At 62.8% G+C, this 56,609-nt stretch carries 51 protein-coding genes (1 of these 51 cut by a window edge); 28 read left to right on the top strand and 23 right to left on the bottom strand.

Annotated elements, in window-relative coordinates; genetic code table 11:
* Together J1N02_RS16990 and J1N02_RS16985 are read left to right on the top strand one after the other, a co-directional pair.
* Nucleotides 1-670: the 3' portion of an SDR family oxidoreductase gene (locus tag J1N02_RS16990; RefSeq protein ID WP_065940974.1), read on the top strand. It extends 17 nt beyond the left edge of the window; 670 of the gene's 687 nt are visible here — the last part of the coding sequence; its start codon lies beyond the left edge, outside the window; the stop codon is at nt 668-670.
* 146 nt (nt 671-816) lie between these two features.
* On the top strand, nt 817-2,175 hold the full coding sequence (locus J1N02_RS16985) for an 8-oxoguanine deaminase (RefSeq protein ID WP_421147509.1): 1,359 nt from the start codon (nt 817-819) through the stop codon (nt 2,173-2,175).
* Nucleotides 2,176-2,234: 59 nt separating this feature from the next.
* On the opposite strand, the gene J1N02_RS16980 is transcribed toward J1N02_RS16985, so the two are convergent.
* Entirely contained in the window at nt 2,235-3,326 is a 1,092-nt protein-coding gene (locus J1N02_RS16980) for a calcium:proton antiporter (RefSeq protein WP_027607949.1), read from the bottom strand.
* 194 nt (nt 3,327-3,520) lie between these two features.
* Between J1N02_RS16980 and J1N02_RS16975 the strand changes: the two genes are divergently transcribed.
* Nucleotides 3,521-4,474 (top strand): adenosine deaminase, encoded by a 954-nt coding sequence (locus tag J1N02_RS16975; RefSeq protein WP_027607950.1) that lies wholly within the window; start codon nt 3,521-3,523, stop codon nt 4,472-4,474.
* Between the two features lie 72 nt (nt 4,475-4,546).
* On the opposite strand, the gene J1N02_RS16970 is transcribed toward J1N02_RS16975, so the two are convergent.
* Both J1N02_RS16970 and J1N02_RS16965 read right to left on the bottom strand, forming a co-directional pair.
* Nucleotides 4,547-5,242, bottom strand: coding sequence for an ArsR/SmtB family transcription factor (locus J1N02_RS16970; protein ID WP_421147508.1), 696 nt, complete (start codon nt 5,240-5,242; stop codon nt 4,547-4,549).
* 137 nt (nt 5,243-5,379) lie between these two features.
* Nucleotides 5,380-6,306 carry a LysR family transcriptional regulator gene (locus tag J1N02_RS16965; RefSeq protein WP_421147507.1) on the bottom strand — a complete coding sequence of 309 codons (927 nt, stop codon included), beginning with the start codon at nt 6,304-6,306 and terminating at the stop codon, nt 5,380-5,382.
* A gap of 115 nt (nt 6,307-6,421) precedes the next feature.
* Here J1N02_RS16965 and J1N02_RS16960 point away from each other — a divergent pair, with 115 nt between their 5' ends.
* The 3 genes from J1N02_RS16960 (at nt 6,422) to J1N02_RS16950 (ending at nt 8,083) form a co-directional block, all read left to right on the top strand.
* Complete coding sequence (locus tag J1N02_RS16960) at nt 6,422-6,715, top strand: putative quinol monooxygenase (RefSeq protein WP_108573600.1); 294 nt, start codon at nt 6,422-6,424, stop codon at nt 6,713-6,715.
* A gap of 24 nt (nt 6,716-6,739) precedes the next feature.
* Nucleotides 6,740-7,753, top strand: coding sequence for a zinc-binding alcohol dehydrogenase family protein (locus J1N02_RS16955; RefSeq protein ID WP_027607954.1), 1,014 nt, complete (start codon nt 6,740-6,742; stop codon nt 7,751-7,753).
* A gap of 147 nt (nt 7,754-7,900) precedes the next feature.
* Complete coding sequence (locus J1N02_RS16950) at nt 7,901-8,083, top strand: hypothetical protein (RefSeq protein WP_027607955.1); 183 nt, start codon at nt 7,901-7,903, stop codon at nt 8,081-8,083.
* An 8-nt stretch (nt 8,084-8,091) separates the two neighbouring features.
* On the opposite strand, the gene J1N02_RS16945 is transcribed toward J1N02_RS16950, so the two are convergent.
* Both J1N02_RS16945 and J1N02_RS16940 read right to left on the bottom strand, forming a co-directional pair.
* Nucleotides 8,092-9,285, bottom strand: coding sequence for a multidrug effflux MFS transporter (locus tag J1N02_RS16945; protein WP_027607956.1), 1,194 nt, complete (start codon nt 9,283-9,285; stop codon nt 8,092-8,094).
* Between the two features lie 85 nt (nt 9,286-9,370).
* Nucleotides 9,371-9,568 carry a heavy-metal-associated domain-containing protein gene (locus tag J1N02_RS16940; protein WP_027607957.1) on the bottom strand — a complete coding sequence of 66 codons (198 nt, stop codon included), beginning with the start codon at nt 9,566-9,568 and terminating at the stop codon, nt 9,371-9,373.
* 147 nt (nt 9,569-9,715) lie between these two features.
* On the opposite strand from J1N02_RS16940, the gene J1N02_RS16935 reads away from it, so the two are divergent.
* The 3 genes from J1N02_RS16935 (at nt 9,716) to cueR (ending at nt 12,776) form a co-directional block, all read left to right on the top strand.
* The gene (locus J1N02_RS16935; RefSeq protein ID WP_027607958.1) at nt 9,716-10,096 is read left to right on the top strand and encodes a hypothetical protein; all 381 of its coding nucleotides are present in this window, start codon (nt 9,716-9,718) and stop codon (nt 10,094-10,096) included.
* 65 nt (nt 10,097-10,161) lie between these two features.
* Nucleotides 10,162-12,378, top strand: a complete 2,217-nt coding sequence (locus J1N02_RS16930) for a heavy metal translocating P-type ATPase (protein WP_421147506.1) — start codon at nt 10,162-10,164, stop codon at nt 12,376-12,378.
* A complete protein-coding gene (cueR, locus tag J1N02_RS16925) occupies nt 12,375-12,776 on the top strand; it encodes a Cu(I)-responsive transcriptional regulator (protein ID WP_027607960.1) in 402 nt (133 codons plus the stop codon). Before J1N02_RS16930 ends, cueR begins: the two co-directional genes overlap by 4 nt.
* Before the next feature lie 80 nt (nt 12,777-12,856).
* Here the strand turns inward: cueR and J1N02_RS16920 are convergent, their stop codons facing one another.
* The gene (locus J1N02_RS16920; protein ID WP_027607961.1) at nt 12,857-13,756 is read right to left on the bottom strand and encodes a PA4780 family RIO1-like protein kinase; all 900 of its coding nucleotides are present in this window, start codon (nt 13,754-13,756) and stop codon (nt 12,857-12,859) included.
* A 133-nt stretch (nt 13,757-13,889) separates the two neighbouring features.
* Nucleotides 13,890-15,167 carry an acetyl-CoA C-acetyltransferase gene (locus J1N02_RS16915; protein WP_098480434.1) on the bottom strand — a complete coding sequence of 426 codons (1,278 nt, stop codon included), beginning with the start codon at nt 15,165-15,167 and terminating at the stop codon, nt 13,890-13,892.
* Between the two features lie 103 nt (nt 15,168-15,270).
* On the opposite strand from J1N02_RS16915, the gene J1N02_RS16910 reads away from it, so the two are divergent.
* Together J1N02_RS16910 and J1N02_RS16905 are read left to right on the top strand one after the other, a co-directional pair.
* Entirely contained in the window at nt 15,271-16,614 is a 1,344-nt protein-coding gene (locus tag J1N02_RS16910) for a 3-oxoacyl-ACP reductase (RefSeq protein ID WP_027607963.1), read from the top strand.
* A gap of 2 nt (nt 16,615-16,616) precedes the next feature.
* Nucleotides 16,617-17,465: a MaoC family dehydratase gene (locus tag J1N02_RS16905; protein ID WP_169899296.1), complete on the top strand. Its 849-nt coding sequence runs from the start codon at nt 16,617-16,619 to the stop codon at nt 17,463-17,465.
* A gap of 128 nt (nt 17,466-17,593) precedes the next feature.
* On the opposite strand, the gene J1N02_RS16900 is transcribed toward J1N02_RS16905, so the two are convergent.
* The gene (locus J1N02_RS16900; RefSeq protein WP_421147505.1) at nt 17,594-17,767 is read right to left on the bottom strand and encodes a hypothetical protein; all 174 of its coding nucleotides are present in this window, start codon (nt 17,765-17,767) and stop codon (nt 17,594-17,596) included.
* Between J1N02_RS16900 and J1N02_RS16895 the strand changes: the two genes are divergently transcribed.
* Nucleotides 17,766-19,235 (top strand): collagen-like triple helix repeat-containing protein, encoded by a 1,470-nt coding sequence (locus tag J1N02_RS16895; protein ID WP_146478249.1) that lies wholly within the window; start codon nt 17,766-17,768, stop codon nt 19,233-19,235. The two genes, J1N02_RS16900 and J1N02_RS16895, sit on opposite strands and share 2 nt — an antisense overlap.
* A 185-nt stretch (nt 19,236-19,420) precedes the next feature.
* Nucleotides 19,421-21,103 carry a ShlB/FhaC/HecB family hemolysin secretion/activation protein gene (locus J1N02_RS16890; protein ID WP_092358913.1) on the top strand — a complete coding sequence of 561 codons (1,683 nt, stop codon included), beginning with the start codon at nt 19,421-19,423 and terminating at the stop codon, nt 21,101-21,103.
* Between the two features lie 8 nt (nt 21,104-21,111).
* Here the strand turns inward: J1N02_RS16890 and J1N02_RS16885 are convergent, their stop codons facing one another.
* Both J1N02_RS16885 and J1N02_RS16880 read right to left on the bottom strand, forming a co-directional pair.
* A complete protein-coding gene (locus tag J1N02_RS16885) occupies nt 21,112-21,516 on the bottom strand; it encodes a response regulator (RefSeq protein ID WP_027607967.1) in 405 nt (134 codons plus the stop codon).
* Nucleotides 21,517-21,569: 53 nt separating this feature from the next.
* Nucleotides 21,570-21,767: a Flp family type IVb pilin gene (locus J1N02_RS16880; RefSeq protein WP_027607968.1), complete on the bottom strand. Its 198-nt coding sequence runs from the start codon at nt 21,765-21,767 to the stop codon at nt 21,570-21,572.
* A 319-nt stretch (nt 21,768-22,086) separates the two neighbouring features.
* On the opposite strand from J1N02_RS16880, the gene cpaB reads away from it, so the two are divergent.
* From cpaB to J1N02_RS16840, 8 genes are read left to right on the top strand one after another with little or no spacing between them, the layout of a single operon-like run.
* A complete protein-coding gene (gene cpaB / locus J1N02_RS16875) occupies nt 22,087-23,019 on the top strand; it encodes a Flp pilus assembly protein CpaB (RefSeq protein ID WP_169899292.1) in 933 nt (310 codons plus the stop codon).
* A 19-nt stretch (nt 23,020-23,038) separates the two neighbouring features.
* Complete coding sequence (locus J1N02_RS16870) at nt 23,039-24,256, top strand: type II and III secretion system protein family protein (RefSeq protein ID WP_092358915.1); 1,218 nt, start codon at nt 23,039-23,041, stop codon at nt 24,254-24,256.
* Nucleotides 24,253-25,446 carry a pilus assembly protein gene (locus J1N02_RS16865; protein ID WP_092358917.1) on the top strand — a complete coding sequence of 398 codons (1,194 nt, stop codon included), beginning with the start codon at nt 24,253-24,255 and terminating at the stop codon, nt 25,444-25,446. Before J1N02_RS16870 ends, J1N02_RS16865 begins: the two co-directional genes overlap by 4 nt.
* Entirely contained in the window at nt 25,443-26,711 is a 1,269-nt protein-coding gene (locus J1N02_RS16860; RefSeq protein WP_027607972.1) for a CpaF family protein, read from the top strand. Before J1N02_RS16865 ends, J1N02_RS16860 begins: the two co-directional genes overlap by 4 nt.
* A 10-nt stretch (nt 26,712-26,721) precedes the next feature.
* Nucleotides 26,722-27,603, top strand: a complete 882-nt coding sequence (locus J1N02_RS16855) for a type II secretion system F family protein (RefSeq protein WP_027607973.1) — start codon at nt 26,722-26,724, stop codon at nt 27,601-27,603.
* Nucleotide 27,604: 1 nt separating this feature from the next.
* Complete coding sequence (locus tag J1N02_RS16850; RefSeq protein ID WP_146478255.1) at nt 27,605-28,492, top strand: type II secretion system F family protein; 888 nt, start codon at nt 27,605-27,607, stop codon at nt 28,490-28,492.
* Nucleotides 28,493-28,503: 11 nt separating this feature from the next.
* The gene (locus J1N02_RS16845) at nt 28,504-29,214 is read left to right on the top strand and encodes a tetratricopeptide repeat protein (RefSeq protein WP_405126235.1); all 711 of its coding nucleotides are present in this window, start codon (nt 28,504-28,506) and stop codon (nt 29,212-29,214) included.
* A 10-nt stretch (nt 29,215-29,224) separates the two neighbouring features.
* Entirely contained in the window at nt 29,225-29,485 is a 261-nt protein-coding gene (locus tag J1N02_RS16840; RefSeq protein WP_027607976.1) for a DUF3613 domain-containing protein, read from the top strand.
* Nucleotides 29,486-29,495: 10 nt separating this feature from the next.
* Here J1N02_RS16840 and J1N02_RS16835 read toward each other — a convergent pair whose 3' ends face one another.
* Both J1N02_RS16835 and J1N02_RS16830 read right to left on the bottom strand, forming a co-directional pair.
* Nucleotides 29,496-30,275 carry a response regulator transcription factor gene (locus tag J1N02_RS16835; RefSeq protein WP_092358926.1) on the bottom strand — a complete coding sequence of 260 codons (780 nt, stop codon included), beginning with the start codon at nt 30,273-30,275 and terminating at the stop codon, nt 29,496-29,498.
* Between the two features lie 126 nt (nt 30,276-30,401).
* Complete coding sequence (locus J1N02_RS16830; protein ID WP_027607978.1) at nt 30,402-30,851, bottom strand: prepilin peptidase; 450 nt, start codon at nt 30,849-30,851, stop codon at nt 30,402-30,404.
* A 72-nt stretch (nt 30,852-30,923) separates the two neighbouring features.
* Between J1N02_RS16830 and J1N02_RS16825 the strand changes: the two genes are divergently transcribed.
* Together J1N02_RS16825 and J1N02_RS16820 are read left to right on the top strand one after the other, a co-directional pair.
* Nucleotides 30,924-31,367, top strand: coding sequence for a TadE/TadG family type IV pilus assembly protein (locus tag J1N02_RS16825; RefSeq protein WP_027607979.1), 444 nt, complete (start codon nt 30,924-30,926; stop codon nt 31,365-31,367).
* The gene (locus J1N02_RS16820; RefSeq protein WP_092358928.1) at nt 31,364-34,102 is read left to right on the top strand and encodes a PAS domain-containing sensor histidine kinase; all 2,739 of its coding nucleotides are present in this window, start codon (nt 31,364-31,366) and stop codon (nt 34,100-34,102) included. Before J1N02_RS16825 ends, J1N02_RS16820 begins: the two co-directional genes overlap by 4 nt.
* On the opposite strand, the gene J1N02_RS16815 is transcribed toward J1N02_RS16820, so the two are convergent.
* The 6 genes from J1N02_RS16815 to pbpC all read right to left on the bottom strand — a co-directional run bounded on the left by J1N02_RS16815 (nt 34,087) and on the right by pbpC (nt 40,827).
* Entirely contained in the window at nt 34,087-36,036 is a 1,950-nt protein-coding gene (locus tag J1N02_RS16815; RefSeq protein ID WP_092358930.1) for a pilus assembly protein TadG-related protein, read from the bottom strand. The two genes, J1N02_RS16820 and J1N02_RS16815, sit on opposite strands and share 16 nt — an antisense overlap.
* A gap of 85 nt (nt 36,037-36,121) precedes the next feature.
* Complete coding sequence (locus tag J1N02_RS16810; RefSeq protein WP_027607982.1) at nt 36,122-36,679, bottom strand: DUF4136 domain-containing protein; 558 nt, start codon at nt 36,677-36,679, stop codon at nt 36,122-36,124.
* Nucleotides 36,680-36,723: 44 nt separating this feature from the next.
* A complete protein-coding gene (locus J1N02_RS16805) occupies nt 36,724-37,326 on the bottom strand; it encodes a DUF4136 domain-containing protein (RefSeq protein ID WP_027607983.1) in 603 nt (200 codons plus the stop codon).
* 24 nt (nt 37,327-37,350) lie between these two features.
* The gene (locus tag J1N02_RS16800; protein WP_027607984.1) at nt 37,351-38,100 is read right to left on the bottom strand and encodes a methyltransferase; all 750 of its coding nucleotides are present in this window, start codon (nt 38,098-38,100) and stop codon (nt 37,351-37,353) included.
* Nucleotides 38,093-38,401: a MazG-like family protein gene (locus tag J1N02_RS16795; protein ID WP_027607985.1), complete on the bottom strand. Its 309-nt coding sequence runs from the start codon at nt 38,399-38,401 to the stop codon at nt 38,093-38,095. Before J1N02_RS16795 ends, J1N02_RS16800 begins: the two co-directional genes overlap by 8 nt.
* 95 nt (nt 38,402-38,496) lie before the next feature.
* Nucleotides 38,497-40,827, bottom strand: a complete 2,331-nt coding sequence (gene pbpC / locus J1N02_RS16790) for a peptidoglycan glycosyltransferase PbpC (RefSeq protein ID WP_081744491.1) — start codon at nt 40,825-40,827, stop codon at nt 38,497-38,499.
* Nucleotides 40,828-40,917: 90 nt separating this feature from the next.
* On the opposite strand from pbpC, the gene J1N02_RS16785 reads away from it, so the two are divergent.
* Nucleotides 40,918-41,211 carry a hypothetical protein gene (locus tag J1N02_RS16785; RefSeq protein WP_027607987.1) on the top strand — a complete coding sequence of 98 codons (294 nt, stop codon included), beginning with the start codon at nt 40,918-40,920 and terminating at the stop codon, nt 41,209-41,211.
* Between the two features lie 62 nt (nt 41,212-41,273).
* Here the strand turns inward: J1N02_RS16785 and J1N02_RS16780 are convergent, their stop codons facing one another.
* Nucleotides 41,274-46,169, bottom strand: a complete 4,896-nt coding sequence (locus J1N02_RS16780) for an alpha-2-macroglobulin (protein ID WP_421147504.1) — start codon at nt 46,167-46,169, stop codon at nt 41,274-41,276.
* Between the two features lie 213 nt (nt 46,170-46,382).
* Between J1N02_RS16780 and J1N02_RS16775 the strand changes: the two genes are divergently transcribed.
* On the top strand, nt 46,383-47,732 hold the full coding sequence (locus J1N02_RS16775; RefSeq protein ID WP_027607989.1) for an MATE family efflux transporter: 1,350 nt from the start codon (nt 46,383-46,385) through the stop codon (nt 47,730-47,732).
* A 95-nt stretch (nt 47,733-47,827) separates the two neighbouring features.
* On the top strand, nt 47,828-48,139 hold the full coding sequence (locus J1N02_RS16770) for a hypothetical protein (protein WP_027607990.1): 312 nt from the start codon (nt 47,828-47,830) through the stop codon (nt 48,137-48,139).
* Between the two features lie 52 nt (nt 48,140-48,191).
* Here the strand turns inward: J1N02_RS16770 and speA are convergent, their stop codons facing one another.
* The 4 genes from speA to J1N02_RS16750 all read right to left on the bottom strand — a co-directional run bounded on the left by speA (nt 48,192) and on the right by J1N02_RS16750 (nt 52,318).
* Nucleotides 48,192-50,105, bottom strand: coding sequence for an arginine decarboxylase (gene speA / locus J1N02_RS16765; protein ID WP_027607991.1), 1,914 nt, complete (start codon nt 50,103-50,105; stop codon nt 48,192-48,194).
* Nucleotides 50,106-50,248: 143 nt separating this feature from the next.
* The gene (locus J1N02_RS16760; protein WP_027607992.1) at nt 50,249-50,620 is read right to left on the bottom strand and encodes a translation initiation factor Sui1; all 372 of its coding nucleotides are present in this window, start codon (nt 50,618-50,620) and stop codon (nt 50,249-50,251) included.
* A gap of 181 nt (nt 50,621-50,801) precedes the next feature.
* On the bottom strand, nt 50,802-51,338 hold the full coding sequence (locus tag J1N02_RS16755) for an NUDIX hydrolase (RefSeq protein WP_368963563.1): 537 nt from the start codon (nt 51,336-51,338) through the stop codon (nt 50,802-50,804).
* Between the two features lie 2 nt (nt 51,339-51,340).
* Entirely contained in the window at nt 51,341-52,318 is a 978-nt protein-coding gene (locus tag J1N02_RS16750; protein ID WP_370671257.1) for a DUF2333 family protein, read from the bottom strand.
* A gap of 389 nt (nt 52,319-52,707) precedes the next feature.
* On the opposite strand from J1N02_RS16750, the gene J1N02_RS16745 reads away from it, so the two are divergent.
* Together J1N02_RS16745 and J1N02_RS16740 are read left to right on the top strand one after the other, a co-directional pair.
* Complete coding sequence (locus tag J1N02_RS16745) at nt 52,708-54,378, top strand: response regulator (RefSeq protein WP_098480444.1); 1,671 nt, start codon at nt 52,708-52,710, stop codon at nt 54,376-54,378.
* Between the two features lie 53 nt (nt 54,379-54,431).
* Entirely contained in the window at nt 54,432-56,393 is a 1,962-nt protein-coding gene (locus J1N02_RS16740; protein WP_027607996.1) for a methyl-accepting chemotaxis protein, read from the top strand.
* The last annotated feature ends 216 nt before the right edge of the window (nt 56,394-56,609 follow it).

The following is a 56,609-nucleotide window of genomic DNA, read 5'->3' as shown; positions in this document are numbered from 1 at the left end:
CGCACTGATCATCGGCGCCTCACGCGGCCTGGGCCTCGGCCTGGTCAAGCAATTGCTCCAGGACGGCTGGGACGTGACCGCCACCGTGCGTGACCCGAACAAGGCCGATGCCCTGAAAGCCGTGGGCCCGGTACAGATCGAGAAACTCGACATGGATGATCAGCAAGCCGTGATCGCCCTGAACCAACGCCTCAAGGACCGCACCTTCGACCTGTTGTTCGTCAACGCAGGCGTCAAGGGCCCTGCCAATCAAGAACCTGGCCATGCCACCCTGGCGGAAGTCGGCCAGCTGTTCTTCACCAACGCTGTGGCGCCGATCAACCTGGCCCAGCGCTTTGTCGGGCAGATCCGCAAGGACAGCGGCGTGCTGGCGTTCATGAGTTCAGTACTGGGCAGCGTGACCATCCCCGATGGCTCGGACCTGGCGCTGTACAAGGCCAGCAAGGCCGCACTCAACTCCATGACCAACAGCTTCATTACCCAACTGGGCGATCACAAACTTACCGTGCTGTCGCTGCACCCGGGCTGGGTGAAGACTGACATGGGCGGCGAAAACGCGCACATCGATGTCGACACCAGCGTGCGCGGCCTGGTAGACCAGGTGAACGCCTACACCGGCAAGGGCGGCCATCACTTCGTGGACTACAAGGGCGACACCATCGCCTGGTAAGCCGCACAGGGTCGTTATCGAGCGATTGCCGTCGATAACGATCCGCGCGTAGACTGCGCACCTCGCCCTCACCGGCGACCCTGGATCAGCAGACAGGGCATCACTGAGCTGGCAAACCTGAACCCATCATTCAGAGGAGCCGGCCAATGCCTGCGACCCGTATCTGGTTAAAAAACCCCCTCGCGATTTTCACTGCCAACGGCCTAGACGCCCGTGGCGGCCTGGTGCTGCAAGACGGTGCGATCACCGAAGTGCTGGCCCAAGGCCAAGAACCCGCACAGCCCTGCACCCAAGTGTTCGATGCGCGTGAGCATGTGGTCCTGCCCGGGCTGATCAACACCCACCATCACTTCTATCAGACCCTGACCCGCGCCTGGGCGCCGGTAGTCAATCAGCCGTTGTTTCCCTGGTTGAAAACCCTGTACCCGGTCTGGGCGCGACTGACTCCGGAAAAACTCGCCCTGGCGTCGAAGGTGGCGCTCGCGGAGTTGCTGCTCTCGGGCTGCACCACGGCGGCAGACCATCACTATCTGTTCCCCGATGGCCTGGAAAACGCCATCGATGTACAAGTCGACAGCGTGCGCGAACTGGGTATGCGCGCCATGCTCACCCGCGGTTCCATGAGCCTGGGCGAAGCCGACGGCGGCCTGCCACCGCAACAGACCGTGCAACAGGGCCAAGTCATCCTCGACGACAGCCAGCGCCTGATCCGCGAATATCATCAACGCGGCGACGGCGCGTACATCCAGATTGCCCTGGCGCCCTGCTCACCGTTTTCCGTCACCCCGCAAATAATGCAAGCCAGCGCCGAACTGGCCAACAGCCTGGATGTGCGCCTGCACACCCACCTGGCCGAAACCCTCGACGAAGAAGATTTCTGCCTGCAGCGCTTCGGCCTGCGCACGGTGGATTACCTGGACAGCGTCGGCTGGCTCGGCCCGCGCACCTGGCTGGCCCATGGCATTCACTTCAACCCGGATGAAATTGCCCGCCTGGGCGCCGCCGGTACGGGCATCTGTCATTGCCCAAGCTCAAATATGCGCCTGGCCTCCGGCATCTGCCCGACCCTGGACCTGATCGCTGCCGGCGCCCCCATCGGCCTGGGTGTGGACGGCTCTGCCTCCAACGATGCGTCGAACATGATCCTCGAAACCCGCCAGGCCCTGTACATCCAGCGCCTGCGTTACGGCGCCGAAAAGATCACCCCCGAAGGCGTGCTGGGTTGGGCGACCAAGGGGTCGGCGCAGCTACTGGGGCGTACGGATATCGGTGAACTGGCCGTAGGCAAACAGGCTGACCTGGCGCTGTTCAAACTGGATGAGCTGCGTTTTTCCGGCAGCCATGATCCGATCTCCGCATTGCTGCTGTGCGGCGCGGATCGGGCGGACCGGGTGATAATCGGCGGCAAATGGCGGGTTATCGACGGACAGGTGGAAGGCCTGGACCTGAAAGGCTTGATCGCCGATCACAGCCAGGCGGCACGGCGGCTAATCGCCGGAACCTAAACCAGACACCGCTCGACATGTGGGAGGGCAATCGCCTTCCCACTTGAAGTGCACGGTGCTTACAAGCCCAACAGCGACAACATGATAAAGGTCGCAAACAACACAAAATGGGTCATCCCTTCGATGGCATTGGTTTCGCCATCGTTGAGGTTGATCGCACTGACGATCAGCGTGATAAACACCATCACCGTTTGCACCGGCGTCATCGCCATCTGGAACGGCTGGCCGGTGTAGAGTGCCATGGCCTCCATCACCGGCACCGTCAGGATCACCGTCGACAACGACGCGCCCAGGGCAATGTTCACCACCGACTGCATGCGGTTGGCCAATGCGGCGCGCAAGGCCGTCAGAATCTCCGGTGCCGCCGAAATAGCCGCCACCACAATCGCCGTGATCACCGGCGGTGCGCCCGTGCCTTCCAGGCCCAGGTCGAGGGTCTTGGACATCACCTCGGCCAGCGCGCCAATCACAATCACGCCAAACACCAGGGTACCGATGGAGAACGCCAGGTTCACCGGCGGCGACTCTTGTTCCTCCGGCAGCTTCTTGCGACGCTTTTCCGGGTAGCTGTAGCTGAAGAAATAACTGTGGGGCCCTACCTGCATGCGCAGGAACAAGGTGTAGAGCACCACCATCGCGCCGATGGTGAAGGCCGAGTAAATTTTCCAGTCGGCTTCGGGGATAAATTCCGGCACCACCATCGACACGCCCATGGCGGTCAGGATCATTACGCTGTAGGTCCGCGCCGAATCATCATTGTAGGACTGTTCGCCATGCTTGATGCCGCCCATCAACGCTGCCAGGCCGAGGATGCCGTTGATATCGAGCATCACCGCCGAATAGATGGTGTCCCGCACCAAGGTGGGTGATGGCTCGTTGCTCATCATGATCGCCAGGATCACCACCTCCACCAGCACTGCGGCGAGAGTCAGGATCATAGTGCCGTAGGGATCGCCGACCTTTTCCGCCAGTTGCTCGGCATGGTGGGCCACGCGCATCGACGCCACGACGATAAAACCGATCAACACCACGCCGGCCAACAGTGCCACGATTTGCCCGCTGTGCAGCATCCAGTGCTCCAGCGGGTAGGCGGCGATGGCGGCAATCAGCGCCAGCAGCATGAATTTTTCTTGCTTGAGGGATGTGAGCATTCCGGGCCTTTTAGTACGGCAAATCAGTCATTGATGGGGTACAGACTGCGCCAAGCCGCTAACGTTTCGTTACACCTTAGTTCACACAGCCCTTGCGTGAATAAATCGAATACTCTCCTGCTGGTCAGGTTTTGCCGATTATTTCAGCCATGGCCTGTAGAATGCCGCCATTGCACCTGATGAGAATTTAGAAAATGTACGATTGGCTCAACGCCCTGCCCAAGGCTGAATTGCACCTGCACCTGGAGGGCTCGCTGGAACCTGAGCTGCTGTTCGCCCTGGCCGAGCGCAACAAGATCGCGCTGCCGTGGAACGACGTGGAAACCCTGCGCAAGGCCTATGCCTTCAACAACCTGCAAGAGTTTCTCGACCTCTATTACAAGGGCGCCGATGTGCTGCGCACCTCCCAGGATTTCTACGACCTGACCTGGGCCTACCTGCTGCGCTGCAAAGCCCAGAACGTGATCCACACCGAGCCCTTCTTCGACCCGCAAACCCACACCGACCGTGGCATACCGTTCGAAGTGGTGCTCAACGGCATCGCCGCGGCGCTCAAAGATGGCGAACAGCAGCTGGGCATCACCAGCGGCTTGATCCTCAGTTTCCTGCGCCACCTGAGCGAAGCCGAAGCCGAGAAAACCCTCGACCAGGCGCTGCCGTTCCGCGATGCGTTTGTGGCCGTGGGCCTGGACAGTTCGGAAATGGGTCATCCGCCGAGCAAGTTCCAGCGAGTGTTCGACCGTGCCCGCCACGAAGGCTTCCTCACCGTCGCCCACGCCGGTGAGGAAGGCCCGCCCGAGTACATCTGGGAAGCGATCGACCTGCTGAAAATCCAGCGTATCGACCATGGCGTACGCGCCATCGAAGACGAGCGCCTGATGCAGCGCATCATCGATGAGCAGATCCCGTTGACCGTCTGCCCGCTGTCCAACACCAAACTTTGCGTGTTCGACGACATGGCCCAGCACAACATCCTCGACATGCTCGAGCGTGGCGTGAAGGTCACGGTGAACTCGGATGACCCGGCGTACTTCGGCGGCTATGTCACCGAAAACTTCCACGCGCTGTACACCTCGCTGGGCATGACCCAGGACCAGGCCAAACGCCTGGCGCAGAACAGCCTGGATGCGCGCCTGGTAAAACCCTGACTGCACGCAAAGTCATCATCGCCAGGTCCATGGAATCAAAAAGGCCAGGGCGATGATGGCAAACCCTCAAGGCTAAGGTTGTTCGGACATGGCCAATCGGGCGATTTCTGCCAGCCCGTTGTCGTTGAGCTGCACCGCCTGGGACTCATTGACCAGGCTGATCCAGTTCGATTGCAGGAACAACTGCAACAGCCCCGCACCCAGCGCGCCGCCCAGGTGCGGTTGCCGCTGGCTCCAATCGAAGCAGTCGCATACCAGTGGCGACGCCAGCGCCTGGGTATAAATACCCAGGCCTGCCAGGTGCTGTGCGCCCTTGATCGTCACCTCAATGCGTTGCTCATGACGCTCGATCCACCCCGCCGCCAACATCCGCTCATGCAGCTGCGCCGCCACTTCGCCGCCGAGGTGGCCCTGGCACATCCGCGCATGTCGCAACAATGGCGGCGCCACCAACACCGGCGGTGAAGCATGTGGCGCACTACGTGCGGCGCTGGCCAGGGTCGTACTGGCCAAGGCATCGATGGCGACGCTGACATCGGCAGCCGCCACGCGGAACAGTCGCTTGCCACGCCGGCCCTCGGTACGCAGCAAACCACTCCCCGTCAGCCGTGCCAGATGGGCATTGGCCGAGGCGGGTGACAGCCCGGCAAGCGTTGCCAATTCCTCCGAGGACTTGGCCGAGCCGTCCATCAGGGACCAGAGCATGGCGGTGCGTTTGGGTTCGGCGAGCAAGCTGGCGATCTGACTGATGCATGGTGCCTCTTCCATCGATTCACTCCCTGTCGAATTATTTTTCTGCTGCGGTGGGCGCCAAAGTATAGGTGCGTAAACCAGCGGTTCCGCGGCGTCTGACAGCATGAATAGGGACAGGAGCTGAGTGAAATTTCCTTGTGTGATGGAGGCTGTTACGGCGTACCCAATCGCTCCGGCAATTGAGCGGTCAATGTCGCACAGCGCGACACGAGCATTTCCCGCAACAGGTTGATGGGTTTGCTCAACTGGGCCCGATGGGCGCACAGCAAATTGAGCGGTGTGCGCTCGCCACGCAACTCAGGCAAGACCAGGCGCAAGCGCCCGGCCAGCACATCGGTGCTCACATCCAGCCAGGATTTGTAGGCAATGCCCACGCCCGCCACCGCCCAGCGGCGCACCACATCGGCATCGTCGCTGAAGCGATCACCACCGACCGTGAGGCTGACTTCGCGTTTGCCATCGTGAAAGCTCCAGTGGTCATGCACTCGGCTGCCAAGCATGTAAAGCAAGCAATTGTGCTGGGCCAATTGCTCCAGCTGTCGCGGCTCGCCATAACGCGCGAGATAGCTGGGGGCTGCGCACAACACGCGAACGTTGTGCGGCGCGACGGGCAGGGCGACCAGGCTGGAGTCTTCGGGCTCGCCATAGCGCAGGGCAATGTCCACCGGCTGGCGGAACAGGTCGGCAATCCGATCGCCCAGCAGCAGGCGCACGGTGAGTTGCGGGTACTCGTGCTGAAATTCTTCCAGCCAGGGCAGTAATTGGTTGCGGCCGAAATCCGAAGGGGCCGAGAGTTGCAACACCCCGCTGACATGGTCCTGGCCACTGGCCAACAATCGCCGTCCTTCGTCCAGGGCGCTCAACGCAGTCCGGGCATATTCCAGGAAGCCTTCACCTTCGGCGGTCAGGCGCAGGCTGCGGGTGGAGCGCGCCAGCAAACGCGTGCCCAGCTGCTGTTCGATACGCTTGAGCGCCGCGCTGGCCACGGCGGGCGACAGGTCCATCACCCGCGCCGCCGCCGACAAACTGCCCAGGTCCGCGGCGCGTACAAACAACTGCAAATCATCAAAACGCAGCATTCAACCACCCATTATCAAAATATTATTGAAACAGAGTGCTGTTTTAGCCGCTTTTATCTTGCAGGGAAATGGCCAATCATCTGCCCATCCCGTTATCACGTGTCTGGAGTTGAATATGCCCACAGCCTTTAACGTCATCGCCACGCTGATCGCCAAACCTGGCCAACAGGCCACCTTGGAGCCGCTGCTGCGCGACCTGCTGGAACCTACCCGTCTTGAAGCCGGCTGCGAGCAATACGACCTGCACCAGGACCTGCAACACCCTGAGACCTTCTACATGCTCGAACGCTGGAGCGATGACGCCGCACTGGCCGACCACGACCAGAGCGCGCATATCCAACATTTTCGCGCTAAAGCCGCTGATGTCATCGAACATTTCGAACTCAAGCGCCTGAAGTTTCTCGCCTGATCACCGCCTTTTTCCGGAGCCCCCATGAAAGCCATTGCCTATTACGCATCACTGCCGATCAACGATGAAAAATCCCTGCAAGACATCCAGCTGCCGGAGCCCGTCGCCGGCCCCCGCGACCTGCTGGTAGAAGTCAAAGCCATCTCGGTCAACCCGGTGGACACCAAGGTGCGCCAGAACGTCGCCCCTGAGAACGGCGCGGCCAAAGTGCTGGGCTGGGACGTGGCCGGTGTGGTCAAGGCCGTCGGCAGCGAAGTGAGCCTGTTCAAAGTCGGCGACAAGGTGTTCTACGCCGGTTCCCTGGTCCGGCCGGGCGCTAACAGCGAACTGCACACCGTCGATGAGCGCATCGTCGGCCATATGCCCAAGAGCCTGGGCTTTGCCGAAGCCGCCGCGCTGCCGCTGACCGCCATCACCGCCTGGGAGCTGCTATTCGAACGCCTGCAAGTGCGTGAAGGTAAAGAGGCTGAAGGCCAGAGCCTGCTCATCGTCGGTGCCGCCGGTGGCGTGGGTTCGATCCTGACCCAACTGGCCAGCCAGCTCACCGCCTTGACGGTGATCGGCACCGCGTCGCGCCCGGAAACCCAGGAATGGACCAAGGCACTCGGCGCCGACCTGGTGATCGACCACAGCCAACCGCTGAGCGAAGCGCTGAAACAAGCCGGCCACCCGCAGGTGACCCATGTCGCCAGCCTGACCCAGACCGAGCATCACCTGGACCAACTGGTCGAAGCGCTGCAACCCCAAGGCAAGCTGGCGCTGATCGACGACCCCAAGGCGCTGGACGTGAGCAAACTCAAGCGCAAGAGCCTGTCGCTGCATTGGGAGTTCATGTACACGCGCTCGATGTTCGAGACGCCGGACATGATCGAGCAGCACAACCTGCTCAATCGCGTGGCCGAACTGATCGACGCCGGCATCTTGAAAACGACGGTGGGCGAACACTTCGGTGTAATCAATGCGGCGAACCTGCGCCGTGCCCATGCCCTGCTGGAAAGCGGCAAGGCCAAGGGCAAGATCGTGCTGGAAGGGTTCTGAAGATAACGTCTGTCAGTGTCGTCCGTTATTCGTGTGAGTGATGGACGACACCGCTAGTCAGAGAGTTGATCTTTGTCATATTTGTGAGCGTATTCGGGTTTATATTGGCCGCCTTTGCCACGATTCTTTTACGTGAGGAAGTCAGCAATGAAAATCCTGATAAAAGCGTTAGCAAAATCCCCCGGCAATAAATGGCAGGTTCGCCTCGACGGCGATGCGTTCACCTTCCGCAGCGAGGCCGAGGCCCGCGCCTTCGCCGATACCCTGCAAGCCCGTATCCAGGCTCCTCACCGTTTTCCACTCAGCCAGCAACGCTCCGCCGCTGGCTGACCTGCATTTCAGCCCTGCGCCTGCGTGGCCCTTGCCCGTTGCAGGCGCTGGGTCGACATCGCAATCGTCACCGCCAACACCCCGCACAAGCTGATGACCATCGCCATCGGCATCGCCGTGCCGTCGTGCAGCACGCCCACCAACGAAGCCGCCCCTGCCGCCACGCCAAACTGAATGCAACCGAGCAAGGCCGACGCGCTGCCGGCCCGGGCGCCCTGCCCGCTCATGGCGCAGGCCGAGGTGTTGGGCAGAATGCAGCCCAGGCTGGCGATACAGATGAACAGCGGTACCAGCAACGGCCATAACGCTTCGGTGCGCAAGGCCGCGATGCCCAACAGCGACAGCGCCGCCAGCAGATAGACCCACACCGTGCGCGACAGCAGAAACGCCGGGCCACGCTTGGCCAGCAGCCGCGCATTAACCTGTGCAACCAGGATAAACCCGGCGGCGTTGGAGCCGAACAGCCAGCCGTAATGCTCGGCGGGCACGCCGTAGAGTTTGATAAATACGAACGGGGAGCCGGCGATGTAGGCAAACATCCCGGCAATCGAAATGCCCCCGGTCAGGGCGTAACCGAGGTAGACCCGGTCTGACAACAGCGCGCCGTAGCGGCGCAGCGACCCGGACAAGGGTTGACGCGGCTGATGGGCCGGAAAGGTTTCCGGCAAACCGACCGCCACGGCAATCGCCGCCATCACGCTGAAGATCGACAGCGCGAGGAAAATCGACTGCCAGCCCCATAACCCGACCATCACCCCGCCTGCCAACGGCGCAAGGATCGGCGCCAGGCCGGTCACCAGCATCAGTTGCGAATACACCTTCGCCGAGCCCACCGCATCACATTTGTCACTGACCACGGCGCGGGAAATCACCATGCCCGCGCAACCGCCGAGGGCCTGCACGAAACGTGCGCCAATCAGCCATTCCAGGGACGGCGCATACGCGCAGGCAAAGGACGCCAGGGTAAACAGGGTTACGCCGCTGAGCAGCGGGCCGCGTCGACCAAAGCGGTCTGCCAGTGGGCCGTAGATCAGTTGGCCGATGGCCAGGCCGGCGAAATACACCGCCAGGGTCAACTGGATATGTTTTTCGTCGGTCCCGAAGGCCGTCGCCATGGCAGGAAAGCCAGGCAGGTAGAAATCGATCGCCAGCGGCGCGAAGGCGCTCAAGGCGCCCAGAATCAGGATTATGCGAAGGTTCATCAGGCACCCAAGTGTGTCGGCAGCCCGACAGTTTAGCCGCGCTTGGGTGCATTGAATACGATAGCTCGCTAACTATTTGAATGGGTCAGGCGAGCTTGGCGCTGTAGCCCTCTTCGCTGATCAGGCTGATCACTTCCTCGGCAGACAGGCGGCTTTCGACGCCCACCTCTTTCGCCGCCAGGTCGACCTTCACGCTGGCCGCCGGATCCTGGCTCTGCACCGCCTGGGTCACGGCCCGGACGCAGTGGCCACAGGTCATTCCTTCAACGCTGAATATTTGCATGACATGACTCCTTTGATGAGGTTGAACCCAGTCTCGACCTTGCCACGATGGCAAGGTCAAGTTCTGAAACTTTCGGCCGGGCTGGTATTACACCGCGGCGTCGGCCAAGCTTCACCCATCTTCGATTCAATCCACGGAGCATTCGCCATGCGCTGGTCGTTTTTTGGCCTTGTCGGCCTGATGAGCTTGTCTGCCGCTGCGCCCCAGGCCCTCGCCGCAGAAGACTATGCGGTGCTGATCATTTCCCGCGAACGCCTGGAAGTACCGACCAATTGCGAGATCGGCCTGTACATCCAGGACCAGTTGGCCGGGCGCCTGTTCCAGGAACAGTCCACCTCGTTCAACCTGCCCGCCGGCAATGTGTCGCTGCGCCTGAAACTGCTGCCGGGCCAATCACCGGGTTGCTTGCCGGGCCTGCTCGCGCCGCCGGCGCAGAACATCACACTCAAGGCCGGTGACGTACGCAAGTTGCGCATTGCCCAGGGCCCGGAAGGCATGTACCTCAAACCCGCCGCACTGGAATACTGAAGACGCTTGACCTTCCCCACAGGTCAAGGTTGATCCTGGGGGCAACTTCTCTGGAGGACTGCCCCATGAATGGATCCACCACCTTTGACCTGCCCATCGGCGGCATGACCTGCGCCAGTTGCGCCGGGCGTGTCGAGCGCGCGCTGGGTAAAGTGCCGGGGGTGCAAAGCGTCAGCGTCAACCTGGCCAACGAGCGCGCCCACGTCGAAGTGCTGGGCCAGATCGACCCGGCCGTACTGATCGCCGCCGTCGACAAAGCCGGCTACACCGCCAGCCTGCCGCAAAGCGAAACCAGGACCGAGGCCGATCAGGCTCAACGCCTGCACCGCGAGCGCTGGTCGCTGCTGCTGGCGATTGTGCTGGCATTGCCCCTGGTGCTGCCGATGCTGGTGCAGCCCTTCGGCCTGCACTGGATGCTGCCGGCCTGGGTGCAGTTCCTCCTGGCGACCCCGGTGCAATTCATCTTCGGTGCACGCTTCTATATCGCAGCCTGGAAGGCCGTACGGGCCGGCGCCGGCAATATGGACCTGCTGGTGGCCATCGGCACCAGCGCCGGTTACGGCCTGAGCCTCTATGAATGGCTGACCGCGCCCTCGGGCACCATGCCCCATCTGTACTTCGAAGCGTCGGCCGTGGTGATCGCCCTGGTGCTGCTCGGTAAATACCTGGAGAGCCGCGCCAAACGCCAGACCGCCAGCGCCATCCGCGCCCTGGAAGCCCTGCGCCCTGAACGCGCGATACGTGTACAGGCTGGCCGCGAGGAGGATGTGGCCATCAGTGCGCTCAAGCTTAATGACCTGGTGCTGGTCAAACCCGGCGAGCGCTTCCCGGTGGACGGTGAAGTGGTAGAAGGCCAGAGCCATGCCGATGAGGCATTGATCAGCGGCGAAAGCCTGCCGGTGCCGAAGCAACCTGGCGACGCCGTCACCGGCGGTGCCATCAATGGCGAAGGCCGCCTGCTGGTGCGCACCACCGCGCTTGGTGCCGAAAGCGTACTGGCGCGCATCATCCGCCTGGTGGAAGACGCCCAGGCCGCCAAGGCACCGATCCAGAAGCTGGTGGATAAGGTCAGCCAGGTATTCGTGCCGACCGTGCTGGTCCTGGCGTTGATCACGCTGGTGGGCTGGTGGCTGTACGGTGCGCCGCTGGAGACCGCGATCATCAACGCCGTGGCGGTGCTGGTGATCGCCTGCCCGTGCGCACTCGGGCTGGCCACACCGACCGCCATCATGGCCGGCACCGGCGTCGCCGCACGCTACGGCATCCTGATCAAGGACGCCGAAGCGCTGGAACGCGCCCATGAAGTGAGCACCGTGGTGTTCGACAAAACCGGCACCTTAACTTCCGGCACCCCGAAAATTGCCCATTTGGCGGCAGTGGATGGCGATGCAGCCACATTGCTGCAACAGGCCGGTGCGCTGCAACGCGGCAGCGAACACCCGTTGGCCAAGGCGGTGCTGGATGCGTGCAGCGAGCAAGGCCTGACGGTGGCGGACGTAAGCACCAGCCAATCCCTGACCGGACGTGGCATTGCCGGCACCCTCGACGGGCGCCAACTGGCATTGGGGAATCGGCGCCTGCTGGAAGAGAGCGGCCTGGACGCGGGTGGGCTGGCCGACTCTGCCACCGCCTGGGAGGCCGAGGGCCGCACCTTGTCCTGGCTGATCGAGCAAGGCGCACAACCCCGTGTGCTCGGGCTGTTTGCCTTTGGTGACACGCTCAAGCCTGGCGCGCTGGAAGCGGTGGCACAACTCAAGGCCCGACACATCGGCAGCCACTTGCTCACCGGCGATAATCGCGGCAGCGCCCGCGTCGTCGCCGAAGCGCTGGGCATCGATGACGTACACGCCGAAGTCCTGCCCGCCGATAAAGCCGCCACCGTCGCCGAACTGAAAAAAACCGGCGTGGTGGCCATGGTCGGCGACGGCATCAACGACGCCCCGGCCCTGGCTGCCGCCGACATCGGTATCGCCATGGGCGGTGGCACCGACGTGGCCATGCATGCCGCCGGTATCACCCTGATGCGCGGCGACCCACGCCTGGTCCCGGCCGCCCTGGAGATCAGCCGCAAGACCTACGCCAAAATCCGCCAGAACCTGTTCTGGGCCTTTGTGTATAACTTGATCGGCATTCCCCTGGCCGCATTCGGCCTGCTCAATCCGGTGCTTGCAGGTGCGGCCATGGCCTTGTCCAGCGTCAGTGTCGTGAGCAATGCCTTGCTGTTGAAAACCTGGAAACCAAGCACTTGGAAACAGTCGCACTTGGAGGATCAACGCCCATGAACATCGGCCAAGCCGCCCGGCAAAGCGGGCTGAGCGCGAAGATGATTCGCTACTACGAATCCATCGGCCTGCTCAAGGCGGCCCATCGCACCGACAGCGGCTACCGCATCTACGGCACCGATGACCTGCACACCCTGGCGTTTATCAAACGCTCGCGGGACCTGGGGTTTTCATTGGAAGAGGTGGGCAAACTGCTGACCCTGTGGCAGGACCGGCAACGGGCCAGCGCCGATGTGAAAGCCCTGGCGCGCCAACATATCGATGAGCTGAACCAGAAGATCCTGGAGTTGGGGCAACTGCGCGATACGTTGCAGGACCTGGTGGAACACTGCCACGGGGATGACCGGCCGGATTGTCCGATTCTCAAGGAGTTGGCGTCGGGAAGCTGCTGCGCGTGAGGCTCTAACTGACTAACTACAAAACCAATGTGGGAGGGGGCTTGCCCCCTCCCACATTTTGATCCTCATCCAGCCACGGATCACTGCATCCAGGGCGGCGGCGGCGGTTCTTCCGACGCTTTGCTCGGTGGCGCATCATCCGCCGCCCGAATGGCCTGGCGCCGTTCTTCATCCAGCCGCGCCGCTTCGATCTCGCGGATCACACCGCCCACGTCCGCCAGCTCTTCCGGCTCGTCGAACTCGCCGGTCAATACGCTGGCCGGGTGCAAGGTGCCGGCTTCGTAGAGCGCCCACATTTCCTTGGCGTACTTGGTCTTCTTCAACTCCGGGGCAAAACGCCCGAAGTAGGAAGCCATGTTGCCCACATCCCGCTCCAGCATGTTGAACGCGTGGTTGTTGCCCGCCGCATCCACTGCCTGGGGCAGGTCGATAATGACCGGGCCGGTCGGCGTGAGCAGTACGTTGAACTCGGACAGGTCACCGTGCACCAGGCCGGTACACAGCATCAGCACGATCTGGGAAATCAGGAAGGCGTGGTATTCACGCGCCTGGTCCGGCTCCAAGGTCACGTCATTCAGGCGTGGCGCGGCATCGCCGTACTCGTCGGCCACCAGTTCCATCAACAGCACGCCTTCGAGGAAGTCGTATGGCTTGGGCACGCGAACGCCCGCACCGGCCAGGCGGAACAACGCCGCTACTTCGGCGTTCTGCCAGGCATCTTCGGTTTCTTTCTTGCCGAATTTCGAGCCCTTGGCCATGGCCCGGGCCTGCCGGCTGTTACGGACCTTACGGCCTTCCTGGTATTCGGACGCTTGACGAAAACTTCGTTTGTTCGCCTCCTTGTAAACCTTGGCGCAACGCAATTCATTGCCGCAGCGCACCACATAAACAGCTGCTTCTTTACCACTCATGAGTGGGCGCAGCACTTCGTCGACCAGACCGTCTTCGATCAGGGGTTCAATGCGTTTAGGAGTCTTCATCAGCTTTTATTGTGGGTCCTTTATTACCAAATACGCGTATGGCACTCGTTATACGGCAATCGGCTCGCCGGTGGGAGGGGCTACCGACCTCTGACCACTCAAGAATGCATCCAATATGCCAATTTCGGCGAATTCACCGTTCGATGATCGCCGTCACGCCCTGGCCGCCGGCGGCGCAGATCGAAATCAGCCCGCGCCCCTTGCCCGCCGCGTCGAGCAACTTGGCCAGGTTGGCGACAATGCGCCCACCGGTGGCGGCAAACGGATGCCCGGCCGCCAGGGAACTGCCCTTGACGTTCAGGCGGCTGCGATCGATGGCCCCTAACGGTGCGTCCAGCCCGAGGCGCGTCTTGCAGTAATCCGCATCCTCCCAGGCCTTGAGCGTGCACAACACCTGGGCCGCGAAGGCTTCGTGGATCTCGTAGTAATCAAAATCCTGCAGCGTCAGGCCGTTGCGCGCCAGCAAGCGGGGCACCGCATACACCGGCGCCATCAGCAGGCCTTCGGCGCCGTTGACGAAATCCACCGCCGCCGCTTCGCCATCGCGCAGGTACGCCAGGATCGGCAAACCACGCGCCTGGGCCCACGCCTCGCTGCCCAACAGCACCAGGGATGCACCGTCGGTGAGCGGTGTGGAATTGCCGGCCGTGAGCGTGCCTTTTTCGCTGCGTTCGAACGCGGGCTTGAGCGCGGCGAGTTTCTCCAGGCTCAGGTCGGGACGCAGGTTGTTGTCACGGGTCAGGCCCAGAAACGGCGTGAGCAGATCGTTATGCCAGCCTTCGGCATAGGCAGCGGCCATTTTATGGTGGCTCTCGAGGGCGAGTTGGTCCTGCTCGGCACGGGGAATCTGCCAGGTCTGTGCCATCAATTCGCAATGCTGGCCCATGGACAAACCGGTGCGCGGCTCGCCGTTACGCGGCAGCTCAGGCCTGAGGTGCTGGGGACGAAGTTGTAACAGGACTTTTAATTTATCCGCCATGGACTTGCTGCGATTGGCTTGCAGCAGGATCTTGCGCAGCCCTTCATTCACGCCGATAGGCGCGTCGGAGGTGGTATCCACCCCCCCGGCAATCCCGCATTCGATCTGGCCCAGGGCGATCTTGTTGGCCACCAGCAACGCCGCCTCGAGCCCCGTGCCGCACGCCTGCTGAATGTCATAGGCCGGGGTTTGCGGCGACAGGCGTGAACCCAGCACGCATTCACGGGTGAGGTTGAAGTCGCGGGAATGCTTGAGCACCGCGCCGGCGGCCACCTCACCCATGCGCAGGCCGTGCAGGTTGTAGCGTTCGATCAGGCCCTCCAGGGCCGCGGTCAGCATCGCCTGATTGCTCGCCGTGGCGTAAGGGCCATTGGAGCGGGCGAAAGGAATGCGGTTACCGCCAATGATCGCTACACGGCGCAATTGAGTCATGGAAAGCTCCCTGTCGGTTGTGGTCTGGATAACTGAGCCTAGTCGAACGACTGCTACCCTGGGATGGTCAACCCTTTGAACCCCAGCCTTCGGAGAGCGTTCCATGTCTGACCGTTATATCGACTTCGCCAACTCAAGCCTCGGCCATCGCCTGGTCGCCGCCCTTGGCCTGCCGTCACCGGTACGCCTGGAACGCTGGCAAGCCGGGCGCCTGCGCCCGGTGGAAGGTGCGCTGTTACTGGGTGGTGGCGCGCTGGCAACGAACGTGAAAGCATTTGCCAACCGGCTCACCGACGCCATTTACACGTACGGCGCCGACACTTCGACCTGGATTCCCGGCCACGGCCCCAAGCTCAAGGCCGTGGTGTTCGATGCCAGCGACCTGCAACACACCGACCAGCTCAAGCAACTGCGTGAGTTTTTCCAACCATTGCTGAAAAACCTGGATCACAGTGCACACCTGGTGATCCTCGGCCGCGCGCCGGAAAGCCTCAGCGACCCGTTCGCCGCCAGCGCCCAGCGCGCCCTCGAAGGTTTCAGCCGTTCTCTGGCCAAGGAACTGCGCAACGGCGGCGTGCTGCAATTGCTCTACGTCGGCGACGGTGCCGAAGACCAACTGGAAGGCGCGCTGCGCTTCTTCCTCTCACCGAAAAGCGCCTATATCTCCGGCCAGGTGATTCGCCTGAAGGCCTGTGCCACGCCCGTCGAAGACTGGACTCGCCCCCTCGCCGGGCGCAAGGCATTGGTCACCGGCGCAGCCCGTGGCATTGGCGCGTCCATCGCCGAAACCCTGGCCCGCGACGGCGCCGAAGTGATCCTGCTCGACGTGCCCCAGGCCAAGGCCGACCTCGAGGCCCTGGCCGCACGCCTGGGTGCGCGCACCGTGGTGCTGGATATCTGCGCCGAAGACGCCGCCGGCCAGTTGATCGAACACCTGCCCGACGGCCTCGACATCCTGGTGCACAACGCCGGGATCACCCGTGACAAGACCCTGGCCAACATGACCCCGGAATACTGGGACGCGGTGCTGGCGGTCAACCTCAATGCCCCGCAAGTGCTGACCAAGGCACTGCTGGACAGCGGTACCCTGCGCGACAATGCCCGTGTGGTGGTGCTGGCCTCCATCAGCGGCATCGCCGGCAACCGTGGGCAGACCAACTATGCCGCGAGCAAGGCCGGCTTGATCGGCCTGGTACAGGCATGGGCGCCGTTATTGGAAGAACGCGGGATCAGTATCAACGCCGTAGCCCCAGGCTTTATCGAAACCCAGATGACCGCGCATATTCCCTTTGCACTGCGTGAAGCCGGGCGGCGCATGAGTTCCCTGGGCCAGGGCGGTTTGCCGCAGGACGTCGCCGAAGCCGTGGCCTGGCTGAGCCAGCCGGGTTCCGGTGCGGTCAGCGGGCAAGCGCTGCGGGTGTGTGGACAAAGTCTATTGGGAGCGTAAGCATGGATTGGCAAACCTTAGGCAGTACGCCGTTTCTGCCACCGTTGTATTGGCGGGCAGCGCTCAAGCGCAAGATCACCGGCAACACGCTGCCCGAACAAGGCCTGCGCTGTCGGGTAAGCGTCGACCCCAAGCAGGTGGCGGCGTACCGCCAGGTCTGCGGGTTTACCGAGAGCCCCATGCTGCCGGCGACCTATCCGCACATCCTGGCATTCGGTCTTCAGATGCAGTTGCTCACCGATAAGAAGTTTCCCTTCCCTCTGCTGGGATTGATTCACCTGAGTAACCGTATCCGCATCCATCGCCCACTGGGCGGAGTCAGCGAATTGTCCATCGGCGTGCACACGCAGAACCTCAGGCCCCACCCAAAGGGCGCAACCTTTGAAGTAGTCACCACGGTCGAAGATTCCCTCGGCCTGCTCTGGGAAGCCGAGAGCCGCATGCTGTGCCGGGGTGTAAAACTGCAAGGCGAAACGACGGACAATGCGCCACAGAGTCCCACCCAGGTCAACGACCTGACCCGCTGGAAAGCCCCCGCCGACATCGGTCGCCGCTACGCACGGGTGTCAGGAGACTACAACCCGATCCACCTCAGTGCGCCGACCGCCAAACTGTTCGGTTTCCCCCAGGCCATCGCCCACGGGCTATGGAACAAGGCGCACACCCTCGCCGCCTTGGGCGAGCACCTGCCTGCCGCCAATATCGAAATAGACGTGGAGTTCAGGAAGCCCGTGCGCCTGCCCAGTGACGTCAGGCTACTGGCCAGCGCCGCCGGTTCCAGCGGCGAATTCTTATTGAAAGGCGCGGGTGACATCGAGCATATGCTGGGCAAATGGCAGCCCATTGCATAAAAGCGACTGATAAATTGTATATATACACCCTAAGTGATAGCGGGCCTTTTCAGGCTCGCTTTTTATATGCAGGTTTTTGATTTTAAACATATATACAGCCAGAAACATCATGCCCTATACCTTTGGCATTAGCCGCTTAAACGGTACAACCCAGCCGTATACAAATCATTAATACCAAGTTGAGCATTGAGAGAAAGAGCGCCCGGGCCTGTTATAGCCACACGGACAAACGCATCGCTATCCGCAGAAATAGCCAGCGTTTGAGACAACTCAGGTTGTACAGGTGCAAGGAACTCAATCATGAAGACTCAAGTCATGTTCTGGAAAGCAAGTACCACGCTGGCACTGGCAATCGCACTCACACTCGGCGGTTGCAGCAGCGGTGGCGGCGGACATCACAGTGGGGGCTCTGCTTCCTCGGATACTGCCGCTGGCGGTGGCGGCAGCGGTGGTGGCGGTACAGACGGTGGCGGTACCGGCACAACCAGCACCCTGGTAACGGCCAGCGTGGCCGACACCCTGGGCGATACCGTGACCGACCTCGGCGGCACCGTCAGCAGCCTGGGCACTACCCTGGGCAGCCTGCCTATCGTGGGTGCAACTACGCGCAGCCTGGTGCGTGCCACCGGCAACGCCGTCAGCAGCATCGGCGACGGCCTGTCGGATGGCCTCGGTTCACTGGGTACCGACAGCAATGCACTGGGCAACACCGTCGCGGGCGTGGCCGACGGCGTCTCCGACCTCGGTGCAGGCGTGACCGCCACCGGCCAGAACGTCGCCACCTTGCTGGGGCACGTGCCGGTGGTCAGCGGCGCGGCACCGGTGGCAGGCAACGTCGTCGGCAAGCTCGGCAATGCCGTGACCATGCTCGGCGACACCCTCAGCACCGCCAGCACCACCGGCCCGCTGGGTTCGGCCACCCATACGCTTGGCGCAAACGTATTGGTCCCGGTGGTGTCGCTGGTGGAAAGCACCACCGGTAAAGTCGGCAGCACGACCGGCCTGGACAGTCCCGTGGGCGGCCTGCTGCAAAAGCTCGGCGATACCGTCGATAGCCTGGGCAATCAAGTCGCCGACACCGGTGGCAGCGGCAACCCGGCGACCGGCGCCGTGGGCGGCGTGCTCAATGGCGTGGGTACCGTGGTCGGCAAGGCCAGCGGCTATGTCGACGCCACGGGTAACAGTGGCGGCAGCAACCGCAGACCGGGCCTGGCGGAACTCATCGGCGGCGTGATAGCGGGTGCCGGCAGCGGCCTCAATGCCGGCAGTAGCAGCGGCCTGGTCAGCGCCACCGGCGTCACCGGCGTGAAGGCGGGCACTACCGTGGCATCCCTGGGCACCCTTCTGGGCGGCAGTGGCGTCCCCAACACCGCCGCAGGTGCCCCCATTGCCACGTTGACCAGCCAGGTCGGCGGCGCGTTGAACCCCGTCACCAGTGGCGTCACCCGCCTCACTCAAAACGTCGGCAATGCCACCGGCCTGGGCACTCCAATCAACGGCCTGGCCACCAACGCCGGCGGCGCCGTCAGCAGGCTGGGCAGCCAAATCACCGGCACCAACGCCAACCCGGTCATCAACGCCTTGGGGGGTACCGTCAACGCAGTGGGTGGCACCGTGGCCTCGGTCGGAGGATTGGTCAGCGGCGGCCCCAACACCGGTGGTGGTTTGCTCGGCGGCGGCCTGGCGGTGACGAGCTCCGCGGGTGCCAGCACCAGCACGAATGGCGGTGCCCTGGGCGGGCTGCTGGGTGGCCTGACCGGCAGAAAATGATTGCACCTGGCCGATTAGACGGCCTCACCTACAGCGCCTACGCTTGGTTGAGACGAGAGACCAGCTAAGTCTCTCGTCTTTTTTTCATGGGTCAATGATCGCCCCCTGAAAACACCCAGACCGCGCTCCTCGAGCCCGACGGGAACCTGCAAAACGCTGCAGCAGTTTTGACCATGGAGTGTCCTATGCGCGCTTTGACACCATTGTTACTGCTCACCCTCAGTGCTTCCGTCCACGCCGGCCCCCTGCCCAGTTTCCTGAATAGCAACGACACCGTCCGCAACCTGCCCGTGCCTAACCTGCCCGCCGACGCCTATCGACCGGCGCCCCCGCAGACCCGACTGCCCGCCCCTGCTGCCAGCGCGGAGCAGCCGTTGCTGATGGACACCAAGGTGACCATTCGAAAGCTGCAGATCGACGGCGGCACGGTCTACCCGCTCAAGGACGTCGCCCAGGCATTCGAACCGCTGATCGGCCATGAGACCAACCTGGCGCAATTGATCGAAGCCACCCGCAGCATCACCCGCCGCTACCAGGAAGATGGCTACCTGCTGTCCTACGCGTTCCTGCCGGAACAGCGCTTCGACGGCGGTCTGGTGCATGTGGTGCTGGTCGAAGGCTATATCCGCGATTACCAGCTGCAAGGCGACATCGGCCCGGTTTCGTCCTACGTCGACAAACTCGCCGAAAAACTCAAGGCCGAACGTCCACTCACCCGTAAGACGTTCGAGCGTTACACGACACTGATGAGCGCCATCCCGGGCGTAACCTTGCAGGCCCAGGTACCGCCGCCCGCCACCACCGACGGCGGCACGCCGATGCACATCACCGCCAGCCGCAAACCCTTCACCACCAGCATGAGCCTCAACGAGGCCAGCCGAGGCGGCACGCAGGCGCTGCTCACCGGCACCGGCAACTCATGGACCTCCATGGGCGAACAACTGAGCCTCAGCGGCCTGTTCCCGCCCGGCGACGACAAAGAACATTACTACCGCGCAGCCTACAGCCAATTCATCAATGCCGAGGGCACCCAGCTCACGCTGGCGGGTGAACGCTACCGCGCCGACCCACGCACCAGCCTGCAACTGGGCGAAGGCCTGGAGCTCAAGCCACACCAGGAAATCGACCGCTACGCCATCGGCTTCAGCCACCCGCTGATCGCGTCGCCCAACGAGTCATTGAACCTGGGCGCGCGCTACTATGCCGTCGACCAGACTACGCGCTACAAGCTCGAAGGTTTCCCGCAACGCCTGGCGCTGCAAACAGACCTGCGCGCACTGGCGTTCGAAGGCGATTGGCGCAAGGCCGACACGACCCAGTTGCGCATCCTCAGCGCCGGTGTGTACCAAGGCATCAACGGCATGGGCGCCAAGACCCGCACAGACTTCGGCGGGCTCAAGCCGGACCTCGACTTCTTCCGCCTGCGCCTCTCCGGCGTGCAGAGCAACAGGCTCTTCGATAACTGGCAAGGTGTACTCTCCGGCGCACTCTACTGGAGCCACCACGACCTGCCCGACAGCGAGCGTGCCACCTTCGGCGGGCAGAATTTCGGCCGTGGCTACCCCGATGACCAGGGCTCCGGCGACAAAGGCTGGGGCGTGGCGTATGAGATCAACTACAGCTACAACCGTGCTGGCGAGTGGGTGCGGATCCTGCAGCCCTATATGGTGCTCGACCGCGCCAGGGCCTGGTTCAACGACCTGCCGGTCAAGGGCAGCGATATGTCATCGGCGGCCCTGGGCCTGCGTTTTGGCGACGCCAGATACTACAACATTTCCGTGGAAGCGGCCAAGCCGATGGCAGATGTGGCGCGGGATAACTTCGACCGACGGCCGCGGTATACGCTGAGCTTCACTTATCAGCTGTGAATGAGCGCTTAATACCTGGAGTGAGAGAGAGGAAACAGGTTGTTGAGCGTATCGATCAGGCGCACCAGATAGATCGGCTTGCGGAACAGGTCCAGCACCTGCAGGCGCAGCATGTCGCTGACGTCATCCATCTCGGCATGGCCGGACATCACGATCACCGGCAGGTGCGAGCGCGAGGTGTGTTCGCGCAGGCGCTTGATCAAGGAAATGCCGCTTTCCTCAGGCATGCGCAGGTCGGTAATGACCAGGGCGATATCCGGATGCAGTGTCAATTCTTGCAAGGCGAAGGTCACGGAGGTGGCGGTAAAACAGACAAAGCCCTCGTGTTCGAGGGATTCGGCCAGCTCAACCAGAGCATCCTCTTCGTCGTCCACCAATAGTATTTGTTGGCGAGACAAAGAAGATGTGCTCATGGCCGTACCTGGAAGAATGGGGTAATTGAAGAATAGCTGCTGCAACTTGGCAGTCAGGTCGCCGTTGGCAGCTTGGTAGCGATCGACGTGAAAATTCCACTTATCTTGGTGCCCAGGCCGGTTCCGGCACCCACAATGACAAGGGCCACCAGCGCCACGATAATGGCGTATTCAATACCTGAAGCAGCCTCTTTGCGTTTGAAGAACAGTTGTGTTTGAACATATAACTTCAACATCAGGTCAAGGAACATACGACTTCTCCCTAATACGCCACTAAAAGCCAGTACGGCTCTAGCACGATGTTTGCGACGTGCAATTAGAGCATTGCCAACAAACCTCAGCCTCACAACTGTAAGAACTCATTAATCACAAAGTATTAGTCGTCGGCCCATGCCTGACTACCCGGCTGCAAATAGCGTTCAAATAAAATTTTATCCGTGACAAATGGCGTTTCGTCCTGGCTGAGCTACCTTCAAATAGCCAAATCGTTAGATGTTCATCACAGCCAGGTTGCGAATTAGTTCGTTTGGATTGACGAACAGGTAGTGCAACGGGAAAGGGAGAGCCGTCATGAACAGTCGCATCAGCATGGCCCTGGCCGCTGTGCTGCTAATCGGGGCATTGATTGCAGGGTACTGGGGGCTGGTGTTGAGCCGCCAACCGGAGCCCGTCGCAACACCTGTCATTTCTGCCGAAAAGCCCACTGCTGTCGTCGAAGACCAGACCCGCCAACCAGTGGTCGTACTGGCGCATGACGTCCCTGCCTTCGTTGCACTTACCGCTGCCGACCTGGTCGTGGAAAAACTCCGCACGGTGCCGGCCGGCAGCCTGACGCGGCTGGACCAGGCCATCGGCCGCCAACCACTGCGCGCACTGGGAGCAGGTACCTGGCTCAGCGAAGAAAGCTTCAGCGCCGGCGGCCCGCTTGCCCGCATGATTCGTCCCGATGAGCGCGCATTGGCCGTGGCCGTCGACGAGGTGATCGGCGCGGCAGGCCAACTGAGCCCCGGCGACTATGTGGATGTGCTGCTGTTCCTGCGCCAGGATGCTGGCAACGCGGAGCAGTCGGCACAAATCGTCCTTCCGGCCCTGCGCCTGCTCAGCGTCGGTGACCAATTGGGCCTGGCCAACGATGGCTTACCGGCCGTGCCGCCCGCCACCACGCCCGAGGAGCGCGCCCAGGCTGCCCAGCGTCGCGCTGCTGCACGCACCGTGGTGCTGGCCGTGCCGGAGCCTCTATTGAGCCGCCTGATGCTGGCGTCGCAAGCCGGTACCTTGCGCCTGGCCGTGCGCAGTGCCGAGGAGCAACTGCTCAGCCAGTACTGGGCCGGGGAAAACGACGCTTCGGACAAACTGGCCAATGCCAATCGTGACCTCTACCAATTCACCCAGCTTGCCCTTGTGGGACCGCCCAAAAGCGTCGCGCAAATCAGCGGCACACCCGCTGTACGCCGGGGCGTCGAGGTGATTCGCGGCGCGCAGGCCACTGAACAAACCCCGTGATTGAGCAAGGATGCCTTGAATGAGCCATCGCTACGCCCTCATGTTCACGCCAATTGCCTGGGCCTTGATGCTGACAAGCCTGCCAGCCGCCATGACCCTGGCGGCACCCGGCAATTGCAGCGCCATGGGCCAGTTGCCTGCCGTGGTCGAGGTGGGCGAAGGCTTGCAACAGGAGCTGCAATCGCCGGTGCCAATCACCCGCCTGGCGATTGGCGACCCGAAGATCGCGGATGTGCGCGTCAATGGCGACCGTCAATTCCTGCTGACCGGCGTCGCCAGCGGCGCTACCAGCCTGATGGTGTGGACTGCCTGTACCAAGGCGCCGCGCCAGAGCATGGTGTTCGTCAAGGGCAAGGCCACGTCGGCACTGACCAGTTTGTCGCGGCCACCCTCCGAAGACCCATTGCTGCCCAGCCAGGTGCAGACGGATATACGCTTTGTAGAAGTCAGCCGCACCAAGCTCAAGGAAGCCAGCACCCAGTTCCTGGGGCTGGGCAACAATTTTTTCCTCGGCAGCCCCAACCTTCTCTCCCCGGCAGAAGGTGTGTTCAAACTGCCGGTGAGTGCCGAGTCTTTCAATGTCGGTTTTGGCGGCGGTCGGGTCAAAGCGATGATCAACGCCCTCGAGAGCAGCGGTTTTGCCTACACCCTGGCGCGTCCCAGCCTGGTAGCGCTGAGCGGCCAGAGCGCAACCTTCCTGGCCGGCGGTGAAGTACCTATACCCGTACCCAGCGCCGGCAGTGACACCATCTCCATCGAATACAAGGAATTCGGCATTCGCCTGACCCTCACGCCGACGGTGATTGATCGCAACCGCATCACCCTCAAGGTAGCGCCGGAGGTCAGCGAGCTGGACTACAGCAACGCCGTACAGATCCAGGGCATCCAGGTGCCGGCCCTGACCGTACGCCGCACCGACACCAGCGTGTCCCTGGCCGATGGCGAAAGTTTTGTGATCAGCGGCCTGATCAGCACCAACAACCGCTCCAGCATCAGCAAGTTTCCAGGGTTGGGCGATATCCCGGTCCTAGGTGCGTTTTTCCGCGACACCAATATCCGCCGCGAAGAAAAGGAGCTGCTGATGATAGTCACGCCGCACCTGGTGCAACCGCTGGCGGCCAACGCTCAGCTGCCTTCCTTGCCCGGCGAAAAACTGCGCAACTATGACCCCAACTGGTACCGCCTGTTTTTCCTCGAAAACGGTAATTTCGACCGCCGCAGTGGACTTTCCCAATGAGCGATAGCTTGAGCCAGACGTTCCTCGCCATCACTCGCAACACCATCGACCTGGAGTGGCTGCAGGGTGCCCTGGCACCCCTTGGCCAAGTCGTGAGCGCTGGCACCGGCAGCCTGGACGAGCTGCTGGCGCTGGTCGACGTGACCTTTGCCAACCTGGTGTTCATCGGCCTGGACCGTGAAAACCTGGTGGCCCAGAGTGCGCTGATCGAAGGCGCCCTGGAGGCCAAGCCGATGCTCGCCGTGGTCGCCCTTGGCGACGGCATGGACAATCAGCTGGTACTCAACGCCATGCGGGCCGGCGCCCGGGATTTCGTCGCCTACGGCTCACGCTCCAGCGAAGTGGCCGGCCTGGTGCGCCGCTTGAGCAAGCGCCTGCCGACCGTCATCCCCAGTGCGCATTTGGGTGGCCTGACCGTTCTGTTTGGCACCCAAAGCAACGCCGACGGCGCGATGCTGGCGACCCACCTGGCCCTGGTGGTGCAAAAAAGCGGCCAGCAGACCCTGCTGCTGGATCTGGGCCTGCCACGCAGCGACAGCCTGGCGCTGCTGGGGCTGGAGAGCACTTTCAACTTCGGTGACGCGTTGCGGCATTTGCGCCGCCTCGATACCACGCTGATCAACAGCGCCTTTACCACAACCGTGGATGGCCTGCGCATCCTGGCGTATGCCACCGGCGACGAACCGCTGAAACTGACCAGCGCCGCCGAGCTGTACATGCTGCTCAGTGCATTGCGCCAGCACTTCCAGCACATCGTCGTGAACCTTACCGGGCAACCGGACAGCGACGCACTGCGCACCTTTGTCGGCCACTGCGACAAACTGCTGTGGTGCACCGACCAGAACGTACTGGACTGTCGCCGCAACCTCGCGGTGCTCAACCGCTGGCGCGACAAAGGCATGAAACTCGACCACGCCAGGCTGGTGGTCGACCGTTATATCAAGTCCTGCGTACCAGACACCGACACCCTGGAAAAAAGCTACGGCCTTGAGTGCATCGCCGTGCTGCCGCTGAGCGCCGAACTGCGCCTGAACGTAAAGAACCAGGGCCAGACCCTGTTTGCCCTGGCCCCACGTGAAGCGTTGAGCCTGGCCGTGCGCACCTTGGGCGAACGCCTGGCGAAACGCTCCGAGGGCTTGGAAAAACCATCAATGCGTTGGTTCGAACGCATCCTGGGGACAGTGCGATGAACGGCGAGAAACTCTTCGGCGGCCCGGCCCGCAGCGGCGGCAACACGGATCACGATGGCTTGAAGCTGGTGTTGCATCGCTACATCATCGACGCTATCGAGGAGTCGGGTAAGAACCTGCTTGAAGACACGCGCCAATCCCTGGCGCAATTTGTCGTCGACAAGGTGTCCGAGTACATCACGCGCATGCGCCTGGCGATCTCGCGCTATGAGATGGAACGCCTGGCCGAAGAGATCGTCGATGAACTTACCGGTTTCGGCCCGCTGGAGGTGCTGCTGCGCGACCCATCGGTCACCGAAATCCTGGTCAATGGGCCGCACCGGGTGTTTATCGAACGTGAGGGCCTGCTGCATCAGAGTGACCTGCGTTTTATCGACGACCACCACGTGGAGCGCGTGATGCAACGCATCCTCGCGCCATTGGGCCGGCGCCTGGACGAGTCCTCGCCGATGGTCGATGCACGCTTGCCTGACGGTAGCCGGGTCAACGCGATCATCCCGCCGATTGCCCTGGATGGGCCATGCCTGTCAATCCGCAAGTTCCGCAAGGACATGCTCAAGAGCAGCGACCTGGTTGCCATGCAGACCATCGACCAGAGTATCTTCGAGTTTTTCCAGGAAGCCGTCGGCAGGCGCTGCAATATCCTCATCAGCGGCGGCACCGGCACCGGCAAGACCACGTTGCTCAATATCCTCAGCCAGTTGATCAATCCCCACGAGCGTCTGGTGACCATCGAAGACGTTGCCGAATTGCAACTGGGGCATCCCCATGTGGTGCGCCTGGAAACCCGCCCGCCCAATGCCGAGGGCCACGGTGAGGTCAGGTCCAGCGACCTGATTCGCAACGCCCTGCGGATGCGCCCGGACCGTATCATCCTGGGGGAAATCCGTGGCGTGGAAGTGCTCGACGTAATGACGGCCATGAACACCGGCCACGACGGTTCCATGAGCACCGTGCACGCCAACAATGCCCAGGATGCGTTGCTGCGCCTGGAAACCCTGGTGGGCCTGACCGGCCGCGTGATCGCGGAAAAAACCCTGCGCCAGATGATCTGCGCCGCGCTGGATGTGGTGATCCAGCTGACGCGCATGCCCGATGGCCGTCGTTGCGTGAGCGAGGTGGTGGAAGTGGTCGGTGTGCGCGATGACGTGTATGTCACCAATACCCTGTTCCGGCTGGACCGGCGCACCGGTGTCGGTTTCCTGCGCGAAGCCATCAACCCGGCCGGCGATAAGTTGCGCCGCGAATCGGCCTTGCCGCTATAGGGAGCGCCTGATGACCGGACCTGTATTGCTGCTGGTTTGCCTGTTGCTGATCGGTCTGTCGTTCTGGCTGTTTCAGCATGGCCTGCGCAAGGCCCGGACCATTCGCGTGCTGGAGCGCCTCGGCGATGGCCAACCCGAGGCCCAGGAGCAGCCCGGCACCTGGACCGGCCTTGAGCGCATGTTTCTGCGCGCCGGGCTGGGCAAACCCAAGGAACGCCTCGGCCTGTGGCTGAGCGCGTGGGTGGTCGGCGCCCTGCTGGGCTACTTGGTCGCCGACTGGCTGGGCCTGGTGTTGATGGCCCTGGGCCCGCCCCTGGCATTGCGTGCGTATATCGCCTGGCGTTACCAGCAGCGGGTGCAACGCATGGTCGAGCAACTGCCGCAGCTGTTGGACCATAGCGTACGCAGCCTCAAATCCGGCCGCACCCTGGCCGACGCGGTATTGGGCGGTATCGAGAGTGTGGAAAACCCGCTCAAGCACGCCATGGGCCGCATGCAGCGCAACGTGCGCCTGGGGGTGAGCCTGCCGGATTCGGCCAGCGACTTCGCTGAATTCTACGAACAGGACGAGTTCCGCCTGTTCGCCCTTGGCCTGAAGGTCAACCACCGCTACGGCGGCAACGCCAGCGAACTGCTGGAAAACCTGATCAAGATGATCCGCGAGCGGGACCAGGGCGCCCGGCAACTCAAGGCGATGACGGGCGAGACCCGCATGACGGCCTACGTGCTGGGCGGTTTGCCGATCCTGATCGTGGGCTACTTCATCCTGGTCAACCCTGGCTACTTGATGACCATGTGGAACGACGACACGGGGCGCTCCCTGCTGTTCGGCGCACTGGCGATGGACCTGGCGGGCACCTTTGCCATGTGGCGCATGCTGAGGAGTGTGTGAGATGGCCCTGATGGTCAGCCTGTTGCTGGCGCTGGCCGCCATGGTCCTGGCGGGCGGGCAATGGCTCGAACATCGCCGTCGTGATCGCCGGGTCGTTGAGCGTTTGCAAGGGCGCAGCGCCAGCGATGACAAACTTGGCACGTTCATGCGCCAACTGGGCGCAAGCACGCTGGCCCAGCGCTCAGTCAGCCTGGATAACGAGACCCAGGTCCTGCTCAACCGGGTCGGTTGGCGCAAGGCCAGCCAGCGCTCGCTGTTTGCCGCTTTCCAGATCGGCGTGCCTGTCGCGGCGATGGGCCTGACCCTGCTCGGCCAGCAACTACTTTTCCCTCACGCCAGTCCCGCCTGGATTGCCCCGGCGGTCGCCCTGGGCATCGGCTACCTGCTGCCAAAACGCGTGCTCGCCGCTGCCGCCAAATTCCGCCAGCAGCGCATCGCCAAGGAAATCTCAACCTTCATTCCGCTGCTGCGCATCCTGTTCGAGTCGGGCATGGCGATTGAACAATCCTTGCGCGTGATGGCCAACGAAGCCCAGCGCTTGCTTCCAGACCTGACCCACGAATTGCGCCTGATCCTGGCGCGAGTCGACTCCGGCCTGGAACTGAGCGAAGAACTGGGCAAGACCGCGCGCATATTGGAGGTGGATGAGTTCACCGACACCTGCATCATCCTCCAGCAATTGATCCAGCAGGGGGGTGGCGCGATGAAATCCCTGCTGACGCTCAAGCAATTGCTCGACGACCGGCGCCTGACCCGCATGCAGGAATACATCTCGAAAATGTCGGCCAAAATGTCGGTGGTGATGATGGTGTTCCTGTTTCCCGCCTTGCTGATCGTGCTCGGCGGCCCCGCCTTTATCGGCATCGCCCGCGCCTTGAGCCAATTCTGAGGACCACCTTGATGAAACCACTGATTGCCGGCCTGACCCTGCTGATGCTCGGCGGATGCGCCACCGACGGCCACACCCCATGGGCCGCGCTGACCTCGCCGGGCAGTTGCGCCAAACCCAGTGCGGAGCAGGAACTGACGCTGAACCTGTCCGATGACCTGGCCAACGAGGGCAAGCTGCACGCCAGCCTGGCCAACCTGCAGAACCTGCCCGACAGCTTGCCCCAGGTGCGCCAGCGCCAGGCCCGTAACTTTCGCTTGCTGGGCCGCAGTGAGGCCGAACCCTTGTATCGCAGCCTGCTGGGTACTTGCATGACCGCCGAAGGCGAACATGGGCTGGGGCAACTGGCAGCGGCCAAGGGCGACCACCCACAGGCGATGACTCACCTGCAAAGGGCCGCGCGCCTGGCGCCCACCGATGAAAAAATCCGCAATGACCTGGGCGTGGTGTACCTCAACCAATTGCGCCTGGAAGACGCACGCTTTGAGTTCATGACGGCTATCGAGCTCAAACAGGGCGACACGCTGGCTGCGGTCAACCTGGTGACCTTGCTGATTTATCAGGATGACTGGGGGCAAGCGGCCAGAGTGGTCAGCCAGCTGGGTTTGACCCCCGGCCAGGTCACCGAGGCACAGGCCCGCGCGGCCCGGCTCAAGCACTCAGCGAGGACCGCGCGCAACGTCGCGACGGCCGCCGATGCCCTGCCGGTGAGTATCAAGTAAGGAGTCGATGATGAAAGCCCATTACGTTGTGTGTCTGGCGCTGCTGCCATTGAGCGCCTCGGCTATTCCACCGGGGCCTTCGTCCCCGCAGCAGGCCGAAACGGAAAACTGGATGGCGTTGCAGGTCGATGGGCGGGCAGCCTCGCCGACACCGCAGAGCACCACCCCGGCGGAAAAGGAGCAGGCCTTGCAGCGTTGGCTGGACAGTCACAAGCACCCGATTCCGGAGTTCTTTGAAACCAAGTCGGAGGCGGGCGGCAAGAGCCAATGAACCCCGTGCGTCAGTGCGCACTCATCTGCTGGCGCATCGGCGAGTGGCTTGGCGACAACGCCAGCGCCAGCTGGGTGCGGTTGTGCATATGGGTCAGGCGCAACACCTGGGACACATACAGCTTGACGGTGTTTTCGGTGATGCCCAATTCGCAGGCGATCTGGTAATTGGTCTGGCCCTTGCCTACCAGCCACGCAACCTCCATCTGACGCGGTGACAACTGGTTGAAGATGGATGGAATCTGCGCCGGCCCGGCGTCTTGCCCGCCCTCGGCGTCAGCGTCCTGCAGCGGGCCGCGCCGTACCTTGTCGAGGTCCTGGTACAAGTCATTGATGGATTCGGAAAGGTACTGCAGTTTCTGGTTCAAGTGCCCCAGTTGCAGCTCCTTTTGCCGCTCTTCCAGCGCCGCTTCCTGGCGCTGCAGGCCCTCGAGCAACTCATCGAGGTTGATCGGCTTCTGGTAGTAATCCGAGATGCCCGCGCGCAGGGCCTTGATCACGTCCTGTTTGTCGGCACGCCCGGTGAGCATGATGGCCTCGAACGCACGCCGCTTGCCGGCGATCTTCTGCATCGACTGCACCAACTCGATCCCATCCATGTCCGGCATGTGCAGGTCACACAACACCAGGCCGACCTCGGCGTCCTCGCTGAAACGCTGCAAGGCCTGGCGGCTGGATTCGCACGGGACGCAGTGGTAGCCACTGCTTTCGAGAAATTCGCAGAGTTCCTCCACGATCAGCGGTTGGTCATCGACCACCAGCACTTTTACAGCCGATTTCAGCTTGTTCACACGCGACTCCATGCCTGGCAAGCCAAAAGACTGACCTATCCGTTTGGACGAAGAATCCTATACATCCGTTCCATAAACGTAGACCTACTTTCCGACTCTGTACATAGCAATAGAGGCATTGTGCGACTAAAGGGTCCACACCCCATACAGCACAAAACCCGCGAATAAAAACGCGGCGAAAGGCTGCTTGGCAGGCGGGCCTTGTACCCGATCAGCAGCGCGCGGACCGAGCTGTTGACGAACGACCAACCAGCCGACCAGGGTGATGGCGGCACCGATCAGCGACCACAACACATGATCCACCGTGGTGGCCAGGCCCAGCGCCGCGAGCAGCTTCACGTCGCCCGCACCGAAGCGGTCCAGCGCATAGCCCGGCAGGGTCAACAGCAGTGCCAGGGCAAACGCCAAGAGACCGGCGCTCGCTGGCGCGCCCAGCCAGGTGGCACCTGTGCACAACAGGTATAACAGCGCCAGCAACGCCACGCCCAGGGTCAAGCCATTGGCGATCTGTCGCCGGCGAATATCCTGCACCGCACAGACTCCCAGCCAGATCACTATCACTACGCCATGAATCACGTAAAAAACGTTCCTTTTCGCTGAATGATTCTATGCTGATATCGAGTCGTAGACGTCAGGGTAGACGCAGTCATGAAAACAGGCCTGCCGGCAAAGCAAAAAGGGGCTGCGGCGATCGAATTCGCCTTGGTCTTCGGGATCTTTTTTGCGGTGTTCTATGGCTTGATCAGCTTCAGCCTGCCGCTGCTGTTGATGCAGTCGTTCAACCAGGCAGCGGCCGAGGCCGTGCGCCAGGCCATGGCGGTAGACCCGGTTGCGGCAGGATCGGCCTACCCCAACCTTGTCACCCAGCGTGCGAAAGATGCGGTAGCGGCGCAATTGAGCTGGATCCCCGCCAACTTCCAGTTCCAGCCGTCCTTCATCAGCGCCACCTACACCGGCACCACGCTGACTGTCACGATCAAATACCCCTCCTCCAACCTCTACTCCGTATTCCCGGCGCTGGTGGTGCCAGGCATTGGCACTGTGCCGAACCTGCCGACCAACCTTTCGGCCAGCTCGAGTCTTCAGTTTTGACTGCGGGGAATAATTTCTTCGAGCGCCTGCGGGGCCGTGTCGGCACCCAGGCCTTCGAGGCACCCACTGTCCCTGCAGCAGGGCTGCGCGTGTTATTGGATCATCAAGGCCATGTGGTGGACATCCGCGGCACACTGCGTTCGCAACTCGCCATGCCCGTCGGGGGTGAAGCACGGCCGCTGCTGCGGGAGTTGCTGTGCGCCAGCAGCGCCTTGAGTATCGAAGGCAGCCCTGCCGACTGGCAACGCCATACCCTGGACCTGGACTTCAAGGGCTCTGCCGGCCAGGTCCTGCCCACCCGCGGCTGGGTCGAGCCGGAGGGCGACCGCTGGGTGCTGCACCTGCTGGACATCAGCGACTTGCTCGCCGGCCGCCACCTGGCTGAACAGCGCGAGCAGAACCACCAACTCGCCTGCAGGATGAGCGAACAGTTGCGAGTGTGCAGCCTGAGTCGCCTGCCCGAGACGTTCAACGAGCAACTGCGCAGCCTGGCCCAACGCTGGCGTATCCCCTGTGTGGCCCTGGCATTGCTCGATGAAACCAACCAGGGTTGGCGGATCTACAGCCAATACACCGCTCACGACGCCCCGGGCTTGTGGCAAACCGGCCAACATCTGGGGGCCAGCCTGGACAGTGTCAACGGCAACGCGCTCCTGAGCCTGGCCCACGGGCGCATTGACAACCCCCGCCTGCAGAGCATTTTCGGCGATATCGACGGTTTTCTGGTGCCCTACCGTGACAGCCAGGGCGTGGCGGCCTGGCTGCTCTGCGGTTTCTACGGCGGCGAACCGCACACCCGCGAACGTGACTGGCTGGACCTCACCGCCGCACTCGCCGCCCCGCTGCTGAGCCGCCTGCGCGAACAACGCAGCCATCAGCAACTGGAGCGCATGGAGGCCCTGCAAGAACTGCTCGGCACCGGCTGGTGGGAACTGCTGCCCGCCACCCAGGAGATCCAGCTCGCTCCCCAGTTGTTGCATAGCCTGGGCCAGGAACACGGCGCCACGCGCCAGGCACTGGCCCTGTGGCTGGAGCTGATCCACCCCGCTGATCGCCAGGAACTGCTCAGCCACCTGCAAGACCTGCAGGCACTGGACAAACCCCTGCTGACCAACGTGCGCCTGCCAGGCAGTGACGCGGACCACACGCCCATCTGGTATCGCGTGCAGGGCCAGGTACTGGGCGTGGGCGACAACCGGCGCTGGGTCGGTTTCATGCTCAACATCAGCGACATCAAGAACCAGCAACTGCAAGCCGCCGCCGCCCATGCACGCCTGGATAACCTGATCGCCAGTTCACCGGCGGTGATCTACGTGCAGCGCTACGTCGGCGGCGCGCTGCACCCGGCGTTTTTCAGCGACAGCCTGTTGCCGCTGCTGGGCTGGAGCCTGGCCGATTGCAGCCACGACGGCCTGGCCTCGTTGATCCATCCCGAAGACCGTGAGTTGTACTTCCAACGCACCCGTCAATTACTACGCGAAGGGAATGTACGCAGCCGCTACCGGGTGCGCGACACCCGCGGCGACTACCATTGGCTGCTCGACGAGGCCAAGCTGCTGCGCGATGACCTGGGCCTGCCGGTGGAGGCCGTGGGGCTATGGCTCGATGTGACCGACGCGACCCTGGCCGCCGAACAGGTCAGGCAGAGCGAAGAGCGCTACCGCATCCTGGTGGAAGACTCGCCGGCAATGATCTGCCGTTATCGCCCGGACCTGACCCTGACGTTTGGCAACACGCCGCTGGCCAACTACCTGGAGTGCTTGCCCGCGCAACTGCCGGGGCGGCAATTGGACGCGTGGTTGTCGGATGAACAGCGCCAGGCATTTATCCAACGCATCCGCCGACTGACCCCCGAGTTTCCGGTGAGCACCGCCGAAATCAGCCTGCAGCTGCCCGGGCGCGAACATGCCTGGTGGGTATGGTCCGACCGTGGTGTGTTTGATGAACAAGGTCAACTGGTGGAAGTGCAGGCCGTGGGCCGCGACAACACCGAAGTGCGTCGCTCCCAGCAGCAACTGACCCAGAGCGCCAAGATGGCGACCCTCGGCGAAATGGCCACGGGCCTGGCCCATGAGATCAACCAGCCGCTGAACGTGATGCGCATGGCGATCGTCAATGTGCTCAAGCGCCTGGCCAACGGCGACGCGCAGATCGACTACCTCACCGAAAAACTCAAGCGCATCGACACCCAAGTGCAACGCGCGGCGAGGGTGGTGGACCATATGCGCGTGTTTGGCCGCCGTTCGGAAATCGAACAGCAACCGTTCGACCCAGTGCAAGCCGTGGAAGGGACCTTGTCGCTGCTGAGTGAAGGCCTGCGCGGCAAAGGCGTGGACCTGCGCATCACACCTGCGGACTTCAGGGTGCAGGTCAAAGGTCATGTCGACCAGCTTGAGCAGGTGTTGATCAACCTGATGGTCAACGCCCGCGATGCGCTATTGAGCCAGCGCGAAACAGCCGCGCAATCGCGCCCCTGGATTGCGCTGCACTGCGAGCACGACAGCCGGCATGTGCGCATCTGGGTCGAGGACAACGGGGGCGGCATCGACCCACGATTATTGGAGAGGATTTTCGAGCCGTTTTTTACCACCAAGCCGATTGGGGTGGGGACCGGCCTGGGGCTGTCGGTAAGCTACGGGATCGTGGAAAACATGGGTGGGCGCTTGAGCGTGATCAATGGCGAGGACGGCGCACGGTTTTGTGTGGAACTGCCGGTGGTTCAGATCACCAGGTAGGCGCGGCCCATCTGACACGTCAGGTTGGCGCCGACTTCGGCGTTGCCCAGGTTGATGCCCAGGGCCGAGAGCAGCGTGTTGACAATGGGGTCGAGCAGCGGTGACAGGACGTCCTGGACAAGGGTGACCACCGCGCTGGTGATGGTAGCCAGGGCCGTCGTAACCGTGCCGTTCGCCGCACCGGGCGTGCTGCCGCTGGGCGGTACGTAGGTAGCCTGCAGGCCGCTCAGGGTTGCTCCCAGGCTATTGACGATATTGGCGGTGCCGGGTGGACTTTTGTAGGTCGGCACGGCATTCATATCGGCGACCGGTAAGAACAGCAACGAGCTGGTCTGCGCCGCCACGGTAGACAACGCCTTCACATTCAAACCACCGCCTACACCCGCTGTACGCGTGCCACATATCTGCGACAGCACAATGCAGTAGCGCTGGCCAAAATCGATCAGCCTGACCGGCTGCACGGTGACTGGCGCCGATGACGAAAACGCGGTGGCAGGGTCGACATAGCCCAAGCCCAGGGTGGCCATGGCGGTGGTGGCCTGCACCGTTAGCGACTTTGTGGCCGGCGTGGCACAGCTGTAGTCCGTGACTTGACTCTGCGCACTGGCCGCCTCGATGTAGATGGACAGTGATTGTGTGATATCCACGTCGGTGACGTTACACGCCACCAGGCACAACACGCCGCCCACCACTGCCGGGATATTCAGGTTCAACAGGCCGCCGACCACCTTCGACACCGGTGTCGCCAACCCGGTCAGGATTGATGAAACCCCCGACACCAGCTTGATGATCGGCGCATCCACCGTAACCAATGTGCGCACTTGCGCGGTTCGGACAACAATCTGATCCGTCTGCGGGTTATTCAGAAGCCCCGCCTTGGCCTTCGCCGGATTACCGATGGCCGACAATTGCGGCGGCTCGATGACTTTGGTCTGGATCGAGACATTGCCCACCAGGGGAATATTCACCTGAGCGGCCGCACTCACCGCACCCTTGCTATTGGACAGCTGCGCCACGGCCTCCAGCAATTGAAACAACTGCACGTTGGTATTCAGCGCCGCGGCCGGTGTTCCGCTGGCAACCTTCAGCAGGTCTGCGACTTTCAGCAGCTGGGTATTGGGCGCGATGGCTTTCAATGAAATCACATCGTTGATGACCGCCGTCGCCACCGCTCCGTTTTTTTGCAGCACCTTTACCGCGGCATCGATCAGCTGGTTGGCGGATACGGCGGTGTTGAGCAGCGCATCGTAGTCACCCGCCGTCACGTTCAGCTCAATCGCCAACTGGTCCAGGTAGCCGAGCAGGTTGAGGTTCGTCGCCAGCAAGCCATTCCAGCCCGCCGCCGTCAGCGACAGGCTGCCGCCCAACAGGTTGCCAATGACCATGTTCAATAGCGGGGACTTCGCCGAATCCACCGTCGCCAGGCTGCTGCGAATCGTCAGTTGCGCCACTGGCGGCGCGTACGCGGCCACGGCGCTGGCAGCCAGGGTCATCTGGGTGGACGCCGGCGTACCGCTGAACATATTCCAGATACCCGTGGCGACGCTGGTTACTACGCTGCGCGTCGCCACTACCCGAATGGCCTCGTTTTTGCTGGCGTCGGCGCTGAATACGCGGATGTTGCCGGCATTGGTCGTCAATGTGCCGCAGGTCACGGCCAGGCCACGACTGCTGTCGCCGGCAACCACGGTGAAGCCATTGCGCGCGGCGTTCTGCACGGCATAGTCGTTGGCGCTGGTGGTCGGGCTGCACAGGCCACCACGCCCGGCGGCCTCCAGGGCGGCGGTGTCGGCAATGGACTGCAGCTTGCGCTTTTCCAGGTAGAGGCGGCCGCTGTCCACCGCCAGCAGCAGGAACACCAGCGCTAACGCCAGGGTGCCCGCTGCCATCAAGCCAATCGCACCACGCTGCCTGCAACCGAGTCGGGGAGACATCAGGCACTCCTTAGCGCTTACTCTCCGTGTTGCCGTGGAGTGTAGACAAGGCTTGGCAGGTGCGCCGGCCGGTCGCTACAAACGGTCAGTGCGGTGGGTAGCTGGAGAGGATCCGGGTCACCGTCGTGCGAATCGCGTTATTACGATCCTGGGGGTTGGGCGTGCTGCTCATCATCTGTTCATCACTGCCGCGCCACACCAGCTTGCCGTCCTTGCCGTCGAGCAGGTCGATCTGGATGGTCGCCACCTTGTAGGTGATGTTGCGTGTTTCGTTGTACATCGGCCCGCCCCAATAGCCGTTCCACGGGCCACCCCAGGCGCCGCCATAGTTGGTGGTGACTTGTTGCTGGCGGTCTTCGACGATCAGGTAGGCCTGCACGTTCAGGTCAGCCCGGGTGCCTGCGGCTGCCGGGCGCAGGCCGCGCTGGTCAAGCTGTTCACCCACGGCCTGGCGGATGCGTTGTTCGGTGAGGTCGCTCTTGATCCGCGGATCATCGGGGCGGTATTGCAGCGCCGGGTCTTTCCAGGCCCAGTTGCGGTAGGCGCCGAAGTCGCGGCTGGCATCAAAATCGTGGTTGACCTGGCTGGTCTGGCAACCGCCCAGCAGCACAACAAAAGCTAGCGTAGCGATACGACGAAACATGGTTGATCTCCAACAAGGGACCGAGCTTTAGATGAGAATAGCTATTAACTCGGAGGATAGGCGGTCATCGCCTTTTGCACGGCCTGGCGCAACGCATCCGCGCGCTCGCTGAGGCTGCCCTGGCTGCCGGTTTCCGCGCTGGCACTCCACACCGGCTGGCCGCTGCGGGCGTCGAACAGATTAACCCGCACCACCACCACTTGAACTTCATAGGTGCGCACGATCGGCACCGAGTTGTACATGCCGTAGCCCGGGCCGTAGCGGTTATAGCCGCCGTATCCGTAGCCGTAATCGTCCTGGACCTGCTTGAGACGCTTCTCCAGGCGTACATCGGCGCTCACCAGCAGGTCCGCCGGGCGGTTGTCGTGCAAGGGCCGCAGGCCGCGCTGGTCGAGGGCACCGCTAACCGCTTCGGCGACCTGCGCCGAGTCCGCCCAGGCCGTGCCGGCCGGGAGCTGGCCGTTGCGCCAGGCCCAATTGCGGTAGGCGCCATAGTCGCGCACCGGTGCCGGGTAGGCGCTGGCGTCGAAGGTCGTGGCCGCCTGCGCGGGCGCCGGTGGCATGGGCGCAGAAGCCGCCACATAAGGGTTGGGGCTGGAGCAGGCGCCCAGCCCGAGGGATAACAGGATCAAACAGAGACGACGCATTTCGACCTCCGCAGACTGGGCCGCTTATACCGGACGGCAGATCCAGTGCAAATAACGCCCAAGTCCGGCAAAGCTTGGGTGACGACGGTGAGCGAGCTCCATCTCTACAAGGTCCTTCAAGTCGGCGCGGGCCTGGAATTCCACCGGCATATAGTCGTGGAATACCCGCACGCCACTTTGGCTTTCGACCTGCCAAAGCCCTTCGAGTTGCGCCGCCAGCTCGCGCGGGTCGAGGGGCTGTTGCGGGGTCAGGCTCTGCTTTTCGCCGGCCATGTCATTCTTGCGCATCTTGCGGAAATGGCCTTTGAGCAGGTTGCGATAAATCAGCGCATCGCGGTTGTAGAACGCCAGCGACAGCCAGCCACCGGGCAGCGTCAGCTGATGCAGCACCGGCAGGATCCCGTGGGGTTCGGCCAGCCATTCCAGCACGGCGTGGCAAAGCACCAGGTCGTAGGGCTCGGTGAGCTGGCCGAGCAAGTCTTGCCACGGCGCGTGGATAAAGGTGGCGTCCTGCCCGGCCTCGGCGAAGCGTTGGCGCGCGCCCTCGAGCATCGGCTCGGCGGGTTCGGCCAGGGTCACCTGATGGCCGCGTTCGGCCAGCCACAGCGACATATGCCCCAGGCCCGCGCCGATATCCAGCACGCGTAACGGGCGCTCCGGCAGGGCCTCAGCCAGGTCGGCCTGGAGCACTGCCAGGCGAATCGCGCCTTTTGCGCCACCGTAGATTTTCTCGGCGAAGCGCGTGGCCAACTGGTCGAAATGCCGGTCACTCATGGGCAAACCGCCGCTCGCTGTCGGCCAGTTTGGCGCGCACCACCTCGTTCATGTCCAGGCCCAGCTCGCTGCACAGCAACAGCAGGTACAGCACGATATCGCCCACTTCCTGGCCGGCGTGGGCAAGTTTGTCGGCGGGTAACTGGCGGGACTGGTCTTCGCTGAGCCACTGGAAGATTTCCACCAGTTCGGCCATTTCCACGCTGGCGGCCATGGCCAGGTTCTTCGGGCTGTGGAATGGCTTCCAGTCGTTGGTGTCGCGAATGCGGTGCAGGCGTTCGGTGAGGTGTTCGAGGTTCATGGGGGGCTCCTGAATGGGTATAGCTTCAGGGGGATGGAGAGTGAAGGCAAGTGAATAGCGGTGGTGCGACGATTCGACTTGCCCCTGATGAGGCCCTAATCCACCACGCTGAATTCGAGCCGGGCGGTCTGGCCGGCTTCGTCGAGGACGCTGAGTTGGTAGCGGCCCAGGCGCTCGAAACTGGCATTGATGCTGTCCTGGTTGGCGCTGTCGCCCAGGGGGGCGCCGTTGAGAAACCACCAGCGCCGGCCGCTGCCGCCCAGGGCGGAAAGCTTGAGGCGCAGGGTTTGCTGGCTGGCGGCGGGCAGGCGCAGTTGGTCGCCTTCGCGCACGCCGACAATCGACAGCGGCGAAGACGCCGCCAGCGCCGGTGGCGGGCAATCGGGGTCGGCGGCGGGAATCCGCGCTTCACGGCGCTCGATCCTGGGCAACCATGGCTCCAGGGGCGCGGGCCACAAGGCGATATTTTTAGACACCGCGCCAGGGCAATGGGCATCCACCCTCAAGCCCTTGGCGTTGACCCAGACGCTTTCCATCAAGCCCACGCTCAACGGCTGATCCAGCGCCTGCAAGGTCGGCGGCGTGGTGTTGTCCAGGGTCCAGGCAAAGCGCTGGCGGCGGCAATTCGGATCGCTGCGGTTCATGGGCTGGCCCAGCGGCCAACAAATCGCCGCCACGCCGACATTGGTCGGCACCGCCACCACCTGCGCGCTGATGCCGCGCTGGCTGTCGCGATTGGTCAGCACGTCATGCACCTGCAACATCAGCGGCGCCGCCGAGGCCAAACCGAACTGCCCCGGCACCGGCGTGCCGTCCGGGCGACCGATCCACACACCGATCAAATAGCGCGGCCCCACGCCAATCGCCCAGGCATCGCGAAAACCGTAGCTGGTCCCGGTTTTCCAGGCCAGGACCGGGCGCTGCACCAGTTCGGCACGCGGGTCGCGATCAGGCCGCGCCTGGCCACTGAGGATGCGCCGAACAATCCAGGCGGACCCTGGCGACAGCAAGGGCCGTTCTCTCAGCGTATCGTCCGGCTGCAATCGAAGGGTGGCGCTCCTGCCGTTGCGGGCGAAGGCGCTGTAGCCGCTGACCAGATCCTCCAGGCGGCTGCCCGCGCCGCCGAGGATCAGCGCCAGGTTGGGCTCGGCCAACGCCGGCAGGGCCAATGGCACGCCGCCGATGCGCATCTGCGCGGCAAACCGCTTGGGCCCGTACGCTTCCAGCAACTGCACCGCCGGCAGGTTCAGCGAACTGGACAGCGCCGTGCTCGCCGGCACTGCGCCGGTAAAGCCCATGGAAAAGTTGCCCGGGCGATAATCGCCATAACGCCGGGGCACATCCTGCAGCAGCGATTCGGAGTGAATCAGGCCCTCGTCCAGGGCCATGCCATACAGGAACGGCTTCAAGGTAGAGCCCGGCGAACGCAGCGCGCTGATCATATCCACATGGCCAAAGCGCTTGGCGTCGTTGATGTCCACTGACCCCAGGTAAGCGCGCACGGCCATGTTTTCTTCTTCCACCACCAGGATCGCGGCCGAGGTGTATTCCGGCAACCGCGCACGCCAGCCCAGCAACAGGTCTTCAAGACGGCGTTGCAGGGTGGCATCCAGCGTGGTGCGAATCAGCGGCGGGCTGTCCGGACGGTTAAGGCGGCGGGCAAGCAGCGGCGCCAGGCTCGGCTCCAGGCGCGGGGCGAGCAGCAACGGCTCCTCCAGCGCTTCGTCGACGGCGGCTTGTGGCCACACCTGGAACTCGGCGAGGCGGCGCAGTACTTTGTCGCGGGCCTCCTGGGCGCGCTGCGGGTGGCGATCCGGGCGCAGGCGGCTCGGCGCCTGAGGCAATACCGCGAGCAAAGCGGCTTCGGCGTGGGTCAGTTGCGCCGGGGACTTGCCCAGGTACGCCCAGCTGGCGGCCGCCACGCCCTGCAACGTGCCGCCGAACGGTGCGCGGTTCAGGTACAGGTTGAGAATCTGTTCCTTGGACAGGTGCCACTCCAACTGCGCCGTGCGCCACAGTTGGCGCAACTTGCCGTGGAAGGTCCGCGAGTGAGGATCCAGCAGGCGCGCCACCTGCATCGACAACGTACTGCCACCCGACACCACCCGCGCGCCCGTCAGGTTCTGCCACGTCGCCCGCACCAGCGCCAACGGGTTAACACCGGGATGCTGATAGAACCAGCGGTCTTCGTAGGTGAGCAGTGCATCGAGGTAATACGGCGACACTTCGCTGGTTTGCACCGGATAACGCCACACGCCGTTGGCATCGGCAAACCGCCATAACGGCGTGCCATCCTCGGCCAGCACCACCCGCGCCAGGTCGTCCCTGGGCAACGGCAACGGCCAGATACGATCGGCCAGCCACAGCAGGGCAATCATCAAGACCAGGCTCGCCAGGGTCCAGCGGACAAGTAAACGCAAATTCAAGCGGGCAAACCTCTATGCTTGTAGGGAACTAGCCTGTTGCAATAACAACCAAAGGCACAGATACGCCCACCTTCTTATCAGGACACACATATGCAGGTAGAAAGCTTTTTCGAATGGTTGGGCCAGGCGCTCGGTTCCGTCATCCGCTTTATCGTCGACGGGCTCAGCGGATTGTTCGGAGCCTTGACCCACGCCGGCGGCAACTTTGTCGAAGGACTGTCACGCACATTGGGCATGGACACCTCGATCATCAGCATCCTCACCCTGATCGTCGGCCTGCTGTTTCTGTACTCAGCCGTACGCGCCTTCATGCGCGCTTCGATTATCTTCGGGGTGATCTGGCTGATACTTGGCCTGTGGCTGCTCAGTTGGGTCGTGCACTAAACCCAAGAACACCCAGCCACTGTAGGAGCGAGCCCGCTCCTACAGTGATCAACCGTCAAATTTCAGCGTCCCTTGATCACCAGGTCCGCCGGCGTCTCCCCCACTGCCTGCCAGTTCGGCCGGTACATCGACTCCACCTGCGGCGGCGGCACGCGGTAAGTGCCCGGTGTCACGGCACGGGCCAGGTACAGCAAGTGCGTGGTGCCATCGCCGTCAAGGTTGATGGCCGCCACGTAACGGTCATCACGAAACTCCTGATGCTTGAGCGCCGCGTTCTGCATCGACCCGCGCCATTCCTTCACCTGGCTGCTGGCGTTTTCCAGGCTGGCGGCACTTTGGGCCAGGTTCTGGTTTTCCAGCTCCAGGCCCGCCGGCAACAGGTCGACCACCAAGGCATCCGGCACGCGCTGCCTGGCGCTCACGGCCAGGTGCACCAGCACCAGGTCGCCGCTATTGAGGTTGCGCAGGTTCAGCGGTTGGCCATTCATGCCCAGGTATTCCCGGCGGATGCTCAGGTTGTCGCCACCCGGTGTCGGTGGCACCTGGGGATAACCCGAGATCGTCAGTTGCTGGTAGACCGGCACATCGCCCTGATTGGTCAGGTTCAGATCGCCAGAAAGCAGCTTGCCTTCCAGGTCCAGCGTCGACTGTTGATTGTTCAGCTCATGTTCCCCACCGCTGCCATTGAGCAGGACCTTCCAGGCCGACTCGGGCTGGGCAAACCCCAGGCGCCCGGCCAGGAACAGCGAGTTGCGCTCCTGGGTCGACAGGTACGGGCTGGCCGCCAATTGGTCCGACAGGCTAAACAAACGCTCCTCACGCTTGCCCTTGGCCAAGTCGTTTTCTTCCAGCAACGCCAGGATCATCGCCTGATCGCGCAGCGGGCTGCCGTAGTCAGCCAGCCATTCCTTGGCGCTGCGTTGCGCCGCCAGGCCGGCCAGCAAGGCTTGATCCGCACGGGGCTGGTCACCCATCTTCTGTAATGCGATGGACAACTGCACCAACGGCAACCCGGAACGCGCGTCGCTGCGCCGCTCGAAAATACTGCGCAGCGCCCCCAACGGCGCCTGCTGACTGCGCGCCAGTACCATGCCGGCGTAGGCCTGCACGGCAAAGCGCGTGTGGTCAGCGTTGTCGCTGTAGTCGACTTCGATCAGGTTGCGCTCCTGCACATAGCGCAGCAGGCGCTCGCTGGCTTTTTTCAGCGCTTCAGGCGGTACCGCGAAGCCCTGGTCACGGGCACGCAACAGGAAGTCGGTGACATAAGCCGTCAGCCAATATTCCTCTTCGCCATCGGCGCCCCACAAACCGAAGCTGCCGTTGTAGCGCTGCATGCCCAGCAGGCGTTCGATGCCCAGCTCGATCTTGCGTTTGCGCTCGGCATCCGGCTCGCCCTTGATGCTCAAGCGCTTGAGCAGCGCGTCGTCGGCGTACAGCGACGGGTACAGACCACTGGCGGTCTGCTCCAGGCAACCATAAGGGTAGGCCTTGAGCGCCGAGATCTGCGCACCCAGGTTCAGCGGCGGCCGGCTCGACAGGCTCAGCAGCGCCTCACGCCCAGAGGCATCGAATTGATCCAATGCGCCGGCGGGCAGGCTCCACGGCTCGCCCTTGAGCACCGCGCGGTAATGCCTGAGCAACGCCGGGTAGGCCGGGCGCACACCCAGGGTCCATTCGCGGCTGAACGGCGGCAGGTTCTCACCGGGCAGGTCCAGGCCATTGACCGTGACCTTCACCTTGCCTTGACCCAAGCCACCCCAGGCTTTCACCGGGATACGCAGGGTAGTGCGCTGGCCTTGCTTGAGCTCGACGGCTTGAGCGCCCGTGTTGACCAGCTCCAACTGCCCTTCGGCACTCAGTTGCACATCCAGTTTCTGCGCCTTGCCCGACAGGTTGGACAGGTCCAGGGCCAACGTCGTCTGGTCACCGCCGGCGAGGAAGCGCGGGGCCGACAGCTCGGCGATCAGCGGCGCGGCGATCACGGTCTTGCCTTCGGCCATGCCGTAGCGGTCGTCGCTCCAGGCCTGGGCCATCAGGCGCAGTTCGCCGTTGAAGTCGGGGATGTTGACGCTGACTTCACCCTCGCCCTGCTCATTCAAGGTCACCGGCGCGCTTTGCAGGGCGACGATGGTCACACTGGTGTCCGGACGCTTGCCGCCCTTGGCCAGCGCGGCGTCGCCGCCAAAGGCCAGGCTGGCCAGGCGGCCCTGCCCGGCTTCGATCAACTGGCCGTAGATATCGAACTGGTCCACGCCATAGGCCTTGCGGCCGAACAGGCTGGAGTACGGGTCCGGCGTCGGGTATTCGGTGATATTGAGGATGCCCACGTCCACCGCCGCCACCAGCACGTGCACCTGTTTCGGCACGCTGCCATCGGCGTTTTTGGCGGCGATGTTCACCGTCAGCGGTTGTTTGGGGCGCATTTTTTCCGGCGCGGTCAGGGTCACGCCAAGCTTGCGCTGGGTGCGATCCAGCGGCAGATGCAGCAGGCCTACCGCGCGCTTGGGGGTGATATTGGCTTTGCGCTCGCCGGGACGAACCACCAGGGCGCTGACGTACAGGTCATGGCGCGACCATTTCGGATCAAGCTTCACGGCAAAGCTTTTGCCTTCGGCCGGCACGTCGATTTCCTGCCACCACAGCGGCCCTTCGGCGGACTCCACCAGCAGGTAGCCTTTACCGGCAGCCGGCGGCGTGACCGTGACGTTGGCGGTGTCGCCGTCGCCATAGGCGGGTTTATCCAGCGCCAGCTTGACCTGATCGGGCCGTACGGCGCCGCCTTCGGTGTTGTCCTGGGCCTGGTAGCCGGCCCAGAAGCGCAGGCTGCTGACCAGGCCGGTCTGCGGGTCTTCGACCTCGACGCGGTACGGCCCCCACTCCACCTGGAAGCTGACCTTGGCGGTATCGCCGGCCTTGATGTTCAGGGTCTGTTCGTCGAGGTTGAGGAATTTTTCGTTGTAGTGATAGCTCCAGCCATCGCTGTCGGAGTAGTTCCAGTAGTAGTCACGGCGCTCGCGTACCAGGCGGACCTTGAGGTCTTGCGCGGCGAGTTTCTGCCCGTCCTGGTTGGCCAGCAGCACTTCGAATTCCGCCGGGCCGTCGCCATTGGTTTCCTTGCCGTCAAACAGGCCACGCAGGCCCGGCAGTTGCTCGGCGGGCCAGATCGGCTGCACCAGGCGCCGGGTGATCGGCCGCCCGCCCGACTCGTGCAGGCTGGCCTGCACGATCAGTTGCAGGGGGGATTTGGCCTCGGCCCATTTGCTTTCCAGGGTCAGTTCTTCCTGGCCCTTGGCGTCGAGCACGCTTTCGTCCAGCTCGAAGTCCTGGCTCAGTTCCTCTTCGGTGACGGATCCGAATTGATAGCCCGGCAGCGACTTGACCGCTTCGCGCAACGGTCGCACATAGACTTGCCCGCTGACGCGGTTGCCCGACGCCGGCGCACCATAGAGGTAGCGACCGTTGACCTTGATCACCGGGTTATCCGCCGGGCTCAATGCCGTGTCGCTGCCCTTGAGTTCCAGCGCCAGGCGCTCGGGCAGGAAGTCTTCGACGAGGAATTCATACAGCTGCGGCTTGCCATCACCCAGGTCGAACACCAACTGCCAGCGCCCGGTCGGCGCTTCGCCGGCCAGCTGCAGTTGATATTGATAGAGGCCGGAGGCATCGGCATCCCAGACGAACTTGCGGCTCACCTGTTCATCCGGGCGACGCACTTCGACGCTCACCGGCTGCGGCTTGACCGCGTTGCCGTCCTTGTCCCGCAGCAGGGCGTTGAGCAGCACGGTTTCGCCAGGGCGATACAGGTCGCGCGGGCCGAACACAAAGAACTGCAACGGATGGGAAGGTTGGCCGCCGATATCGAACTCGGCCAGATCCAGCGCGGCACTGTCCAGGCGCAGCAGACTGGTCTGCTCGCCCTGTTTGGCCAGCAGCACCTGGGCCTTTTTCGGCAACGGCAACTCAGCGTGGCCGCCCTTTTCGGTCTTGCCCTGGCCCAGCACACGGCCGTCGGCATCGAGCACTTCAAGGTCGACGCCATCCAACGCCTTGCCACCTTCCAGCGCCTGGGTAAACACATCCAGGCGATTGGCGTAGCGGTGCACCGACAGGCCGATATCGCTCAAGGTAAACAGCGTGGCCGGTTGCGAATAGTTGTAGGTGCCCGAAGCGCGCATCACCGCCAGGTACACGCCCGGTTGCTGCAATTGCTTGAGGCCGGCGATCGGCAGCAGCAAGGTTTCACGGGTATTGCGCGCCGGGTTCAGGTCGAAACGGCCGCCGTAGACCAGGTCGGCCAGCGGCAGCAGTTCGCGGGATTCATAACTTTGCAGGCTGGTATTGCGCCCCCACTGCGCCAGGAACGACGGCAGGGATTCGGGTTTGATACGGAAGAATTCAACGTCGATCTTGTCGACGTTCAATGCGATCACCGGCAGGCCTTCGGCCAGGCGCGTCGGCAACAATGTGCCACGGCTGGCGAAGCCGACGGTGGCTTGCAGGTCACGGGTTTCCAGGCGCGCGATGTACTCGGCGGCGAGCGTGTTGGCGTTGACCGCCTTCACCCCGGCATCCACCGTCAGCACCAGTTTGCGCTGGGGTTCCAGGTGACGCAGGCGCAGCTCCATGAGGTTATCGGACAGCTCCCAGGCGCCATCGACCTTGCCGGACTTGCTGTCGACCAGATGGAGTTTGTCGGCAAACTTCTGCTCCGGATCCAACGGAATGGAAAAACTCACCGACAAGGTGCTGGCGCCGTCCAACTGCACCTCGGATACGTCCACCACACTCAACTCACGCCCGGCATAACGCTGCTTGAGCGCCGCCACATCCACCGCGGCCTTGGCCGGTTTCGGCGCCGTCGCCACGGTAGGCGCAGGCGGTGCTGCCGGTTTATCGGAAGAATCGCAGGCGCTCAGCAGGGCCAGCGCGCAGGCCAGGAACAATCCTTTGTTAAGCATGGGGCACTCGTAGTCAGAGGGAACCGAGGGGTGAACTATATATCAGCGCCGGCCAAGCCGATGTGGCGCTGGTCACATTGACCGACGGAGGGTGAGTTGGTTCTCAACGGTCTCAAGTCCCAGCCAAATCCCACAGGCATAGGGCTCCATTCCACATTGGCCCTGTTGCGCTGCCAATGGACGGTTACAATGCCGCTCCCCCAAGGAGCCTGCATGTCCACCTTACTGACCGACTGGCGCGACCGCCCTACCCATCGCCGCGTATGGGCTTTGGCCGCGCCGATGATTCTTTCGAACATCTCCGTGCCGATGGTGGCACTGGTCGACAGCATGGTCATCGGCCACCTGCCCCACGCTCACCAGCTGGGCGCCGTGGCCGTCGGTGCCAGCTTGTATACCTTCCTCGCCTGGGCCATGGGTTTTCTGCGCATGGGTTCCACCGGTTTCGCCGCCCAGGCCGCCGGGCGCAAGGATGGTGCGGCACTGCGACAGATCCTGCTGCAAGGTTTGCTGCTGGCGCTGGGGTTGGCGATGTTGCTGGGGACCGTCGGCATTCCGCTGAGCCATCTGGCCCTGGAATGGATGCAACCGTCCCCCGAACTCAACCAATTGACCCGCGAGTTCTTCCACACCCGCCTGTTCGGCCTGCCCGCCGCCCTGGCCAGCTACGCGCTGGTGGGTTGGTTTCTCGGCACGCAAAACGCCCGGGCGCCATTGGCAATCCTGTTGACCACCAACCTGGTGAACATCGCCCTGAACCTGTGGTTCGTATTGGGCCTGGACTGGGGCGTGGTCGGCTCGGCCCGCGCATCGGTGATCGCCGAATGGACCGGCGCCCTCCTCGGCCTTGCTCTCACGCAAAAAGCCCTGCGCGCCTACCCCGGGCATATCGCCTGGGCTGCGTTGAAACGGTGGCAAAGCTGGCGCCCGTTGCTGGCGGTGAACCGCGACATCTTTATCCGCAGCCTGGCGCTGCAGTCGGTGTTTTTCATGATCACGGTACAAGGCGCACGCCTGGGCGATGCCACCGTGGCGGCCAACGCGCTGTTGCTCAACGGCCTGCTGCTGACCGCTCATGCGCTGGACGGCTTGGCCCACGCCGTCGAGGCGCTGTGCGGACACGCCATTGGCGCCCGTGACCGCCCGGCCCTGCGCCGTTCGCTGGTGGTTGCCGGCGGTTGGTCGCTGATCGCCAGTCTGGGGTTTGCCCTACTGTTCACCCTCGCCGGCCACCTGTTTATTGCCATGCAGACCGATATCCCCAGCGTGCGCGAAACCGCCGATCTCTACCTGCCGTACCTGGCGGTACTGCCGTTGATTGCGGTGTGGAGTTATCTGTTGGATGGGTTGTTTATCGGCGCTACGCGCGCCAAGGAAATGCGCAATGGCATGTTGCTGACGGTGCTGATGGTGTTGCCCTTTGCCTGGGCACTGCAAGGCCTGGGCAACCACGGGCTGTGGATGACATTCCTGCTGTTCATGGCCTTGCGCAGCCTGACCCTGGGGGTCATTGCCTGGCGGCTCAAGCAGCGGGGGGAGTGGTTCGGTGCCCGTGCCGACTGAACCTACCTGTTAGTTCTGACAGGTTACAGACCGACATTCCGGGCGTTGAATGGCCATGGGTAAAACCCATCCCATAGATTCAAGGAGAGTCGGATATGAACATCACGAAAGCACTGTGGATCGCTACGGCTTGCACACTGGCGAGCATCGCGGGATGCAGCAATGGGCAAGGGCCGAACACTACCGAGGACAGACTGCGAGTTACAAACAGTAGCCAGTCCAATCTGACACTCATCCAGGGAACCGAGCGACACGCCCTCGCTCCAGGTGCAAATATTGAACTGCCCTTTAACAGCCAAAATGTCACGGTGGCGCCCACCACCACCGGTGCCGACAAACTTGACCGGGTTGTCTTTCAGTTCAACCCAGGCCAATGCTCGGTCAAGCTCTGCCTGGTCACGTACTGAACCACCCACCGATACGACGCGCGGGTATCCCCGCGCATCGTTCAACCCAGCATCAGGACGACAGGTAGGACGAACGCGTCAGGCCCAGACGCAAGGCGTCGAGGAACTGCGTACGCTCACTGGCACTGATCTTCGCGCTGGCGCACTTGTCACGGTAGTGAGTCATCAACTCCTCCGGCGACAAGTGCACGTAGCGCAGCATGTCTTCGATGGTGTCGTGGGTCTCGATGCCGGCGCTGTACACCGAACCGTCTTCACGCTGGTAGATGTTCACCGAGTCGGTGTCACCGAACAGGTTGTGCATGTCGCCAAGGATTTCCTGGTAGGCGCCCACCAGAAAGATGCCCAGCAGGTAGTCTTCGCCTTCATTCAAGGCGTGCACCGGCAGGCTGGTCTCGATGCTCTGCTCGTCGACGTACTGCTTGATCTTGCCGTCGGAGTCGCAGGTCAGGTCTTGCAGCACAGCACGGCGCAGCGGCTCTTCGTCGAGACGGTGCAGCGGCAGGATCGGCAGGACCTGGCCGATGGCCCAGGTGTCCGGCAGGCTCTGGAACACCGAGAAGTTGCAGATGTACTTGTCGGCCAGCTTGTCGTTGAGTTCGTCCAGCACCTGGCGATGCGAGCGCTGGCGGGCTTTGAGCGAGTTGTGCAGGCGGCGGCACACGGCGAAATAGCACTGTTCGGCCAGGGCTTTCTCGGCCAGGGTCAGTTTGCCGTCGGCGTACTGGGTGGCCACATCGCTCATGTAGTGGGTGGCGCGCCAGTAGGTTTCGGTGACCATTTCGATATCAGTCGGGCCGAGCAGGTCCACCAGCCATTGCACGGTTTCCGGCAGGCTTTCCTTGTTTTCGATGACCGGGATTTCGTCGTTATGCTTCTCGACGTCGGTGACCTGCACCACCAGCATGGCGTGGTGGGCGGTCAGGGAGCGGCCGCTTTCGGAGAAGATATTCGGGTGCGGCAGGCTCTGGGCGTCGCAGAATTCCTTGAGCATGCCCACGACCACACCGGCGTAGTCGTCCATGTCGTAGTTGATCGAGCTGGCGTTACGCGAGTGGGTACCGTCGTAGTCCACGCCCAGGCCGCCGCCCACGTCGATGTGGTCCACCGGCAGGCCGAGGTTGCGCAGTTCGCCGTAGTAACGAATGGCTTCCTTGAACCCATGCTGGTAGTCGGCCAGGTTGGCGATCTGCGAACCCATGTGGAAGTGCAGCAGGCGGATGCCCTGGTCCAGGCCCGCCGCGCGGAAGCGCTCGACCACCGACAGCAGCTGCGCCGCCGACAACCCGAACTTGGACTTCTCGCCACCGGTGTCCGCCCACTTGCTTGACGCCAGGGACGACAGGCGCACGCGCAGGCCCACCTGTGGCTTGACCTTGAGGCTGGCGGCCTCTTCGATCACCAGTTCAACCTCGGATTCTTTCTCGATCACGATAAATACGTTGTGGCCGAGCTTCTGGCCCATCAGCGCCAGGCGGATGAACTCGCGGTCCTTGTAACCGTTGCAGACGATGGTGCCGCCCTTCGGCGCCAGGGCCAGCACGGCCAGCAGCTCAGGCTTGGAGCCGGCTTCGAGGCCAATGGAAACGTTCTGGGTGGCGATGATGTTCTCGATCACCGCTTCCTGCTGGTTCACCTTGATCGGGTACAGCGCGGTGTACTTGCTCTGGTATTCCAGGCGCTCGATGTTGGCGTCGAAAGCGCCGGTCAGCTGGCGTACACGGTCTTGCAGGATGTCGGGAAAGCGCACCAGCAGCGGCAGGGAAAGGCCGCTCTTGCGCAGCTCGTCCACTTGCTCGTAAAGGTCGACGGGTGTGCTGTTCGGGCCGTTCGGACGGACTTCAACGCGACCGGCATCATTGATCGCGAAATACCCGGCCCCCCAATGGCGAATCCCGTAAACACTGCGGCTGTCCGCAACTGTCCATTGGCTGCCATCGTCTTTGCGTGTGCGTCGTACGGACATCGAAGTCCCCTATAAATGAAGGCGAAGGCGCCGCCTCGCGTTCGAGGCTGGCGCAGTCTAAAGAATGAAAATGACGATTTGCCTGTAAGCAAGGTAGACCCCACTCGCAGGACAGAGTTTAGACACAGGTTGGGAAGAGGCTTTCAGCCGCCGGACTTCTTGGCCTTGTAACCCAGCCTGATCAGCTCGGCCAACAGCAGTTCGACGTGATCGCCCTGGATCTCGATGACACCGTCTTTCAACGCGCCACCGGTGCCACAGCGCTTTTTCAGCGTGGTGGCCAGTGCCTTGAGCGGCTCTTCGGCCAACGGCACGCCGGTGATGGTGGTCACCGTCTTGCCGCCACGGCCTTTGCTTTCGCGGCGCACGCGGGCAATACCGTCGCCTTCGGGGATCAGGGTCTGTTTGCAGGTACACGAATCCACGGGCTGACGACAGTCCGGGCAGTGTCGACCTGCGTCGGTGGAAAATACCAGGCCGCCGAGGGCGGCGAAGGATGCGGCTTTTTTGGCCACCGGCAATCCTCTCGGGAGGACAAAGACTGATCGGCCTCCGCTAAGGAACGACCGACCGCGAAGCCCCACTCAGGCAGGGGCAGCGCTACCGACCCGCCAAGGCGGTTCGGGTGAAAAGTCGCGCAGTGTAACGGCAAAAAGCCCACTTGCTAAGAGCCAAATGGCGCCAATTTATGCAGCTTTAGCGACGTGAGGCCAGATAGCGCCGCAAGCCCTCCTGGGCGTCCGGGCAGTAAGGCTTGTGCTCGGCTTCCTGCAGGACCGTTTCCACGGGCAAAAAGCGCGCTTCCATGACTTCTTCAGGCTGCAGGCGCAATGGCCCATCCCAGGTCGCCGAGTAGGATTTGCACCAGAGCCGGCTGTTGCCATCCTCAAAGTAGAAATGGTCATGCTCGGTCAGTTCCACCCCGCCGACACCCAGTTCCTCTTCCAGCTCGCGGGCCGCCGATAACGCGTAGGACTCGCCCGCCGCGACCATCCCGCCCGCCGCCGTGTCCCAGAAACCCGGGTACAGGGCCTTGCTCAGGGTGCGCCGATGCACGCACAGCTCACCCTTGGTATTGAACAGGAAGATAAAGGTGCAACGGCCGATCAGGCCGCGCTGGCGCAAATCGGACCTGACGAGGTGGCCGAGCAGGTTGTCCCGCTCGTCGACCCAGCAGATCAGTTCGGCATCAGAGGCCGCACGGTGCGCGGCCTCGTTTTGAGCTGTGTCCATCATCAACCCTGGTTGAGCAGTTGACGCAAATCGATCACCGCCGCGTTGGCCCGGGAAATGTAGTTGGCCATGACCAGCGAATGGTTAGCCAACACGCCGAAACCGCTGCCGTTGAGGATCATCGGGCTCCAGACCGGCTCTTGCGAAGCCTCCAGCTCACGAATGATCTGGCGCACGCTGACGGTGGCGTTTTTCTTGGCCAGCACGTCGGCAAAGTCGACTTCGATGGCACGCAACAGGTGGGACAGCGCCCAGGCCTGGCCACGGGCCTCGTAGAACACGTTATCGATCTGCATCCATGGGGTTTCCACCACTTCTTCGTCGACCTGCGGCACTTCACCCGGCGCCAGGGCTTCGGTTTTCAGTGCGGTGTTCAATTTGACCCGACCCACGCTGGCCGACAGGCGTTGCGACAGCGAGCCCAGGCGGGTGGCCACATCGCCCAGCCAGTTGTTCAGGTTGTCGGCACGGGCATAGAACAAGGCGCCACGCTGGTTCGGGTCGGACAGGCGCGCTTCATAGCGGTTCAGGGAGTTGATGCCTTCCTGGTACTCCGACTCACTGGACGGCAGCACCCAGCTCTTGTTGTCGAAGTTGAAACGCGGCTCGGCCTTGGCCAGATCGGCGTCTTCGGCCGACTGCGACTGGGAGCGGGCGAAGTCTTTACGCAAGGCGCGGGTCAGGTCGCGCACCTGCACCAGCACGCCGTATTCCCAGCTGGGCATGTTGTCCATCCACAGGCCCGGCGGGAAACGGTCGTTGGAAATATAGCCACCGGGCTTGTTCAGCAACGTGCCGACTACGGTCTTGAGGGTTTCGACGGTGGTATAGCCCACCACCATCTGCTTGCCTTCCTTCTCGGCGGCAAGCTGCGCATTCTGCTGGACCGGGAACAGCGCCGGCTCTTCGCTCCAGTACCAGCCCAGGGCGCCGGTGACCAACAGATACAGGCCGAGCACGCTGAGCACGGCTCGGCTCATCAGCAGGGTACGAAAATAGCTGCGGTTGGCCGACTTGGGCTCAGGGGCAGGGCCTTTGGCACTGCCCGCACGGTTTTTCCAGTCCAGCATGGCGATATCCTTTCAATCACTTGAGTTCATGCACTTGAATTGAGGGCGTGCGTTCAAACACTCCGACCACAACCCTACCCCATCGTGCCCGCCCATGCGGGGCTTTTCACCAAACGTGCATACGGCAGGCATTCGACTATAAAGGATGCACGCTTTTTAAGCTGCGCGACCGTCAGGTCACCAACTGAATATCAGGGACACGCAGTTAATTGACATATGACACTCATCCCATTGGAAAGAGGTGCTAGCATAGAGCCATCAGTTCGACCTCAGCATGCACCCTCACTAGTAGTCAGGATATGACCGAGCCAGAAGACCCCAGCCGTGAGCGTCTCAAGCAGCATTTTGCCCAGCGGGTAATTCATCAGGCACGTCAAATTCTTGAGATCTGGCAGCGCCTGCAACGCAGCGAATGGTCAGGCGCCGACCTCTCCGAACTCAGCGAGGCCAACCTGCGCCTGCAGCGCTTTGCCGAGCGCTTCGAACAACCCGAACACGGCCAACTGGCCCGGCACATCGGCGAATCGCTCAAGGCCGTCGACGAAAACCGCGGGCGCCTGAGCAGCCACCTGATCACCGAACTCAACCGCTTGATGCAGCGCCTGTCCCGCACCGGCCTGCGCCAGGGCGACCAGCTGGAACAAACCTTCCTGCCGCCGATGCGCAAGCCGATCTACGTGATGCTGGCCGATCACGACCGCGCCGAGCGCCTGGCCAAGCAGCTGGAATTCTTTGGCATGAGCGCCCAGTCCCTGGACAGCGTCGCGGCGTTTCGCGCGTCCATGGCCGAGCGCCTGCCGTCGGCGATCGTGATGGACGTGGATTTCTGCGGCGCCGGCCTGGGCCTCAAGCTCGCCGCCGAAGCCCAGGAAGGCCTGGAGCATAAGCTGCCGCTGTTGTTTTTCAGCCTGCACGAAACCGACACCCCTACCCGTCTGGCCGCCGTGCGCGCCGGCGGCCAGGAATTCCTCACCGGCACGCTGGAAGCCTCCAGCCTGCTGGAAAAGATCGAAGTGCTGACCTGCGTCGCCCAGTACGAACCGTACAAAGTGCTGATCATTGATGACTCACGGGCCCAGGCGCTGCACACCGAGCGGTTGCTCAACAGTGCCGGCATCGTCACCCGCACCTTGATCGAGCCGATCCAGGCCATGGCCGAGTTGGCAGACTTCCAGCCCGACCTGATCATCCTCGACATGTACATGCCGGCCTGCACCGGCACCGAACTGGCCAAGGTGATTCGCCACAACGACCGTTATGTCAGCGTGCCAATCATCTACCTGTCGGCCGAAGACGACCTGGACAAACAGCTGGACGCCATGAGCGAAGGCGGCGACGACTTCCTCACCAAACCGATCAAGCCGCGCCACCTGATCACCACGGTGCGCAACCGCGCCGCCCGTGCGCGCAACCTCAAGGCGCGGATGGTGCGCGACAGCCTGACCGGGTTGTACAACCACACCCATATCCTGCAACTGCTCGAAGACTGCAGCTTCCGCGCGCGCCGCGAGAACAAGCCGTTGAGCTTTGCCATGCTCGACATCGATCACTTCAAGCGGGTCAATGACAGCCATGGCCACCCCATGGGCGACCGCGTGATCAAGAGCCTGGCGCTGTTTCTCAAGCAACGCCTGCGCAAGACCGATTACATCGGCCGCTACGGCGGTGAAGAATTCGCCATCGTGATGCCCGACACCGACCTGGACTCGGCCTGCAAGGTGCTGGATGAGATTCGTGGGCGCTTTGCCGAGATTCACTACCCGGCGCAGCCGCAGGATTTGTGGTGCACCTTCAGCGCCGGGGTGGTGGAGCTGTGTGACGGCTCCGACAGCCTGATGATGGCCGCCCAGGCCGACGAGGCGCTGTACCGCGCCAAGGACGCCGGGCGTAACCGCGTGCAAGCGGCACGCACGTCAAAGCAAAGTGCCACCTTTTCACCAGAATCCACTGATTCCGTCATAACCCTGTAATGAAAACGCAATAACTTCAGGCACTTACCTTTTGCTGTCGGTTGATACCCCGCATGCGCCTGAAGCTGCTGACCAATCTCAATACCCTCCTGCTGGTGGCCGTGTGCCTGGCACTTGGAGCGACGCTGTGGTGGTCGCAACGAGCGCTGGAACGGCCTTATTTGCTGATGGAACGCTACCTCGGTCTGTCACAGGCCTTCCAGAACCAGGCCGCGCGCAATATCGACGACTACCTGGGCAGCGGTGATGCATTGCGCTTGAGCAGCGCCAGCCAGAGCCTGGAAAGCCTGTTGCAGCATCTGGATGAACTGCCCGCCGACCTCGCACAGAACCTGCGCCCCAGCCTTGTGGACCTGGACACCTTCAGCAAGACCGACCTGCTGGCGGCCGGAAAGTTGGCCGGCGACCCGCAAGCCTTGTTGCTGCAAGCCGAGCGGGAGCTGGGCGCCAACCTGGAGCAGTTGAGCCAATACGCCATGGGCGTCAACAGCGCCGAAGCCGCGCGCTACCTGCCACCGCTGCTGGCGGCCTCACTGCACCTGGACAAGCTGTCCCTGGCCCGCGACAAACTGGTGAGCAGCGGCCGCGCGGAACTGGCGGACGATGTGGAACGCGAAGTCGGCAATATGCGCAGCCAGGCCGACCTGCTGGAGCAACTGCCATTACTCGGGGTAAAGGCCAGCGCAGAATCCAACACCGATGACTTTTCGGCCTTGATGGGCCTGGAAAACAGCGCAAAAGCCGAAGCCCAGGACACCGGCGTCGACCTCAAGCGCGAACTCAACGGCCTGCTGGCCCGCTACCCCGCCGAACTCCAGCGCACCCGCACGCAGATCCAGCAGCGTGCCGACCTGGCCGCCGCCACCCACTTGAAAATCGCCGCCGTTCAGCAGGCCATCGCCGGCCTGGAGCCGGTGGTGCGTGCGCAACACGGCAAGATCCAGGGCGAAGTGCGCCTGATGCAAGGCGTGATGATCGGCCTGATTCTGCTGATCGCCCTGTTGATCGACACCCTGCAGCGGCGCCTGGCGCGGGTGCTGACCAACCTGGCCCCGGCCTTGTCGATCTGGGGCGAGGGCAACTTCAGCCAACCGATCACCTTGGGCAAGACCAACCGCGAACTGCGCGACATCGAAGCGTCCCTCAACCGTTTACGCGCCTACCTGGTGGATCTGGTGGGTACCATCCGTGGCAATGCCGAAGAAGTGGCCGGCAGCAGCCGCGCCCTGGCCGAGCTGAGCAGTGGCCTGCACGACGGCGCCGAACGCCAGGCCGGGGATACTGCGCAGATTCGTGATTCCCTGGGCGAACTGGAAGCCACCATCCAGCAAGTCGCCGGTGATGCCAGCCAGGCGGCCGGCGCCAGTCGCAGCGCGGGCCAGGCGGTCGAGCAAGGCCAGCGCGTGATCGGCCTGAGCCTGACCGGCCTGCACGCGCTGGTGGGTGAAGTGCAGCAAAATGCGCAGATGATCGAGAAACTTGCCGAGGAGTCCGCCACCATTGGCGGCGTATTGACCGTGATTCGCTCGATTGCCGACCAGACCAACCTGCTGGCGCTCAACGCCGCCATCGAAGCCGCACGCGCCGGTGAAGCCGGACGCGGTTTTGCCGTGGTCGCCGACGAAGTGCGCACCCTGGCCCAACGCACCGCTGGCGCCACCGCCGAAATCCAGGGCCTGATCACCGGCCTGCAAACCGCTGCGCACCAATCGGTGCAGGGCATGCGCGCCCAGGTTGAACACGCCGAGGCTACCGCCCAGCAAGCCCAGGCGGCGGATGGCGCGCTGGATGAAATCGTCGGCGCGATCCAGACCATTTCCGACACCGCCGTGCGGATTGCCGATGTAACGGCGCAGCAAAGTGGCGCCGTGAGTGAGATTCGCGACAACAGCGAGCGGATTCATCAGTTGGGTGAGGATAATTTGCTGCGCATCGGCCAGGGCCGCAGCCAGGGTGAGCATTTGCTGGTGCTGGGTGGGCAGCTCAATACGGCTGTGCAGGCGTTCCGTGTCTGACCCGCCCCACGAAGATCCAAAATCAAATGAAGATCAAAATGTGGGAGGGGGCTTGCCCCCGATAGCGGTGGATCAGTTACAGATGTCGATACTGACACACTGCAATCGGGAGCAAGCCCCCTCCCACATTTGATCTCCACAGTATTCAAGGGCGTATTACCAATGACCGGATCCCAGCCACCAGTCACAAATTTTGCGCAATCCTCGCTAATCGTG

The sequence above is a fragment of the Pseudomonas sp. NFX5 genome, assembly GCF_049132125.1.
GTDB classification, from domain to species: Bacteria; Pseudomonadota; Gammaproteobacteria; order Pseudomonadales; family Pseudomonadaceae; genus Aquipseudomonas; species Aquipseudomonas marginalis.
This window is presented reverse-complemented; position numbering and strand designations above follow the sequence as displayed.

What these genes read in the sequence shown, in the direction of transcription:
- J1N02_RS16985 (WP_421147509.1), top strand. Translation starts at nt 817, where the DNA reads ATGCCTGCGACCCGTATCTGGTTAAAAAACCCCCTCGCGATTTTCACT.
- J1N02_RS16980 (WP_027607949.1), bottom strand. Translation starts at nt 3,326, where the DNA reads ATGCTCACATCCCTCAAGCAAGAAAAATTCATGCTGCTGGCGCTGATT.
- J1N02_RS16975 (WP_027607950.1), top strand. Translation starts at nt 3,521, where the DNA reads ATGTACGATTGGCTCAACGCCCTGCCCAAGGCTGAATTGCACCTGCAC.
- J1N02_RS16970 (WP_421147508.1), bottom strand. Translation starts at nt 5,242, where the DNA reads ATGGAAGAGGCACCATGCATCAGTCAGATCGCCAGCTTGCTCGCCGAA.
- J1N02_RS16965 (WP_421147507.1), bottom strand. Translation starts at nt 6,306, where the DNA reads ATGCTGCGTTTTGATGATTTGCAGTTGTTTGTACGCGCCGCGGACCTG.
- J1N02_RS16960 (WP_108573600.1), top strand. Translation starts at nt 6,422, where the DNA reads ATGCCCACAGCCTTTAACGTCATCGCCACGCTGATCGCCAAACCTGGC.
- J1N02_RS16955 (WP_027607954.1), top strand. Translation starts at nt 6,740, where the DNA reads ATGAAAGCCATTGCCTATTACGCATCACTGCCGATCAACGATGAAAAA.
- J1N02_RS16950 (WP_027607955.1), top strand. Translation starts at nt 7,901, where the DNA reads ATGAAAATCCTGATAAAAGCGTTAGCAAAATCCCCCGGCAATAAATGG.
- J1N02_RS16945 (WP_027607956.1), bottom strand. Translation starts at nt 9,285, where the DNA reads ATGAACCTTCGCATAATCCTGATTCTGGGCGCCTTGAGCGCCTTCGCG.
- J1N02_RS16940 (WP_027607957.1), bottom strand. Translation starts at nt 9,568, where the DNA reads ATGCAAATATTCAGCGTTGAAGGAATGACCTGTGGCCACTGCGTCCGG.
- J1N02_RS16935 (WP_027607958.1), top strand. Translation starts at nt 9,716, where the DNA reads ATGCGCTGGTCGTTTTTTGGCCTTGTCGGCCTGATGAGCTTGTCTGCC.
- J1N02_RS16930 (WP_421147506.1), top strand. Translation starts at nt 10,162, where the DNA reads ATGAATGGATCCACCACCTTTGACCTGCCCATCGGCGGCATGACCTGC.
- cueR (WP_027607960.1), top strand. Translation starts at nt 12,375, where the DNA reads ATGAACATCGGCCAAGCCGCCCGGCAAAGCGGGCTGAGCGCGAAGATG.
- J1N02_RS16920 (WP_027607961.1), bottom strand. Translation starts at nt 13,756, where the DNA reads ATGAAGACTCCTAAACGCATTGAACCCCTGATCGAAGACGGTCTGGTC.
- J1N02_RS16915 (WP_098480434.1), bottom strand. Translation starts at nt 15,167, where the DNA reads ATGACTCAATTGCGCCGTGTAGCGATCATTGGCGGTAACCGCATTCCT.
- J1N02_RS16910 (WP_027607963.1), top strand. Translation starts at nt 15,271, where the DNA reads ATGTCTGACCGTTATATCGACTTCGCCAACTCAAGCCTCGGCCATCGC.
- J1N02_RS16905 (WP_169899296.1), top strand. Translation starts at nt 16,617, where the DNA reads ATGGATTGGCAAACCTTAGGCAGTACGCCGTTTCTGCCACCGTTGTAT.
- J1N02_RS16895 (WP_146478249.1), top strand. Translation starts at nt 17,766, where the DNA reads ATGAAGACTCAAGTCATGTTCTGGAAAGCAAGTACCACGCTGGCACTG.
- J1N02_RS16900 (WP_421147505.1), bottom strand. Translation starts at nt 17,767, where the DNA reads ATGATTGAGTTCCTTGCACCTGTACAACCTGAGTTGTCTCAAACGCTG.
- J1N02_RS16890 (WP_092358913.1), top strand. Translation starts at nt 19,421, where the DNA reads ATGCGCGCTTTGACACCATTGTTACTGCTCACCCTCAGTGCTTCCGTC.
- J1N02_RS16885 (WP_027607967.1), bottom strand. Translation starts at nt 21,516, where the DNA reads ATGAGCACATCTTCTTTGTCTCGCCAACAAATACTATTGGTGGACGAC.
- J1N02_RS16880 (WP_027607968.1), bottom strand. Translation starts at nt 21,767, where the DNA reads ATGTTCCTTGACCTGATGTTGAAGTTATATGTTCAAACACAACTGTTC.
- cpaB (WP_169899292.1), top strand. Translation starts at nt 22,087, where the DNA reads ATGAACAGTCGCATCAGCATGGCCCTGGCCGCTGTGCTGCTAATCGGG.
- J1N02_RS16870 (WP_092358915.1), top strand. Translation starts at nt 23,039, where the DNA reads ATGAGCCATCGCTACGCCCTCATGTTCACGCCAATTGCCTGGGCCTTG.
- J1N02_RS16865 (WP_092358917.1), top strand. Translation starts at nt 24,253, where the DNA reads ATGAGCGATAGCTTGAGCCAGACGTTCCTCGCCATCACTCGCAACACC.
- J1N02_RS16860 (WP_027607972.1), top strand. Translation starts at nt 25,443, where the DNA reads ATGAACGGCGAGAAACTCTTCGGCGGCCCGGCCCGCAGCGGCGGCAAC.
- J1N02_RS16855 (WP_027607973.1), top strand. Translation starts at nt 26,722, where the DNA reads ATGACCGGACCTGTATTGCTGCTGGTTTGCCTGTTGCTGATCGGTCTG.
- J1N02_RS16850 (WP_146478255.1), top strand. Translation starts at nt 27,605, where the DNA reads ATGGCCCTGATGGTCAGCCTGTTGCTGGCGCTGGCCGCCATGGTCCTG.
- J1N02_RS16845 (WP_405126235.1), top strand. Translation starts at nt 28,504, where the DNA reads ATGAAACCACTGATTGCCGGCCTGACCCTGCTGATGCTCGGCGGATGC.
- J1N02_RS16840 (WP_027607976.1), top strand. Translation starts at nt 29,225, where the DNA reads ATGAAAGCCCATTACGTTGTGTGTCTGGCGCTGCTGCCATTGAGCGCC.
- J1N02_RS16825 (WP_027607979.1), top strand. Translation starts at nt 30,924, where the DNA reads ATGAAAACAGGCCTGCCGGCAAAGCAAAAAGGGGCTGCGGCGATCGAA.
- J1N02_RS16815 (WP_092358930.1), bottom strand. Translation starts at nt 36,036, where the DNA reads ATGTCTCCCCGACTCGGTTGCAGGCAGCGTGGTGCGATTGGCTTGATG.
- J1N02_RS16810 (WP_027607982.1), bottom strand. Translation starts at nt 36,679, where the DNA reads ATGTTTCGTCGTATCGCTACGCTAGCTTTTGTTGTGCTGCTGGGCGGT.
- J1N02_RS16805 (WP_027607983.1), bottom strand. Translation starts at nt 37,326, where the DNA reads ATGCGTCGTCTCTGTTTGATCCTGTTATCCCTCGGGCTGGGCGCCTGC.
- J1N02_RS16800 (WP_027607984.1), bottom strand. Translation starts at nt 38,100, where the DNA reads ATGAGTGACCGGCATTTCGACCAGTTGGCCACGCGCTTCGCCGAGAAA.
- J1N02_RS16795 (WP_027607985.1), bottom strand. Translation starts at nt 38,401, where the DNA reads ATGAACCTCGAACACCTCACCGAACGCCTGCACCGCATTCGCGACACC.
- J1N02_RS16785 (WP_027607987.1), top strand. Translation starts at nt 40,918, where the DNA reads ATGCAGGTAGAAAGCTTTTTCGAATGGTTGGGCCAGGCGCTCGGTTCC.
- J1N02_RS16780 (WP_421147504.1), bottom strand. Translation starts at nt 46,169, where the DNA reads ATGCTTAACAAAGGATTGTTCCTGGCCTGCGCGCTGGCCCTGCTGAGC.
- J1N02_RS16775 (WP_027607989.1), top strand. Translation starts at nt 46,383, where the DNA reads ATGTCCACCTTACTGACCGACTGGCGCGACCGCCCTACCCATCGCCGC.
- J1N02_RS16770 (WP_027607990.1), top strand. Translation starts at nt 47,828, where the DNA reads ATGAACATCACGAAAGCACTGTGGATCGCTACGGCTTGCACACTGGCG.
- speA (WP_027607991.1), bottom strand. Translation starts at nt 50,105, where the DNA reads ATGTCCGTACGACGCACACGCAAAGACGATGGCAGCCAATGGACAGTT.
- J1N02_RS16755 (WP_368963563.1), bottom strand. Translation starts at nt 51,338, where the DNA reads ATGGACACAGCTCAAAACGAGGCCGCGCACCGTGCGGCCTCTGATGCC.
- J1N02_RS16750 (WP_370671257.1), bottom strand. Translation starts at nt 52,318, where the DNA reads ATGAGCCGAGCCGTGCTCAGCGTGCTCGGCCTGTATCTGTTGGTCACC.
- J1N02_RS16745 (WP_098480444.1), top strand. Translation starts at nt 52,708, where the DNA reads ATGACCGAGCCAGAAGACCCCAGCCGTGAGCGTCTCAAGCAGCATTTT.
- J1N02_RS16740 (WP_027607996.1), top strand. Translation starts at nt 54,432, where the DNA reads ATGCGCCTGAAGCTGCTGACCAATCTCAATACCCTCCTGCTGGTGGCC.